The sequence below is a fragment of the Pseudomaricurvus hydrocarbonicus genome (genome assembly GCF_011602365.1).
Taxonomy (GTDB): domain Bacteria; phylum Pseudomonadota; class Gammaproteobacteria; order Pseudomonadales; family Cellvibrionaceae; genus Pseudomaricurvus; species Pseudomaricurvus hydrocarbonicus.
In genome coordinates this window covers 56,716-114,163 of record NZ_JAAONZ010000019.1, presented here as the reverse complement: position 1 = coordinate 114,163, position 57,448 = coordinate 56,716, and the positions used below count along the sequence as shown (strand labels likewise).

Here is a 57,448-nt window from a genome sequence, read left to right as displayed (position 1 = left end):
AGCATTCATAAGGCGGCGGTAAGTCGGTTGGGTTTGTTGTTTTGGCGAACTCAAAACTAACCGGTTTTACCGTCGTCTCCTACCTTTTCACGCCAATCCGCGATGAACCAAAAAAAAGCCCGCGAAGTGCGGGCTGAGAGAGTTGATTGTACTAAAAACTGACTGCTGGAATTCAGGCTGTGTGATTGGTGGCTGGGTGGTTCACATCACGCAGATCGTCATAAGCAACAGCGCCGAGTAAAGCTAAGTAGAGACTGAAGATAAAATATGTCATGGCTAAAACCTCACTGTTGTGGAAAGTGTTTGCTGCCCCGCAATCGTTTGGGGCCGAGTCTTGGAAGCGTTCAATCCGGCTTCCTGATGACTTGCTAAGCAGTATAAAATTCCATCCACTATTCTTCAAATTGCTTGTTTTCAACTATACTATGAATTCTATTCATAAGACGGGGCAGTGATGGACATTCGGCAGTTGGATCGTATTGATCTGAACTTACTGGTGACGTTTCAGGCGTTGCTGGAAGAGCGCAATGTGTCGCGGGCGGCGGAGCGCCTGTTTCTGACTCAATCGGCCATGAGTAAGTCTCTGGGGCGATTGCGGGAGTTGTTTGATGATCGTCTGTTCACCCGCAGCGCTGCGGGCATGGTGCCGACCCCCAGGGCACTCGACGTGGCGGCGCATTTGCCTAATCTTTTGGGGGAGCTGCAACAGCTGATCCAGCCTTCGGATTTTGACCCGCTGAGCTACGAGGGCGAATTTGCCTTGATAGTGCCGGAGTTTATTGGCTTTTGGCTGCTGCCGGAACTGATGGCTAGGCTCGCGAAGACAGCGCCGGGGATGCGCCTGAAGTCTGTCAGTCGAGCGGAGCACCAATTGGAATTGCTGGCCAGCGGCGAACTGGATTTTGCCATTCAGGTTGAGCAGCATATTTACCCGCCGGAAGTGGAGCTGACGTCTCTGGGGCACGCCTCACCGGTGTTGTTTGCCCGCCAGGGGCACCCGCTGGAAGGCAAAGAGCTCACTTGGGACATGGTGTCCGACTACCCGCATATGCAGCTGTTCATCCCCGACCTGAAAGAGGCTCTGTTTGTCGCCCGAGGTGACAGCGCCTTTATCCGCCATGAAGCCGTGGTGCCTCCGCACTTTGAAACCGGGCACCTGTTTACCGCGCTGCAGGTGCTCAAACGCACCGATTATCTGATGCCGGGGCCACCGGTGTTTGTGGAAGATTCCACACTCAGCAGTGGCATTGTCAGTTTGCCCTTGCCGGACGGTGAAAAGCTCAAGGTGCAATACGTGCTGGCACAACATGTACGGGTTAAAAATTCAGCAGCCCATCAATTTTTGCGACAAACGTTAGTGGAGGTTGTGGACTATTTTGTGGCCCAGCGGCTGCAGAGCAAGGCGCAGCCTGCCTGAGTTTTTCTGCTCAGGCGAATTGAGTGTAAGGCCGCCGGGGACGCTCTTCCCGCATGAGCATATGTTGCAGGGCTCTGCGACAGGCAGCCGCCTTGTTAAAGGAGCTACCTCCGGTTGCAGGGCCTCTTAAGCCAGCTGGCTGCCAGGCATGGCCATGCCCCCTGGTGTGGCAGTGACGTGATGGCGCTTGGGGGCGGGCTGACGTTAGCGTGAATTCCGTTGATTCCACTCGATGCAGGCTTCCAGGGTGACACCCTGGCCGCCAAAAATATCCAGTGCACTGCCGATGGTCAGATCGACTTTACTCTGCGACAGGTTGTCCACCAGCTCCAGATCGTCCAGTGAGCGGGCGCCGCCGGCGTAGGTGACCGGGATGGGGCAGATGTTGCCCAGCAGGCGTACCAGCTCCTCATCAATGCCTCCCTGCAAGCCCTCGACGTCGGCTGCGTGAATTAAAAACTCTGCGCAATGTTTGCTCAGTTCCGCCAGGGTTGGAGCATCAATGACGGTGTTGGTAACGGTTTGCCAGCGGTTGGTGGCAATACTCCAGCCTTTTTTGGTGCGCCGACAGCTCAGGTCCAGCACCAGTTTGTCGACGCCGGTTTCGGCCTTGACGTTTTCCAGTCTTGACCAGGAAAACTCATCATTTTCGAACAGGTACGAGGTGACGATGACGTGTGATGCGCCGGCATTGAGATACTCAGCGGCATTTTCCGCGTTCACGCCGCCGCCAAACTGCAGGCCCTGGGGCCAGGCAGACAGGGCTTTAAGCGCTTGTTCCCGGTTGCCGGGCCCGAGGGCAATCACGTGCCCGCCCTGCAGGTTGTATTGGCGATAGAGTTCGGCGTAGTAGCCGGCGTCATAGGAACTGATGAAATTCGTTTCCGCGCCTTCATCGTTGAGGCTGCCGCCAACAATTTGTTTCACTTGACCCTGGTGGAGATCGATACATGGGCGAAAAAGGGTCACAGTGTTACTCCTGAAACAAATATAGAAGAGAGAAAGTGCACATTATAGCGTGAATTTGGCTGGCTGTAGTCTAACGGCTGTAGTCTAACGGCAGTCTAATGACCGGGAGCTTTAGCGGGGTGCTCGGCGAAATACTTCCCGCCCAGGCGAAGATTGTCATGGTTAACCGCGACAGTCGTCTAGAATCATAGTCAATGCATGTCAGCGGGATGGAGTCGGATCGTCGTGGGCGATTGGGACGGGTTAAGGTTTCGGCGGTCGATTGAGAGAGTTCAGTGTGTGATCGTCAAACAAGCAGAACTGATGAAGGGGCTGTGGATCGTGTGCCTGTGCGGGTTGGTTTTGCTGGGCGGTTGTTCTGGAGCGCAGGGGCCAGGCGCTGAGCCGTCGGCACCGTCTTCAGGGGCAGGGTCGTACGATGCCCATAGCGGGAAAACACTGATTGCTTCCAGTTGCCGGCGCTACTCGGATGGCTGTAATACCTGCAGCCGTTCTGCCGATGCAGCGTTGGCGGCCTGTACTCACAGAGCCTGCGCCGAGTATGACAGGCCGCTGTGTTTGGATGACGCCAAGGTGCCTACAGCTTTGGGCAAAGATTCGGCTACAGCCCTGGACAATGATCAGCTAACGGTGATGGAATATGAATGCGATGGGGGGAATCACTTTTTGGTGTTTTATAAGCAGTATGTGGTCGATAATGAGCGCCTGGAATTAAACCAAAACCAGGTGATGCTCAGTGACCGGCAAACCCAAACGGTGTCGCTATTAACCCGGGTGCCCTCGGCGTCGGGCGAGCGTTATCAGGGCGATGGACTTGATTATTGGAGCCAGGGTGATGCGGCAATGGTGCGTAAAGATGAGCAACCGTTGTACCGCAATTGTGTCATTCCCTGAGGGCGGTGATTTGCCCGTTTGCGTGATTCACTTTTTTGTCAGGCCGTGAGAGTCGTGAGAGTTATGAACATTCTTAAAGAACCGCTATTGCACTTCCTGTTGATCGGAGCCGTTTTTTTTGTTGGCTATGGCTACCTTAACCCGGATTCACTGGCAGACGGTGAGCGCATTGTGGTGCAGGAGGGACGCATTAACAGCCTTATTGCCCAGTTCCGGCGGACCTGGAATCGCGCCCCCAGTGACGAAGAGCTGCAAAAGCTGGTTGATGATTTTGTCCTCGAAGAAATTTATTATCGTCAGGCGGTCGCGTTGGGAATTGATAAAGACGACACCCTGATCCGTCGACGTCTGCGTCAAAAAATGGAGTTTTTATCCGTTTCTATGGCGTCTGACATGCAGCCGGAAGAACAGGAATTGCAGGCGTATTTTGTGGCTCATGCGCACAAGTATCGCAGCAGCAGTCGCTACAGTTTCGAGCAAATTTATATCAACCCCGATCGTTCCAGTGAGGCATTGCAGCAGCGAATTTCTGAAGTCCGGCAAGCCTTGAGCAACCGTCAGCCAGTCAGCAGTGATGCGTCCATGTTGGCCTCTCAATTTGAGCAGGCGCCGGATTTTCAGGTGAACAACCTTTTTGGCCGTGGTTTTTCTGAACAGCTCGATGGCTTGTTGTTGAATCAATGGAGTGAGCCCTACCGATCGGGGATGGGCATGCATTTTATCAAAGTGACTGAGCGTATCGAGGGCGAAGTGCCAGCGCTGCAAGACGTTCGAGCCGAAGTGCTAAGGGACTGGTCTTATGACACAACCAATGAGATAAAAAGCAAAATAAGGCAGGGGCTGCTGGCAGAGTACAAGGTGGTTATTGAATGGCCGCCGGGGGCGGAAAGCTGATGCGCTGTTGGAGTCCACGTTTGGTCAGTGATGGTCATACACACGCTCGCCAGGGAAATACACGGTATGTTGGCAAATCCTGGTGGTTACTGTGTCGGGCTGCTGTGTGGGTAATGTGTGTCGGTGTGTTTGGCGGCGCGGCCTCTGCCGATGAGTTAAGACCGGCTTATTTGCAGTTGATAGAACAGGATAATCAGGTCATTGATGTCCACTGGCGGGTCCCCGGGCGTGGCGAGAACCAGCGTCTGGCTTTGAATGTGCTTTTTGGGAGCGAGGTGGAAGTGCTGTCGCAGCCTTTTGAGCGCAACGTCAGCGGTTCCAATCTGCGCGACTGGAAGATCCGGCGTGAACAGGGGCTGGCAGGACTGGCGATCACGATCCAGGGGCTGGAAAAAACGCCCACCGAAGTGTTGGCGCGCATTGAATACCGAAACGGTGCGACCTTGTCTCATCGTTTCTCCCCGGAGGCACCAAGCTATCAAGTTCCGCTGCAGCCCGGGTGGTCAGAAACGGTGGTTACCTACTTTGTGCTGGGTGTTGAGCACATTGTGTTTGGCATCGACCACCTGCTGTTTGTGTTTGTGTTGTTGCTGTTGGTGCGCAGCACCCGCAAGTTGATTGCCACCATTACCGCGTTTACGGTGGCGCACAGCATTACCTTGATTCTGGCGGCCCTGGAACTGGTGGTGATACCGGTGCCGCCGGTTGAAGCCTGTATTGCCTTGAGTATTGTTTTTGTCGCCACAGAAATCATTCGCGGGCAACAGGGGCATCCAGGTTTGACCGAGCGCAGCCCCTGGATCGTCGCCTTTGCGTTTGGCTTATTGCACGGCTTGGGTTTTGCGGCGGCCCTGGGGGAGATTGGCTTGCCTCAAAACGCCATTTTGACCGCACTGGTGGTGTTTAACCTCGGGGTTGAGGTGGGGCAGTTGGCGTTCGTTGCTGCCGTGCTGGTGGTCTGGCAAGTCATCCAGCGCTTGCCCGTCAGCATTCCTGTGTGGGCGCACCGCTTGCCGGCCTATGTGGTGGGCTCCATGGCGTCCTTCTGGGTGTTTGAACGGGTAGCCAGTTTTTGGAATTAATGTTCGGGTGCGTGGTCTTAGGCCATAACCTGCTATGGCGACCTCTTTGACCGTTTATCTGTTGTGGCATGTTGCGGCTTAGCCAACAGGGCTAACCGCTCGTGTGTTACCAACTGGTGCACGGCCTTCTTCAACGCCTCATGAAGAGCCATTTTTTCGTGGGGCTTTACTCCTTTTCCTTTGCCTGACTACCCCTATGGGGGTAGTTGCTGGCCGCCTAACCCTAATAGGTTATTAATCCCCTCGCAACAGCAGCATACCCTGAGCCTCAGATGTTCAAGACTGTGCCGAATCCGGTCAAAACCGGAGTGTGCTAAATGAATCCGAGGAAAAGCCCATGATCAAAACTCTTTTGACCCCGAGCCGACAGGCTCGCAAACAGCTGTTGGCCAGCACCATCAGTGTTGCCACTATGGCGGCTTCTGCGGGGGCCCTGGCCGCGCAAATTGAAGAGGTGGTGGTGACCGCCCAGAAACGCGCGCAAAGTGTCAATGACATCGGTGTTTCCGCCAGCGCTTTTGGCGGTGAAGATCTGAAAAAGCTGAAGATGGAGAGTGCAGTGGATCTGGGGGCGCACACTCCCGGATTGGCCACGACCAACGCCACTTCCGGTGGTACCCCCATTTTTGCCATCCGCGGTATCGGCCTTGATGATTTCAGCCCTAACAACAACAGCGGTGTGGGTATCTACACCGATGAAGTGTTTGCCAGTGCACCGGCGCTGCTGAATGGTCAGCTGTTTGATATCGAGCGGGTTGAAGTGCTGAAAGGGCCTCAGGGCACTCTCTACGGTAAGAACACCACCGGTGGCGCCATCAACTTTATCAGCAACAAGCCCACTGACGACGTTGAGGCTTACGTGGAGGCGGATTACAGTCGCTGGAACACCGTGGAAATGACCGGTGCTGTCAGTGGTGCACTCAATGAGCGGGTGCGCGGTCGTGTGGCGATGAATTATGTGGACCAGGGCGAGGGCTGGCAGAAGGATGTCAACACCGGCAACGAATATGGCAAAGCTGACAGCCATGCGATTCGCGGCCTGCTGGACTTTGATCTGGGCGATAACACCACCGCGTTGTTAAAAGCCTATTATACCCGCGACACTTCGACCCCCTTGTCTCCGGATGCAGAGCAGCACGAGCTGTGGGGCTATCCAGAACTGAACAGTCCGAAAGACCCTGCCAAGGTCACAGTCGGCAATCTGGATGTGGGCCGGGATGAGGAAGGGCACGGTATTTCCCTGAACCTGACCACCGATTTTGAGGCGTTTACCCTGACCTCCATCACCGCCTGGGACAGTTATGATCAGGAAGTTGTGGATAACTACGGCGGCACCAGTGAGCGCATTACGGATTTTTTCCAGGACAACCAGATTGAGCAGATGTCCCAGGAATTTCGTTTCACCGGCAACACCAGCGGTGCTTTCAGCTGGATTCTGGGCTTTAATTATTCCCATGAAGTGGTGGAAGCCCTTGGCATTTTTGACGACTCCTTCGTGGCTTACGAAACGTTTGGCGATGTGGGAACGGATTTGCTGGTAGCGGATTACGAGCAGGTGACTGACTCTTTGGGGGCCTACCTGCACACGGAAACCGACCTGACGGATACCCTGTCGTTGACCGTGGGTTTGCGCTACTCACAGGACGAGCGCTCGTTTGACGGCACCGACGTGAATACCGATGCCGACGGCAGTTTCTACGATGTGCTGATCGATTTTGATGAAACCCACAAAGAAGATGACCTCACCGGCAAAATCGGTTTGGATTGGGCGCTGGCGGACAACTGGTTAATTTACGGAAACGTTGCCACCAGCTACAAGAGTGGTCTCTACTATGGCGCGCCGGTATTGGATCCCGATCCGGGTGTGGCCTGGGCGTATGTTGATCCGGAAGAAGTTCTCAGTTACGAGTTGGGCTTTAAAGCGACTCTGCTGGACAACAGCCTGCAGATTAATGGTGCGGCGTTTATTCTGGACTACAAAAACCGCCAGTCACTGATTACCTATCTGGAAGATGATTTCAGTACCTATCTGGGGCTCGATGTTTACGACACCACCATGATCAGTATCCCTGAGTCGCAGACCGAAGGGGCAGAGTTGGATGTGCATTGGCTGCCGTCGGAAGGGTTGGAAATACGTCTGGGCGTTGCTTACCTCAACAGCAAAGTGACCAAGGCGCCAAGCACTGCCGACATGCGCGGAATTTCCGACGATCCCAATTCTCCGAACACGGTGGATCACATTTCCAACTCCATCGGCGAAGGCCAGGTGCTGGCGCAATCGCCAGAGTGGAGTTACAACGGTATGGTGGGCTATGAGTGGTTTGTGGGGAGTGATTTGATTGCCCGCGTTCAGACCAGTGCCAGTTGGGTGGATGAACAGTACGCGGCCCTGGGGGATCCCAATACGGGTTACGGCCCCATCAGCAGTCTGGACGCCCAGTTCTCACTGACCAATGCCGACGATCAATGGGCTGTGACCCTGTGGGGTAAGAACTTGGAAGGTAACGAAGCTGAAACCTATGCGTTCAGTGGCTTTGCCGGGCGCGTGGTCTATCGGCAGCAGCCAACCAGTTACGGCGTCACATTTCGCTACAATTTTTAAGCCTTGTCGGCTTTAGAAATGACGACCCGATGTCGTTAACGGTGGCACTGTCACCGTTATCCCGTATTTAAGTTGTTCTTAAAAAGTTTGGCCGGCTACCTTTTGGGTAGCCGGCCTTTTTTTTTTGACAGAAAATGTTTAACACAAGCCAACCCGGTTAACACACCGACAGGTTTTTAACAGAACGATGTTGTCGAGTTCTGCGAAATCACCCGTGCCACAGTTTCTCGTTAACGGTTCAATAACCCTTTATGAGTTTACGCATTATTGAACCGTTCTGTCGTTAGTTGATTTGTACGTTAGCCTCTCGATATTTAAGGCGCTGTCAGCTCGTCGTTAAAAATGATAGCCAACGCCTAAAACGTAAGAAAAGGCGCCGTCGTCAAAATTGTCTTCAGCTTCGTTGCCGCTGCTGAAAAAGAACTGATACTCGGCTCGAGCCAGAATAAACGTGCTGGGCAGCGCATAGTATTTGAGGCCAAATTCGAGACCGGCAAAACCGCTGTCCTTAACGCCATCACCATAGATGCCCCCCAGACTGGCACCGACAAAGGGCCTGGCGGCGCCATCGAGGAAGTGGTAATCCAGGTAGCCGCGGGTGCTGCCGTTCCAAAAGTCATCGCTGGCGTTTTCACCTTCGATGTCCGCGTAGTTCAGGCTTTGACGAAGTCCCCAGACCATGTGCGATGAGGTGTACCAGCCGTAATCCACTGACACGCCCATGCTGCTGTTGTCGAAATCCTTGTCGCTGGTGCCCGTACCTGACAGCGTAAACTCGCGGCTTCCGTCTTTGGGGCCAATCATGTCTTGAGCGAGAGCCACAGCGGGCAGCGTGGCTGCCAGTACGCCGATGGTCAAAAGGTTTCTGGTGAAAGTTTTCATAGCGTCTCCTTAAGTTGACCTCATACCGCGTTTCATCTGTAAGGGTTAGTGCCGAGGAAAAAGTTCCAAAACACAGTAATACCAAGAGCAATTAACCCAGTGAAAAGACGGCTTTAGTCATAATTGTACTTTTCACCTTAAAGCCTAGCAGCGCCGCAAGGTTTTGCTACTGATCTGCACCAGGAAAGTCGCTGTTTTATTATTTCATGTGCCACTTCTGGAGTTATTTTTTTTGTGGAATGATTAATACGACAAAGAGATTGTTTTTCAATCATCATAAAAAAATACGTCGAATTTACTGTCAATGACCGGGTTGTAAAAACACGACACAACGGTGGCAGTTCCACCGATTGCGGGTGATGGTTTTTAACGTGGAAGAGTTGAACGGTTCTGCGGCAGGCCGATAAATTGAATTTTTCGTGGCATTAAAAACGTGAGCTGCTCAGTGTGACATCCGCTTGTTGCCAGGCCTGTTGAAATCGCTGTTCAATTTCTTTGTGAACCGACGTTTTGTTTTGTGCTTTCAGTGCCAGCTGCAAGCCGAACAAGGAGTAGCCGTTCATGGGGTTGCGGCGCAAATCTTCCCAGTAAACCACTTCGGCTTCCGCGGGGTGTTGCGCGTCGAGCAGCACCGCGCCGAGAATGTGACGCACGGGAAAATACCAGTCCGGCGGTTCGTTGTACATCAGGCCGTCTTCCAGCCTCACGGCGCGACTCAGGTGCGCAATGGCTGTGTCATAATTTTTCTGTTTGGCTTCAATCTCGCCGGCCAACACTTCTTTGGCGATGTTCAACAGGGTCGACGCTGCGCCAAACCCGACGTAATAATTTTCGTCATGGGTCACTTCGTTTTGTAACCTCTGCAGCGCTTTGAGTTCTTTTTTACTTTGGTGTATCTGGTTGTTGTGTACCCGGGCCATGCCGCGGCCATAGTGCCAGATACCGTTTAAAAAGCGAGCCCCCGCGGGCGGTTGGGGTTCGTTCAGCATGTCGTCCCAAAGTCCGAATCGGACCATGACAAACATCGGCTGGCTGATGAACGTTTCGTTCAATCCCCAGGTGTTTTCCTGCAGGTAATCAGGAATTTTTCCCGCGACTTTACGGGCCGCGGAGAGCGCTTCTTTGCTGCGTCCCTGGAACATGGCTGACCAGGCTAAAAAATGAATGTTGTGGGGATAGTAACCCAGTGGATAGAGCCCCTGGGCCCGGCATTGGGTGATGTAGCCTTCATCGGCCAGGATGGCTTTCACATTGGCGTTGTAGGAATCCCCATAGCGGCCGACGCGCATGTAAATGTGGGCGGGCATGTGCACCAGATGGCCGGCCCCGGGCATCAATGTGCCCAGTCTGTCGGCGCTGTCGACACCCAGTTCCGGGCGGAAAGCTTCCACCAGGTGAATCATGTAGTGCAGCGCTCCCGGGTGATTGGGGTTGTCTTTCAAGACCGCTTGCAAGGTTGACAGAATGGCTTCTGTGCCGGGTTTGGGCGTGCCGTCGCGATACCAGTAATCCCAGGGGTTGGTGTTCATGACGGCGGCCACATAAAGTGTGGCGGCATCCGGGTCGTCGGGAAAGCGTTCCATAACCCTTTTCATGGCACTGGCATAATCTCTGTCCAGCGGGGCGCGGTCGGCCTCGGGGGTGGGGCTATAGCGCACGGCCAGTGCGTCGATGTAGGCCTGTTCACGGGCAGACACCCGCTGCTTCAAGGCGAGGGCTTGCTGGATGGCGTCATAAGCTTGTGGGACGACACTGGCCTGCATGGGCAGATTCAGGTTGGGGCCGAGTACCAGTGCCATGCCCCAGTAAGCCATGGCATTTTCGGGGTCGAGGCGGGCGGCTTCCTTGAACGAGCGCAGGGCTTCGGAATGATTAAACCCCAGTGTCAGGCGCAGGCCCTGATCGAAATAGGTTTGGGAACGGGCGACGCTGGTGGTCACTGGAAAATGATGATCGCCAAGCCCGGTTAATAATGGGGCGATGGGCTGGTCGGCGCTGGCCGGGTCCGCCTTCAGTGCCAGCGGATCGTGTATTTGTGCGTCGACGGGTAACACCACAAGCCCCATCAGTAGAGCCCAGCCGCTGAGAAATTTCAGCAGTCGTTTGCCGTGACAATGGGAAAAATTACCCAAGAGATTCATACTGGATTCGCCCGATTTGCCATGACATGAGTATAGTCATTGGCAGTTTAACGAGCAGAATCGGGTTCGTTTAAAATTTAATAAACAAAAAAATTTTAAAAACGAAAGAGAGATAACCGCCGTTATCTGATCGGTCGCTTTTGGCGGTGTCTGCCATCAGCGTCAGCCCGCAGCACTCTTAACTGAGGGCTGGAAGGGTGAGGCCTCCAAGAGGACTGCGCTGACGCAGACGGTGTTCGACCAAAAACAAAAAGGGTTAAAAATGGTAGCCAATGCCCAGCACGTAGGAGAAGGCTCCGTCGTCAAAGGCATCGTCGGCATCACTGCCGCTGTCGAAGAAAAACTGGTATTCGGCTCTCGCCAGGATGAACGTATTTTCCAGGGCGTAGTATTTCAAACCAAACTCCAGCCCGGCGAAGAAACTGTCGTTGACCCCATCGCCGTAGATGCCACCCAGGCTGCCGCCGACAAAAGGCCTCGCTTTGCCACTGAGGAAGTGGTAGTCGTAATAGCCTCTGGTGCTGCCGTTCCAGAAGTCATCACTGGTGTTTTCACCTTCGATGTCGGCGTAGTTCAGGCTTTGACGAATACCCCACACGGAATGGCTTGAAAGATACCAGCCCAGATCCGCAGATACGCCCATACTGCTGTTGTCGAAATCCTTGTCGCTGGTGCCTGTGCCGGACAAGGTGAATTCCCGGTCGCCGGCGCTGGGACCAATGGTTGTATTGCTCTGTGCAATAATGACGCTGTCCTGTTGTGCCCAGCCGGTAGCCGGCAGTGCGGCAGTGATGACAGCAATGGCCAACAGTTTTTGGGTAAAGATTTTCATAGTGACTCCTCGTTGATCCTTGTCTTACACCTGTCTGGACTCTGTCAAAAACCGGTCCGGGTGAACGTCCATCAATTTAACAGCGGTGCGTCCGACGGAAACTCAATAGCGGTGCGTTGGCGGGGTTGCATAAAAAAAGTTGGGTCTTACACCGTTCTTTTCATACCAAGCGTAGCATTGAAGGATGAGGTTGCTACTTTTGGGGGCAGGCAAAATCCCTGACCTTTTGTTCGAAAATCCTTAGCACTTTTTTAAATTTTTCCGAGGGATTTTGTGACAAGATTTGTTTTTTGAGTGGCAACATCCTGTGCAGACGCTGAAAATTCCTTGTCTGTTGTTAACGGGTGGAAACGCCAGAAAAGTTGGTTAGTTTTTTTGATTTTTTTTGTATATGCAGAGTTTTTTAAAGATAAAAGTAGCCTAAAAAAAGTGTAAATTGTGTCGCGTTAAGTGGCTTTCCCGTTTCTTGTTGACGCCTTTAATGTGCATTTGGCGGCGTGTCGGGTTCGCCAGGTCGCAATCTGTTCCGGCCATCTGGGCATTCATCTGGCGGGGCTTGTCATCCGAAGCCACAACAACTGGTCGCGGGTAGCCTGATGCCCGCGTCCGGCCCAGGGCATAGCGGCGCAACATGTTGACGCTGGAGAAGGGCAAGGCTTGGTCGCGTGGTTGGCGCCGGCCAGGATTTGCCGATCGACGCGCAAGTGGTCGAGCACCACCGCTGAGGGCATTAGGGGATTGAAACAGATGACAACCTTGCCGGTGCGTGATGCAAGCGCCGACAGGGCAGCGCTTGGGTGTGGGGTGGTTCAAATCGCCGGCGTGAGTTTGCGCCGGCAGGCCAACCTCTGGCCGCACGGTTCCGGATGCGCCTTAACTGGCATCGGCCAGCTCCGGGGCGAGTTGACGCAGCTGGCGATAGACAAACGCGTAGATCACAAAGGCGCTCAGTGAGCCGGCGGCGCCCAGCAGCATAACCGCACCATAGCCAAGATTGGCCGCCAGTAAAAAGCCGGCGGCCGTCGGGGCAATGGTTTGTGCCAGCCCCTGGGCGCCGGGAATCAAAGCCGCGTAGCGACCGCTGTGGTCGACGTTACTGATGGTGCCCAGCTGGTAAATGTCGGTGAACAACCACATCACGTTGAACATGAAGTTGCCAATGATGAACACCGTGGGGTTGATGCCCAGCGCCAACAGCGCCATTGCCCCGACCATGGTGAGCAGGGCCACCAGCAGGGGTTTCGATTGGCCGGCCTTGTTGCTGAGCCAGGTGGCCACAAAACAGCCCAGCAAAGTGAACAGGGTACCGATGGTCAGGGTATTGGCAATAAATTCATCCGACAGCCCGGCATCCACACCGGCTCGTTCGATGTAGGCCCAGAAGGAGCCAATGGTGATGTAAAAGCAGGAAACGGCCAGCAGGCAAAGTTTGGGCAGGTAGCCGGGTATGCGGACCTTGTGGCCGTCGGCGGTTTCTGTGATCGCGGTCGGTTCGGCCGCGAAGGCGGGCAACTTGGGTACGGCAAAAAAACACAACACGAAAGCGCCACAGAAGGCGTAGTAAATCCCGTTGACTCCCCAGACATCCGACAGAACCGGGAAGCTGTAGAGCTCCAGGGCGTTGATGGTCACCAGGGCAAACATCAGTATGCTGAAGTTGCGTGCGGTGTGATGGGTGCCGGCCAGGCAGCCGACCCCAAGGGAGTAGCAGATGCCGCCGCCGATACCGGCAATCACCCGGGTGTAAAACAGGGTGGTAAAATCGTGAAACTGGGAGGAGAGCAGGTTGGCCATCAGGGCGATAATAATGCCGACCATGGCCAGCTGACGACGGTTGACCCGGGTAATGACCATGGCGGTCAGTAGCGAGGCGAGGAACATGCCGCCGAGGTCGGCGGAGGCGAGCCACCCTACTTGCTGCTCGCCAAAGCCGAGGTCGTCGGCCAGTGCCCCGACAATCATGGGCATCCCCATAACCACGGCATTGCCAACAAAGCTGATGACAATGGCGGCGGCGATGGCGGCGGGGGTGTCATAGCTGCCGGGCTGGGTTTGGGGGAGATCCGTGGCGATTTGTGAGGCCTGCGCTGAACTGTGGGTCATGGGGCTTACCAGTGTTGTTATGGTGTTCTGTTATCCCTGCCTTGCTCCGGTTGTGAGGCGTGTCGCTTTGCTGTCCGTCGGGGCAGCGTGATCACAGGCTAAGGTGAGAGTGGTGACTGCCCTTAAGGCTAATGGAGTTGGCACTTATTCAGCCATAACCCTATGGTGTTATAGCCGCACTGTTGTAGTGCGTTATCAGGTTGGCAGGGACACGATAACAGCCTGGCGTTGGGCGAGCTGATTCGAGCCGGGCGCTCAGGCCGGGTCGGCTATGCCAGACCGGCGGCCAGGCGGTATGATAAGACCCAGTGAGGGGGCAGACCGGTGGTGGGTGAATTTTAATGCCGTAGACGGTGCTTTGATGTACCCTTCGTAGCATTCGAAGTGCTCCCTGAGACAAATATAATAAAGGCTCTCAACCCCTGAGGGCTGACCGATAAAGGTGGATTGAGTGGCCGTCATGTCCCAAAGTTTACTGCCGAGCCAGGCGTTCATAACGGCCATGGCTCAGGCCACCCGTAGTCTGAATAGCGAGGATTTTCCCCAGGCTATTCTGGATCTGATTAATTTGATCACGCCCGTCGACAGCCTGGCGGTGGTGGGCTTTCCTTGCGATTCCTTGCCGGTGCTGTTTGCGGATATCACGGGCACTAATGTCGAGCCGGAAAAAAAAGGCGATTTGACCAATTACATTAACGGTGCCTACCTGCTGGATCCTTTTTATGAAGCCTCGCAGGAATTTATTCCGTCTGGCTTGTATCGTCTCAACGAAGTGGCACCCGACGATTTTCATGAGAGTGAATACTTTCGTCTCTACTATCGTTTTTCCAGTCTGGTGGACGAAGTGGGGTTTCTGTTGGCGGTGAAGGATGCCGGTTATCTGCATTTGTCACTGGCTCGCATTGAAAGCTTCGATGAGGCTGAAGTCGATGCTTTGAGGCGATTAACCCCCTGGTTGCTGGCCATGCTGGAGCAGCAGTGGCAAGGGGCATTGCTTCAAAAGCCGGAGCAGGGGGTGTCTCTGCACAAACAATTGTCCGAAGCGCTGCGCAATTTTGGCAGTTCCATGCTCACGGAGCGCGAGTGTGAAGTGGCGCGTTTGCTGCTGCACGGACACTCTTCCAAATCCATGGCCGAAAAGTTAAAAATATCCATGGAAACCATTAAGGTGCACCGTCGCAACTTGTATAACAAGCTGGACATTTCATCGCAGTCCGAGTTGTTTTCGCTCTTCCTGTCTTCAATCTCATTGGCCGGCCGCGTTCCCGGTAGCGATCCCCTCAGCGCTTATCACGCCCCCCCGACAGATTAGCCGGGGATACGGGCACCCATTGAATCGCCCTTGACCAGCATCTAGGCTGTCTCCTGTCATTTAGCCCCGTTCGTCCACTGCATCGGCCGCAAGCTCGCTGAAACATCGCTGACGGAAACGCTTGTCAGACTGATGTCCCCGCCTTACTACCCCTCAAGGGTGATGGTGGCATGGTAGCCGGACGCTTATTCTGGTGGCATATCTTAATCCACAGACAGTAAGCAGGATGGTGCGTATGAGCGACTTCGACCCAACTCAACCCGGTTATGACACGCAAGCCATAATTGAAAAAGACAAAGCGCACCATGTTCATCCGTGGCAAGTGTTTGATGTTTTTCGTGACGAGGGCGCCCTGCCCATCGTCAAGGGCGAAGGCAGCTACATTTTTGACAGTGAAGGCCGCAAGTATTTTGATGCGGTCGGTGGCCTGTGGTGTAACAACATCGGGCTGGGACGTAAAGAGATGGCCGAGGCCATTGCCGCGCAGGCGTACCAACTGTCCTACGCCAGCCCGTTTGTGGATCTGACCAACATTCCCGCCGCCGAACTGGCCGCCAAGCTGGCGTCCCTGGCGCCGGCGACACTGAATCATGTGTTTTTTACCTGTGGCGGATCGACAGCGGTGGATACCGCATTCCGGATGATTCACTACTATCAGAATTGTCGTGGCAAACACGCTAAAAAACACATCATTTCGCGCATCAATTCTTATCACGGCACCACCTACGCGTCGATGTCCATCGGTGGTAAGCCCGGCGATCATCCGCCCGAGTTTGATTTCATCAGTGACACCATTCATCACCTGTCCTACCCCAATTATTACCGCTGTGCGGCAGAGGGAATGAGCGAGTCCGAGTTTGTCGACACGCTGGTGCAGGAATTCGAAGATAAAATTGAAGAGCTTGGCGGTGCCGACAACGTGGCGGCGTTTTTTGCGGAGCCGATAATGGGCGCCGGCGGTGTGATCGTGGCTCCGGAAGGGTATTTAAAGCGCATGCACGCCGTCTGCAAAGCCAATGATATCTTGTATGTATCCGATGAGGTCGTCACCGCTTTCGGTCGCCTGGGGCACTGGTTTGCGTCGGAAGATGAGTTTGGCATCGTGCCCGATATGATTACCTCCGCCAAAGGGTTGACCTCCGGCTATCAGCCGTTGGGCGCGCTGCTGTTCAGCGATGAAATCTGGGATGTTTTGAATGCGGAAAATTCCGGTCGCTGTTTTGCTCACGGTTTTACCTATTCGGGTCACCCGGTTGCCTGTGCTGCTGCCCTGAAGAACATCGAGATTATGGAGCGTGAACAGCTGCTGGAAAATGTTAAAGAGGTGGGTCCGTATTTCGAGCAACAACTGAAAACCCTGGAGGATCTGCCGATTGTGGGGCAGGTGCGCGGCCGCAAGTTCATGGTGTGTGTCGAGTATGTGGCTGACAAGAAAACCAAGGCGCTGTTTCCGGAAGAGTTGGACATTGGCAAGCGGGTTTCCAATAACGCCGATGAGCTGGGTTTGATCACCCGCGCCATTGTACACCTGAATGTGATGTCGCCACCCCTGACCATGAATAAAGACGAAGTGGATTTCATCGTCGCTACTCTGCGTCAGGCCATCGAAGCGACCATTGCTGAATTGCGCGACGAAGGGCATTTTCAGGGCTGAGCGTGAATACCACCAGGCTCTGGGTAAAAAAATCTGTCAGCGATGGCTGGCCACGAGGAAAAATGAATGACGACTTACACACAGCTCTATATGGATGGCCAGTGGCTGAATGCAGACTCAGACGCGTCACTCGCGGTGATCAATCCGGCCACAGAAAAAGTGGTGGCTGAAGTTCCCCGTGGCAACGCCAACGATGTGAATCGTGCGGTGCAAGCTGCGCGCAAGGCTTTCCTGAGCTGGTCCCAGACGTCTGCGGCAGAGCGCAAAAGATTGCTGTTGGCCATCGCCGATGGCATGGAAGCGCGCAAGCAGGATTTGACTGCCGCCATTTCTGCCACCATGGGCTGTCCGCAACACATCGCCGGCTGGTTGCAGGTCGACGGTCCCATTGAGGCGATGCGATTGTTTGCCGAGCTCACGGGCGTAACGGAACAGGTTGACACTGTGGATGGGGCCCTGGTGGTGTATGAATCCGCCGGTGTGTGCGCGTTTATCAATCCCTGGAATTACCCACTGCACCAGTTCGTCGGCAAAGTGGGCGCGGCTTTGGCGGCGGGTTGTACTATGGTCGTGAAGCCGGCAGAGCAGACGCCGCTGCAGGATTTTATCATGGCCGAAATTATCGACGCTGCGGGTGTGCCGGCGGGTGTGTTTAATCTGGTGCCGGGCTATGGCGTGGATGTGGGTGAAACTTTGTGCACCCACCCAGAAGTGGATGTGGTGTCGTTTACCGGTTCGACCCGTGCCGGTATTGAAGTGGCCAAAGCCGCTGCGCCCACCGTCAAGCGAGTGACTCAGGAGCTGGGCGGTAAGTCACCGCTGATCATTACTGAAGATGCGGATCTGCAGGCGGCGGTGCAATACGGTGTTGAAGATGTGATGCTCAACAGCGGCCAAACCTGCGTGGCGTTGACGCGCATGCTGGTGCCGGCCGCTAAGTATGATGAGGCGGTGAGACTGGCGAAAGACATTGCCGAAGGTTTGGTGGTGGGCATGCAGGAAGACGCCTTTCTCGGTCCGATTTCTTCCCGCGCCCAGCAGCAAAAAATCCTCGAGTATATCCAGATCGGTTTGGACGAAGGCGCAACCCTTGTGTGCGGCGGATTGGATTCTCCCGTGGTGAGCGGTTCGAGGGACGATGGTACGGGGTACTCTGGTGCGGGGTACTCTGCTCCGGGGTACTACGTGGCACCGACGGTATTTGCCAACGTCCATAATCAGATGCGCATTGCCCGCGAAGAAATTTTTGGCCCGGTGCTGTGTATGATTCCCTACACCGATATTGATGAGGCGGTAGAGATTGCCAACGACACGCCTTATGGACTGGCGTCTGCGGTCTATGCCGGCAGTGAAGAAGGGGCCATTGCCATTGCCCGCCGGATTCGCGCGGGACAGTGCCTGATGAATGGCGCCGTGTTTAATTACAACGCGCCTTTTGGGGGCTACAAGCAATCGGGTAACGGGCGCGAATTTTCGGCCGCCGGCGTGCACGAATTTCTTGAAATCAAGGCCATGCTGCAGCCGCAATAAGGTCGCAGCGACACCCTGCTGGCAGTGATGCTGTTCCCGCGCGCGCCTCATCAAGTTGACCATCCGGTGGCTTAAGGTGAGGCCGGCGCGCCGGTGTTTGGTTCGGTCTCAGCCCCGCCGCGCCACATCCACAGAAACGTTCAGAACCGGGTTTTTTCCGCCGCCAAAAATGACGCCTTTCAACGGGGTCACATCGAAAAAATCCCGCCCCCAGGCCGTAATAATGTGCTGTTCCGACACCAGGCAATCATTGGTGGGGTCGAATTCAAACCAGCCTTCGGTGGGTGAGAATACCGAAATCCAGGCGTGGCTGGCGTCCGCCCCGACCAGTTTTTCTTTGCCCGGTGGTGGCAGTGTTTCCAGATAACCCGACACGTATTTGGCCGGAAAACCCATCGCCCGCAGACACGCGATTTGCAGGTGGGCGAAGTCCTGGCACACGCCCTTGCGTGTCCGCATCACTTCTTCCAGCGGCGTGGCAATGGTGGTGGACTGTGGCGAGTAGGTGAATTCACGATAAATTCGACGGGTTAAATCCATCACCGCGGACAGCAGAGGCCGGTCTTGGTCAAACGAGGGGGCGGCAAAATCCCGCAGTTCGTCCGTGGCTCTGATCATGGACGACTCAATCAGAAACTCTTTGGCGAGATGAATTTCGGGTTTCGACACCGTCGCCAATTGTTCCAGCGCCTGTTTACAGGTGATGCCAAAATCCAGATTCAGGGATGTGTGTTGCGGGCCGGTTTCAACATCGCTGATGGCTTTGATCACCAGTTTGTTGTGCGGTCTCTGAATTTCAAAATGGTAAGCGATGTTGCCAAAATAATCTTCCCGGGTGGTGCGATGCGCCGCCAGCGGGCTGACCGTCATTTCATTGTTCAGGCAGGTTTGTCGCAAGGTGCTGCGAGGAATCATGTGAGCCAGATTGTAGCAGTGTGAGACTCTCGCGCTGTAAAGGTATTCTGTAATGTGAGTGACACGATAGCGCACGTTAGCTGTTCTCCCAGACACTGCTGACCAGTTGTTGTGAAGTTTCCCGGTGGTCGAAATATTTGTCACTGACGAGTTCGCTGATGGTGTTAAGCGAGGCTTTCAGCGTCACCAGGGTTTGTTTCAACTGTGTGCGTTCACCGTCTTCCCGTGCGCTGAGCTCCGTTAACAGTGACAATTTAATCAATGTTTCGGCCTGCAGGGTGGCGCGCTCTTCGGGCGACAGTTCGTGGCGAATGTCCTGCGCCCGCGGCAGTTTGCGCACATGGCGGTTGAGCTGCTCCAGCTGGTGCAGCAGAGATCGCGGGTTGCTGGTGTCCATCATCACCAAATCGAGGCTGGTTTGAACTCCCATGCGCGCCCGGTAGCGGCGGCGATAACTGATCAGCGCCTCCAGTGACAGCAGCAGGGCTGACAAGAGAATGTTCTGGTCGGCCTCCGGTGCTTCGGGTACCACCAGGCCGTGAATGATGGTGGTGGTTTGCAGTGAGCGCTCCAGGCGACGGCCAATGTCCATAAAGCGCCAGCCAAAGTCGCGGGTCATGCTTTCGTGGGCCAGGCCCGACAGTGCCATCAACGCGGTCACCAGCGGATCCAGGGCCTCTTCCGGGGCGGACGCCAGGCCACCGGACAAGCCGATATCCAGCTCTGACAGGGCATCGCGAATGTCATTGATGACCCGCAGAGTATCCGAGGACAACAGCTCCTTGGACTCATCGGCGCAGTAAAGCATGGCGTTGAGGTTGGAGCGCACACTGCCACTGCTGCTGCCATCACCGACCACACGCAGCAGCTCTTTTTCCGGTGACCGGATCAAGGCTTCGCTGCAGTTGATAAAGCCGGGGCGGGTGGCGGTGACCGACGTGACGGTCTCGAGGATGATGCGCTGGCAGTTGAGGGAGATCGGCTCCTCGCCGTTGAGCAGCATAAACACGGTGCGCAACAGCCTCAGTGAGGCTTCGGCGCGCTCGGCGTAGCGCCCCATCCAGAACAGGTTTTCCACCACCCGACTGGGCAGACTGATCAGGTCGGCGTCGCGGCCGGGGGCACCGGCGACGTCTTCGTCCGCACCGGCGTGAGGGCCCTGGGGCTCCGAACTGATGATCCAGGTGTCCTTACTCTGGGAGCCGGACTGGTTGGAGATTTCAAAAGACGTTTCTTTCACGCCGACCCGGGTCAGCCCGCCGGGCATGACGCTGTAAGAGCCGGAGTGCGCCACGGCAAAACTGCGCAGCAGTGCTGGCCGGGGCAGCAATTGACCGTCCACGTAGGTAGGCAATTGACCGGCATCGAGCAGGGGCTGGCCGACAAACTGTTCCGGCCGCTCTTTGATCCGGGTGATCAGCTCCTGTTTCTGCTGTTTGGTCAGCCGACGACCGGAGACACTGCTGGTGTCCGCGCTGCGAAAAGTCGGTTTAATCACCAGGGATTCGATATTGTCGACAATATACCGAAGATCCTCCGGATCCCCGCCCCAGTAATTGCTCACCGATTGCAACCGCAACTCTCGGCCCAACAGCTTTTTGGAAATTTGCGGCAGGTATTTTAAAAATACCGGATTCTCGAGAATGCCAGATCCCAGCGGGTTGGCAATCGCCACCCGGCCAGAGCGGACAACCGTCAGCAGATTGGGTACGCCCAATTGGGAGTCGCTGCGCAATTCAACCGGATCGCAAAAAAGGTCATCGACGCGTCGCAAAATCACATCCACCCGGCTGAGGCCGTCGAGGGTTTTCATCCACACATAGCCGTTGCGAACGATCAGGTCACCGCTTTGGACCAGATGCAGCCCCAGGTAGTTGGCGAAATAGGCGTGTTCAAAATAGGTTTCATTGTGCGCCCCAGGGGTCAACACCACGATACGCGGGTCTTCCTGATTGGGGGATAACGAGGTCAGCTTGGCGCGTATTTGCTGAAAGAAACTTGCCAGTCGATGCACCTGGCTGTTGCGATACAGGCTTGGCAACACCCGTGACATCACGGTGCGGTTCTCCAGCGCATAGCCGGCCCCGCTGGGGGATTGGGTGCGATCGGTCAGTACGCACATGTTGCCGTCTGCGCCGCGAATTAAATCCACGGCGTGCAGGATCAGCTGGTGCTCGCCAGGCAATTGAATGCCGTGACAGGCACGCAGGAAACCTTTGTTGCCAAACAGCGCCTGCGGGGGAATGACGCCGTGACGGATCAGCTCCCGGGGGCCATAGAGGTCTTTCAGCAGCAGGTTGAACAGCTCGGCCCGCTCCTGCAGTCCGGACTCAATTTTGCCCCATTCGTTGCTGCTGATGATGGACGGGATAAGGTCCAGGTCCCAGGTGTTGTCGGGGGCCTTGGGGTCGCCATAGATGTTGTAGGTGGCGCCGTCATCGCGAAGAATTCGCTGGGCTTTGTTGAGTCGATCGAGAAACGTGGTAGAGCCCAGGGCGTGAAAACTGTTGAGCAACACCTCCCAGTGAGGCTTGGTGTTGCCGTTGGCGTCAAAAACCTCGTCCATGGGCGAGCCACTGGGGCGATAGACCAACTCCTTGGGAAGGAGCGGGCTGATTTGGCTCTGGGTTTGGCTTGACGACTGAATCACGGTTTTTCCTGTGTGGACCTGGGTCACGGGTAATGTGCATTAATAGTAGCAGTCGCGCTTGCCTGTGCCTTGATTGCTGAAGGCATGGACAAATGCTCACTTGGGGGCTGAAGCAAATTTGACTGGCGTCGGTGTCTTACAGCTGCGTTGTTCGGGCAAGTCGCTCACTATGCAGTATCCAGACCACCTGCCTGCCGGATAAGGGTCACCTGCAGAACACGGCTGCAATCTGGGGTGAGCATTATGTCACCTTCCTCAAAGTGTTCAACCTTGGCGCTTTCTTATGGTTATTGAGTTGAATAAAGGCGATTGTTAGACGAATTTGTTGCAGTTGCAGCGGGTCTGGACCAATCGCGCAGTGCGCTGCCTGCTTTGGTGTTTCAATGAGGGGATTCCTTCTCCCCCCGGGCTGAGTCTTCAGCCGGGGGGACTGGTGAGTGCACCCCCCAGAGCAATTCATTTAACCACATTCATTCAATCAGTGTGGCGGTTCATTCGGCCCGCATGGCTATTTCATTTAATCCGCGGGGCGATTCATTCAGCCAGCGGGGCTATTCATTCAACCAGCGGGGCTTGCGCCGCAGGTCCAGGGTGTACGGGTATTCATCCGGGGACTCCTCGGGCGGTGGTGCCATGGGGCGCGGCGGGTGGTTGACCGGAAAAAACTCCCGCAAAGCGTCCACTTCCGGTTTGGGGGTATAGGGGCCGGGAGTGTGGCTGAGCTGGTCAAACCGGTTGCCGCGACGCGACTCCGCTTCAAAGGCATTGACCGGAAAGGTGTCGTAACTGCGACCACCGGGGTGGGAGACGTGGTAGGTGCAGCCGCCGATAGAGCGGCCGTTCCAGGTGTCAATGACGTCGAACACCAGCGGGGTGTGCACGCCCAGGGTCGGGTGCAGACCAGAGGGCGGGGCCCAGGCTTTGTAGCGCACGGCGGCGACGCATTCGCCCTGTCGGCCAGTCCCTGCCAGCGGCACGCGACGACCGTTACAGGTCACCACATGGCGACCTTCGGTCATGCCGGTCATTTTCACCTGCAAGCGCTCCACCGACGAATCGACATAGCGGGCGGTGCCAAAACTGCCGCTCTCCTCACCCAGCACATGCCAGGGCTCCACGGCCCAGCGCAGTTCCAGCTCCATATCGTCCAGTTTGGTGCGACCGTAATGGGGGAAGCGGAATTCCTCAAACGGCAGTAACCACTCCAGCTGGAACGGGTAACCGTGCTCGTTGAGGTCATCGACCACGGCTTTCATGTCCTGCCAGAGGTGGTGAGGCATCATAAAGCGGTCGTGCAACTGGGTACCCCAGCGCACCAGCGGTTTGTTGTAGGGCTCTTTCCAGAAGCGCAGCACCATGGTGCGGATCAACAGGGCCTGCACCAGGGCCATGCGGCTGTGAGGCGGCATTTCAAAGCCGCGAAACTCGAGTATCCCCAGTCGCCCTGCGGGCCCGTCGGGGGAATACAGTTTGTCGATACAGAATTCGGCGCGGTGGGTGTTGCCGGTAATGTCGATCAGCAGGTTGCGCATCAGGCGGTCGATCAGCCAGGGCTGTTCGGACAGGCCTTCGGGCATCTGCTGGAAGGCGGTTTCCATCTCATAGAGTATTTCGTCGCGGCCTTCGTCGGCGCGGGGGGCCTGACTGGTGGGCCCGATAAAGGCCCCGGAAAACACGTACGACAGGCTGGGGTGATGCTGCCAGAAGGTGACGAAACTGCGCAGCAGGTCCGGGCGCCGCAGTATTGGGCTGTCGGCCGGGGTCTTACCGCCCAGGGTGATGTGGTTGCCGCCCCCGGTACCGGTGTGGCGGCCATCGAGCATGAACTTTTCCGTCGCCAGACGGGATTCCCGGGCGGCGGCGTAGAGCTCCTCCATATTGCTGACCATTTGCCGCCAGTTGTCGGCGGGGTGGATGTTTACCTCAATGACCCCTGGATCGGGGGTGACCAGCAGTTTTTGCATGCGCGGGTCGCGCGGCGGCTCGTAGCCTTCAATGATTACCGGGGTGTTCAGCGCCTGACAGGTTTCTTCAATCGCGGAGACCAGCTCAATGTAATTTTCGAGGCTGTACACCGGCGGCATGAACACGTACAGACGGCCTTCACGGGCTTCGACGCACAGGGTGGTGCGAATCACCGAGCGCAGCAACGGATCTGTCTTTTTGACTTGGTCGCGCTTGGTTTTGTCTTTTTGGGCGTCGTCGGCCGAGGCTTTTTCGTCGTCGCTGGCAACAGCGTCTTCAATGGCGGTGAGCACTTGCGCGACGACCACGGGTGACGCCGGGAAGCTTATGGCTTCCCGCTTCTGCAGCGGTTGCCGGGGTTCAAACGGGTCTCGCTGCGGGGGCAGTTCGGTTTTGGCGGAATAGGGCAGATCGTCCAGCGGCAGGCGCAGGCCGATGGGGGAGTCCCCGGGGATCAGGGTGAGGCGGTCACGGCGGGTTTCCCACAGGCAGGTTTGCCAGTTTTGAGCGATGGAATCCCACTCCAGTGGCACAATGTATCCGGAGGGTTTTTTCAGCGTGCGCTCTAGAATGCTCGCCAGCCGTGCACGTTCAGAGCCGCTTTTGGCGTTGGCGATGGCGTTGTCGATGTTGGTGGGCAGTTTCCGTTCCTGCAGCAAATAGTGCAGGGCATCTTCATAGACCGGCTGCACGAAGTCTTTTTTGACACCCAGCAGTTGCGAAATGCCGCACATGAGTTTTTTGGCGTGCTTGATGTCGTAGCCGTAATCTTTGTCTTTGCGGGCGAGTAAGGCCGGGTTTTTCCACAACGGCTCGCCGTCTTTGCGCCAGAAAATACCCAGCGCCCAGCGCGGGATTTCTTCCCCGGGATACCACTTACCTTGTCCGTAATGCAGCAGGCCGTGGGGGGCAAAATGATCCCGTAACTTCAGCTGCAGGGTGTTGGCGAGACTGAGTTTGTGCGCCCCCAGGGCGGCGGTGTTCCACTGCTCGGATTCCATGTCGTCAATGGAGACGAACGTTGGCTCGCCGCCCATGGTCAGACGCACATCCAGTTCTTCCAGTTCTTTATCCACCTGGTCGCCGAGGCTGAGGGCTTCGGCCCATTGATAGTCGGTGTAGGGCTTGGTGACGCGGGGGTCTTCGAGAATGCGGGAGACTTCGTTGCTGTGTTCGAACTCCACCTCGCACTTGTCGGTAAAGCCCTCAATGGGGGCCGCGGACACCGGGTCGGGGGTGCAGGCCAGGGGGATGTGGCCTTCACTGGCAAACAGACCGGAGGTGGGGTCGAGTCCGATCCAGCCGGCACCGGGCAGGTAGACTTCGCACCAGGCGTGCAGGTCGGTAAAATCTTCAGCGGCGCCACTGGGGCCATCCAGCGACTTTTCGTCCGGCTTCAGCTGCACCAGATAACCCGAGGCAAAGCGTGCGGCCAGGCCCACATACCGGAACAGCTGCACCAGCAGCCAGGCGGAATCGCGGCAGGAGCCTACGGCCAGTTGCAGGGTTTCTTCCGGCGTTTGTACACCCGGTTCCATGCGGATGGCGTACTCGATCATGTTTTCAATTTTCTGGTTTAACATCACCAAAAAATCGTTGGTGCGACATTTTTTCAGCGGGATGGATTTCAGCAGCTGGTCAAACAGCGGACCGTGTTCGCCCTTTTCGAGATAGGGTTTAAGTTCTTTTTTCAGCTGCTTGGGGTAGCTGAAAGGAAACTCTTCGGCGTATTCATCGAGAAAAAAATCGAACGGGTTGATGACGGTCATGTCCGCCTGGACTTCAACCTCAACGGAAAATTTGGTGGTTTTCTCAGGAAACACCAGCCGGGCGAGGAAGTTACCAAAGGCGTCCTGTTGCCAGTTGATGAAGTGGTTGGCCGGTTCGACTTTGAGGCTGTAGCTGTGAATCGGCGTGCGGCTGTGGGGCGCGGGACGCAGACGGATAGTGTGCGGCGACAGGTTTACCGGCCGATCGAACTCATAATAAGTATTGTGATTCAGTGCAACACGAATGGTCATGTGACAGCTTTCCTTTAGGTTTCCGCAGCGTTAATTCAGTCGTTTGGGAACCAGATGTCCGAAATAATAAAATGGCAGCTGGTCAATAAAATCTGCAGTTGATTTAACGATTCCAGCAGCTCTTCACCGGCGTCGGAAAAATCCACTTGCTCGTCCAGTTTTTTGCTGATTTTCTTCAAATGCTTAATGATCGGCTCTGACTGCGGCAGCGTTCCACAGGAGCTGATAATCGATTGAATGCAGTGGGCAATGGATCTGGGAAAGTGCGGATCGTTGATCAAATAGGGCAGCACTTCTTGTCCCTTTACCGGGCTGCGGGTGGTGCGCAGGTAATACTGAGTGGCGTTGAGGGAACGCAGTACATTGCCCCAGATGACCTGCTGGCTGTTGACCGCGTGGTCGTCATCTTCCAGTTGCAGAATCGCGGTGAGTCCGGCCTCAAGATAGCGGATGGTCATGTCGGCGCGTTCGAAGTTGTAGCCGATGCTGAAAAATTCCCACGAGGCCACGTGCGGCATGGTGCCGAACAGCAAGCCATTGATTTGCAGGCAGCCTTTGATCACATCTTCGAGAAATTCATGACGGCTGCGGCGGTTAATGCCGAGCTCCAGATTGTCCTGAACATACAGCGTGAGTTCGCAAATCATCTCCCAGGCTTCTTCCGGTACCACGTCGCGGGTGGTGCGCACATTTTCACGCACCGCCGTCAGCGAGTTGATCAGAGAGGAGGAATTGTCTTCATCACCCAGTAAAAACTTCACCACATTGCGCTCTGAACGCACGCTGTAGCGCTCATTATAGGCTTCTTCCAAATCGTTAATGATGATCAGATTGTACCAGCTGAGTTTGACGGTTTTGGGTAAATCCAGCAGCAGGGTTTCATAAATGCTGACCAGCCGGGCGGTGTTTGCGACACGCTCCAGATAGCGTCCTGACCAGTAAACCCTCTCGGCGACGCGCGATAACATCATGCTTTACCCTCCGTGCTGGTGTCGACAATCCAGGTGTCTTTACTGCCACCGCCCTGGGAGGAATTGACCACCAGCGAGCCCTTGACCATGGCAACCCGAGTCAGTCCGCCGGTGGTGACGTAGCTGGTTTTGCCCTGCAGAACAAAGGGGCGCAAATCCAGGTGGCGCGGCTCCGGGGTGTTGTGTTTGCCCACAAAGGTGGGGGCGACAGACAGCGCCAGAGTGGGCTGGGCAATGTAGTTGCGCGGGTTGGCTTTGATCAGCTGGGCGAACTTGTCGCGCTCTTTCTGGGTTGAGTGCGGGCCGATGAGCATGCCGTAGCCGCCGGATTCGTTGGCCGGTTTGACCACCAGCTTGTCGAGGTTGGCCAGCACGTGGTTGCGCTGTTTTTCGTCGTAACACAAAAAAGTTTCGACATTGGAGATGAGCGGGTCCTGATCCAGGTAGTATTTGATGATGGCCGGCACGTAGGCATAGACCACCTTGTCATCGGCGACGCCGGCGCCCGGGGCATTGGCCAGGGCCAGGTTGCCGGCTTTCCAGGCGCGCATAATGCCGGGTACGCCCAGTACCGATTTCTTGTTGAACACTTCCGGGTCGAGAAACAGGTCATCAATGCGGCGGTAGACCACGTCCACCCGCTCCAGACCGGCGATGGTTTTCATGTACAGGCAATCATCGTCCTGCACCACCAGGTCGCTGCCCTCGACCAACTCTGCGCCCATTTTTTGGGCAAGAAAGGCGTGTTCAAAATAGGCCGAATTAAAGATGCCGGGGGTCAGTACCACCACCACCGGTTTTTTGATTTTACGGGGTGACAGGCTACCGAGCATTTCAAACAAACGCTGTGGATAGTCGCCCACCGGGGCAATGTCGACCTTTTCAAACACTTCCGGCAACACCCGTTTCATGATGGAGCGGTTTTCCAGCATGTAGGAAACCCCAGAGGGCACCCTCAGATTATCTTCCAGAACGTAAAATTCCCCGTCCTTGTCACGCACCAAATCGGTGCCGCAAACGTGCGCCCAGACCCCAAAAGCGGGAGACATGCCCTCGCACTCCGGTCGGTAGTTGACGGATTGCTTGAGGACGAATTCGGGAATAATGCCGTCCTTGATAATGTTCTGTTCGTTGTAGAGGTCGTCGATGAACATGTTTAACGCTTGCAGGCGCTGTTTTAAACCGGCATCGGTTTTGTCCCACTGGGGTTTGGAAATAACTCGGGGAATGATGTCGAAAGGCCAGGCCCGGTCGATGTTGCCCTCGTCAGTGTAGACCGTGAAGCTGATGCCCATTTCTTTGATGGCCAGCTCGGCGGCGTTAACACGTGAAGAAATGTCTTCGGAATTCAATGACTTAAGATATGAAAAGAGCTTTTGAGCGGGCTTGCGGGGGTTCCCCGGGCTGCTGATGATTTCGTCATAGAAGTCACCGACGGGGTAATCATTCCACGCTATAGACATAGTTGAGGTACCTTGCGCTTGAAAGTGCGGATGGGAGCGGGCAACACTGAAGTTATTGGCCTTAAGTTGCCCGAGCAGGTTGCAGGACGGACGAGATCAAAAATATTCTGACTGGGTGCTGTCTTAACAAGCATTGGCAAACCGCGATACATCCTATTTATGTCTTTCATCCTTTGGAACAGAGTAACCTGCAATTGAGCTAGCAGTTAACATACCAATATAGCTTAAACTTTGGACGCATTGGGTTTATTAGTCAATTAAGCGTTACACAAATGTGGCCAACACTAGCCGACGAGTGTTTCACAATTGTGATTGTGAATGTGCTAACGGCAGCGCCGGGGTGGTCTCAAAAATCACCGCCGTCGGTGTTAACATGCGCTGGCAGTTCAGGCCGCACCTTTGGTCGTGCAGACCGCACCTCCTTGGCAGAGCCAGCGTAACACGGTCATCACAAAGGTGAACAGGACGAGGATGGTATCAACATGAGGATGCTGACAAGATGAAGGCGCAAGCAACATGACTCCGGGCATTAACGTTGCGAAACAACACAAGATTGAGCATCGGGTGCACGAGTATCAACACGATCCCGGGAGCGAATCGTATGGGCTCGAAGCCGCTGAAAAACTGGGGGTGGATGTACGGCAGGTGTTCAAAACACTGGTGGTGCAGCTGGATGGTCGGCAGCTGGCGGTCGGGGTTGTGCCCGTGGCCGCGAAGTTGAATATGAAGTCCATGGCGCGCGCCTGCGGGGCAAAAAAAGCGGCCATGGCGCAGCGGGGCGATGTGGAGCGTTCCACGGGGTATATTCTGGGCGGTGTGAGCCCACTGGGCCAGAAAAAAGCGTTGCCCACCATGATTGATCGCTCGGCGCAGGGGTTGGCCACGGTGTTTGTCAGTGCCGGGCGGCGCGGTCTCGAAATTGAACTCAGCCCTGACGATTTGAAAACGCTGGTGCGTGGCGATTTTGCGGATATCGCCCAGTCATAACGCCCGACGGGTAAGGCAACGGCGTCGCTGGCGAGCGGCGCGCCAGATCGGTCAAGAGCCCTCGCCTCGGCCAGAAATCATCACCCATAGTCTATGCTGCTTAGGAGCCTTGGGCGCTTGCCGGAGGCTGCGGTAAACCTTCTGCCAAGGGCTGTCGCCCTGCCGGGGCGCTGACTCCGACCCAAAAGGACATGATGATGACGGCTGTGATTCCATCCGCTTCCACGTCGACCCTGGCGACTCGACTGGTCATCGCTGTCTGCCCATGGCGCTCTCTGTGCGCGATGAAATGGATCCCTGGCCTGGCCGGTGGGCGCGTCGAATCTACGCACCGGGCACGGGGGGCGTGCAGCCACCGACATTGCCCTCCAGGCCGCTGTCGCCTAAAACCATGCCGTCACAATCCTTGCCGCAACGGCCGTCGCATAACCTCCCGCAGCAGCGCCCCCAACATCTGCAGGAGCAGCGTCTGCAACAATTGAATCGGGCCAATACGGCCAGGCAGATGGGCATGCAACGTCAACACATACAGCGCCAACAGCTTCAGCATCAGCAACTCCAGCGCCAACAACTCCAGCGTCAACAGCATCAACAACAACAGCATCATCAACAACAGCATCATCAACAGCAGCGGCAGTAATGGGGAAGGAGGGCGATTCGAGCGGGGTGCGCCATTGGTGTGACACCCTGGCGGCGTTACCCGTTAACGCGCTGTCGTCAAAATCCTGTTGTTCAGGAGTGTCTATACTGAAGAGGTGGGTGCAAGCCTGTCCCGAGCAGTGAGAGGGCGTGATGGAGGTCGATGCTCACCCGATGGTCCCATGACCGGGGATTTCGAACACCAACAGTTTGGGGAGGCGCAGCGATGCGAGACTCTCATTTTGTTCACGACACATCTTTTTACAATCCGAGCTCGTCGTTACACCGACAGCTGCAAGCACTTTTGCTGCAGGCCGACATTCGCATTGATGGTGACCGCCCCTGGGACATGCATTTCAATGCGGAAGGGGTGCTGGAGCGAATCAGCGCCTACGCCAACCTGGGCTTGGGTGAAGCCTACATGGATCGCAGCTGGGATGCGGACAAACTGGATCAGTTTTTTTTCCGGTTGCTGCGCGCCAATCTGCAGAAGCATTCACACCCCATGACGCTCCTTATGCAGGGATTGCGCAACCGCTATTTGAACCTGCAAACCTATAAACGCGCCTGGCAAGTGGGTGAGCATCACTACGATATCGGCAATGATTTTTACCGTGCTATGTTGGATGCGCGCATGACCTATACCTGCGGCTATTGGCGCAACGCCCGCAATCTGGACGAAGCCCAGGAAGCAAAACTGGATTTGATCTGCCAGAAACTGCACTTAAAGCCCGGCATGCGATTGCTGGATATCGGTTGCGGCTGGGGCAGTTTAATGGGCTTTGCCGCAGAGCATTATGGTGTCTCGTGTGTGGGTATTACCATTTCCAAAGAGCAGGCCCGCTGGGCTGAAGAGCGCTATAAGGGCTTGCCGCTGGAATTTCGGTTGCAGGACTACCGCCAGCTGAATGAGCGTTTCGATTGCATCGCCAGCATCGGCATGTTTGAGCATGTGGGACGTAAGAATCACCGCACCTTCATGGAAGTGGTGCATCGCTGTTTACCGGAACAGGGATTGTTTCTGCTGCATACCATTGGTCGTAACCATCGCCATGGTGCCGCGGACCCCTGGATTGATAAATACATTTTTCCCAATGGTGATTTGCCGTCAGTGGGGCAAATTGGCGACGCCGTCGACAACCTGTTTGTGACCGAAGATCTGCATAATTTTGGCGCCGATTATGATAAAACCCTGATGGCCTGGCATCGCAATTTTGAAGCTGCCTGGCCGGATTTTTCCCGCCAAATGGGCGACCGCTTCTATCGTATGTGGCGCTACTACCTGTTGTCCTGCGCGGGTGCCTTTCGCGCCCGTAATGTTCAGTTATGGCAGTGGGTGTTTTCGAAAGAAGGGCTGCACGGGGGGTATACCCGGGTAGCACAGTGAGCGGTGCAGCAGGCCGATCGATTGCCGGGCAATCGGCCTGTTCCGCTTGGTGGCCGTGCAGTTTTACTGCCGGTGCCTTTTAATGACTGAATTTCTTGATGACTGATTTTTTAATCGCACACTGTCCTCATAAAAAAGGTCTTAATGAAAAATAATGTCATGAAAACATGGCTTAATGATAGTGCAGCTCTGTCGCCTTGCCGTGGAAAATTTTATAAGACAACGCGGTGTACATCAGAATCACCGGGATCACCACAATCGCACCCCATAAAATAAACATCAGCGATTTCGGCGCACTGGCCGCTTCCCAGATGGTCATTTGCCCAGGCACAATGTCCGGGAAAAAACTGAACGCGAGGGCACTGAAACACAGCACAAAAATGCCGATCACCATCACGAACGGCAGCCAGCAGTGTCGGTCTTTTGCTTTCGGCAACCGCGCCAGCAAAATGTCGTTGAAGATAAACGCAAAAAAGCACAGGGCCGGAATCAAGAGCACAAACATCACCAGCGGAAAATCAAACCAGCGATTGAAGACTCCCGGGTTGACCAGTGGGTTGACCACGGAAACGGCAATCACACCGGCAAAGGTGGCGCGGCCACTGTTGCGGGTCCAGCGCACGGCTTTTTCCTGCAATGCGCCCTCGGTCTTCATGATCAGCCAGGCGCCGCCGATGTAGCTGTAGGCGGCGGTCACCCCAAAGGCCGAGAGAATGGCAAACAGCTGACTCATCCAGTGAGTTTGAAAACCCATCACGTACATGCCCAGCATGTAACCTTGTGAAAAGGTGGTGAGCAGTGACCCGAATTTAAAGCAGCGATCCCAGGCCAGTTTGTGATCGATGGCGGCTTTGGCGCGAAAGTCGAAGGCGACACCGCGCATGATCAGCCCAATCAGCATGACGGCCACCGGCAAATACAGGTTGGTCAAAATCACACTGTGCGCTGCCGGGAAGGCAATCAGGATCAGGCCAATGGCCAGCACCAGCCAGGTTTCATTGGCGTCCCAGAACGGGCCGATGGAGGCGATCATGGTATCGCGATGGGGCTCGGCCGGGCTGTCCATGGGCAGTAAAATACCGACGCCCAAATCGTATCCGTCCAGAATGGCATAGACCACCACCGCGAGACCGGTCAGTCCGACAAAAATTATGGGTAACCAGTGTGCATCGTTCACAGGTTTGCTCCTTGGTTGACGGGGCGAGAGTTCCCGGAGATTGTGGTAGGGCTTAAAGTGCTGTCGCCGGTCGGTGATTGGGTTTCAAACTCCTCCACAGTGACCGACTTGCGAGCCATCAGACGCAGCGTGTGGATGTAGGCCCACAATAAAAACGCGTAGACGATCAGGTACATGGCCAGTGACAGGCCCACGTGGCTGGCCGGTGTTGACGTGACGGCGTCGGCGGTCAGTAACACGTCGGTGACTAACCAGGGCTGGCGTCCGGTTTCGGTGACATACCAGCCCGCCAGCGTGGCCACCCAGCCAGAAAAGGTCATCCAGCTGATGAGTTTCAGCGCGAAAGGCGAGGCTTCACGCTGGCCGCGAACCTGATAACACCCAAACCAGGCGACGCACCACATCAACATGCCCATACCGACCATAATGCGGAAGCCGTAGAAGACCGGTTTGACCGGCGGGTGGTTATCGCCAAATTCGGTCAGGCCCTTAATTTCGCCATCGATGTCGTGAGTCAGGATTAAACTGGCGAGTCCGGGGATGCCGATCTCAAAATGGTTGGTTTTGTTTTCCTCATCGGGAATGGCAAACAATAACAGCGGGGCGCTTTTTTCGGTGTGCCAAACAGCCTCCATGGCCGCCACTTTTTGCGGTTGGTGCTGCAGCGTGTTGAGGCCGTGGAAGTCACCCAGCAAGGCCTGGGTGGGCGCGAGAATGGCGGCGATGACCAGGCCGGCTTTGAGGGCCAGGCGCGGCGCTTTTTTGGTGTCGCCCTTGAGGATCCGATAAGCCGAAATACCAGCCACAAAGAACGCCGCGGTGAGCCCGGAAGCCACTAGCATGTGAGCCAACCGGTAGGGGAAGGACGGGTTGAAAATCACATCCCACCAGCTGACCACGTGCACCACGCCATCGATCATGGTGTAGCCGCTGGGGGTCTGCATCCAGGAATTGAGCGCGAGAATCCAGAACGCCGACAGCGTGGTGCCGACAGCGACCATCAGGGCGGAAAACGTATGGACTTTACTGGGGACCCGGTGCATCCCAAACAGCATGATACCGAGGAAGGTGGCCTCCAGGAAAAACGCCGTGAGTACTTCGTAACCCAGCAGCGGACCCGCGACATTGCCGACGGTCTCCATGAAGCCGGGCCAGTTGGTTCCAAACTGAAACGACATGGTGATGCCGCTGACCACACCGATTGCGAAGGTCAGTGCCAGCACTTTGACCCAGAAACGGTAGGCTCGCATCCACACCGGGTTGTCGGTCTGGTCAAAGCGTAACTTAAAGAAAAACACGAACCAGCACAGCGCAATAGTGATGGTGGGAAACAGAATGTGAAAGCTGATGTTGGCGGCAAATTGCATGCGTGAAAGCATGAGCGTGTCTAGCATGGGGGTACCTCTGAATACAGCGGGTGTGGCATTACTGCAGGTTGGTGTCGATCAATGACCTCGCGGGCAAAGACGTCGGTGTGCAATCAGGAACGTTCTGATGTAAAGATTCTGTGTTAAAGCAAATCCCCCCAATGACCCGTGATCATTGGGGGGATTTGAGCGGCTTTAGGACACCTTTTTCTTGGCACCAAAGTTCAGCACCTTGCTGACGCCGCTGCCCATACTCATCAGTGTTTTTAAGCGCTCCGGGTTCATGTCGTGGAGTGCGTTGGCGAACGTATTCAGTTGCTCCAGCAGGTCGTATATCTCCTGCATTTTTTCCTGGGTCTGAGTCTCGTTGTGGGTCTGCGGGGTCTCCAGTAACTGTTGGCGCAACAGCGTCAGGGTTGGATCGAGTTCGCGTTTGCGCCGCTCTTCAAACACCACGCGAGCCATATCCCAGATGGAGCCGGCCGGGGTGAAATATTCCTTGCGGTCACCGGGTTGGTGTTGACGTTCAATCAATCGCCAGGCTTGCAATTCCTTCAGCCCCATACTGACATTGCCCCGGCTGATATGCAGGGCTTGCGCCAGTTGATCGGCGTTCAGGGGTTCCGGGTGGATGGTCAGTAAAGCCAGAATTTGTCCCACGGTGCGATTAAAGCCCCAGCGACTGCCCATTTCACCAAAATGGAGAACCAGTGCCTGGCTGCTGTCAGAGAGAATCATGAAACAAACCTTTAATACTTTCAGAAATTTCTGAAAGTATTAAAGGTTTGTTGTTTTATGTCAAGAATCATTTCCCGGCAGGCCGCTGCGGCTGAACTTGGCGGAGCTCTGTTCAGCCGCGTTTGTTGAGAGCACAGGCCCTGTGTTTGATGACAACCACTGGCCGCGGTCAACCGGCGGTCAGTGGTTTATGCTGGCGGTGAGAAGAGGCCCGAGCGCAGCGTGTGACAGTGCCGCGCCAATAAGGCGGGGGTACGCCGAGGTTCAGGCGTCGGCAGAGAGTTTGGCGGCCGAAGCGGAAGAGGTGGCTTCGGTTGGTAACCGGGTTGCAGGCACCCACAGGCGATTTTTTGTAGCGTACAACCAGGTCAGCAGACCAACGACCAACACCGCGGCCGCGCACACCCATTCAAACTGATCGCCCAGAAGTTCACGGTATTTTTTCGACCAAAACAATGCGAAAAAAAAGTGAGCTGTCAGTAACAGGCCGCACCAAAAATTCACCCGTTTTGCCCACGCCGCCTGATGCAGGCCGTACCAGGCCAGATTGCCCAGTAGCACCGTCAGCACCAATAGCACGGTAGGGATAATATAGTGCTGACCGAGAATAAAGGTTTGCAGCACCGCCACGCCCACAATGACCGCTAACGCAGCCATGAACCAGTCCAGGGTATTGCTGAAATTCAGAGTTTTTTCCATGGTTTAAAGCCTGTTTTTCTGACGATCTGCAATATTACTGGTATCCCGGTAACAAAGACCAGTAGAAACTGGAAAGGTGGGGCGCAAGATCAGCGCGCACTCTGGGGCTGGCCGACTGTCGGGGAAGCCGCCAGCGCGGGTGACCGGGTTGAGAGGTGTAGCGAGAGCCGAAGTGAGGCTGAGTTCGACAGCCGCCGCAGGAGTGATGCGGCAAGCCGGCCAGTGGTAATGGCTCGGCTTGCCGCACGGCAGGGAGTTAAGGTATTGAGCTCGTTAAGTTACTTTCGCAGAGCGGTGAACACTTCCTTAAAGTCGTTGGCCCGCGGCAGGGTATCGAGCTGCTTGCCCAGCAGGCGGGCAATTTCTTCCGCGCAAATTAAACCGGTCAGCTGTTCTTCACGGTCGAGCACCAGCAGAAAACGCTGTTTTTCCTTTTCCAGCAGGTCCACCACGTCAGAGACGGTCGCCTGCTTCAGGCGGTCACGTTTGATGCAATGCAGTTGCTGAGCCGTGGTCATTAGATCCTTCACCGTGAGGTCGCTGCGGGAGATGCCCATTGCCGAAGCGGTGGATAACACTTTAACGCTGTTGATGTCGCGCAGGCTGACAATGCCCAGCAGAAAATTGTCGCGGTCTGCGACCAGTTTGAGGTTGGTGTGGCTGTACTGCATGGCGGTCGCGGCATCGTCCACACTCACGCCGGGTGCCAGGGACATTGGCTGAAACACGGTAAAGTCGAGCAGGACGCTGCTGGCTGGACTCGACAGGGTGATGTCGGGTAACTCGTTTTCACGCAAGGATAACCGGTGATCCAGGCGGGCCAGGGGAATACTGTTTCCTAATTTCATAACTGCCTCCATGTGCCGCCTCTGGAGTTGGGGCGGCCGGGGATTGGACGTTTAAAAAATAAATACTGGGGAGTTAGGAGCAGTAAATTCTGGAGGGGCCCGTGCGGCGATGGATCCGGAGAGCGGAGAGGTCGGGTTGGGGGTCAGGTGTAAATAATAGACCCGATAGTGGGGGTTGTGGTTGAGCAGTACGGCCTGAGCTGGCAGGGCATGGTGGGGTTGATCGCTGTTGCCGTAGCCCTCATCGGTTACGTCGGCAGGGTTCAGCCCCGGATTTTCAACACCGGGGGACAGCACTTCGGATTCAACCACCGCGGTGTTGTGGCGGTTATTTTCAAACGCCGCATGAGAGCCGGTGATGATGAGTAACAGCAGTGTGGGCAAGAGCAACCAGCGAGCCCATTGCCCAGCCCGCGCGCACCCCAACGAAGCAGCCGTGGCTGATTCGGTTTTGGCAGTGGCTTGTGGTCGGACTTTTGGCATGAAACGTTGTCTCGGTGTTCTGGCGACGTTGGGTTGTGCCTGGGCTGGATTTGTTGATGGCCGGCGTTAACGCTGTTAATGGTAGATATAAGTCCACGGTGAGCGCATTACAAGGGGTTGTTAAATCTTTACCTGTTACAGCCGGCGATTCGACGTGTGCGGGCTCGGTGTGCCGGGAGCGCTGCGGGTGACGTGTGGGTGTGATGGGGCGACGTCCGGGCACAAAAAAGGCGCTCATGGGAGCGCCTTTCGATGACCTGGGATCAGGCGGTATTACTGCCCTGATGATCTTCCCGTTACACCCCTTCCGGTGGGGCCTGATTTTCTCTGAAATACTCCGGATTGTACTGTTCGCGACTGTCGAACCCGGGAGGGTCTTTCTTGTCAAACAGCCCAAACGTGGCATAGCTGATCCAGGAGCGCTCTTCCAGGCGACCGCTGTGCTGGTAGTTGAACTCGCCATTGCTCTTGAAGGCCGGGTGAGTCGGGTAGTTGGTTTTGAGGGTGGCGAGCGTGTTGGCGGATAAATCATCCATGTCCAGTGCGTGGTAGCTCTGCACCATGACCGCCAGGGCGTCAGGTACCGCCGGTGTTTGCTGGAAGTTTTCCACCACGTAGCGCCCGCGGTTCGCGGCGGCCACCCAGGCGCCTCGCTTCATGTAGTAATTGGCGACGTGAATTTCGTAGCGAGCCAGCAGGTTTCTCAGGTAAATCATGCGCTTACGGGCGTCCGGTGCGTACTGGCTGTTCGGGAAGCGGGCCAGCAGCTGGGAAAAATGCGCGAAGGACTGACGCGCAGCCCCCGGGTCACGCTGGGTGAGGTCGGTGGGCAGAAAGCGCTCGAACATGCCGCTGCCTTCGGTGAACGAGGCAAGGCCTTTCATGTAAAAGGCGTAATCCACGCTGCGGTGTTGGGGGTGCAGGCGAATGAAGCGATCCGCAGCGGCCGAAGACGCCTCATGCTCAAAGTTGCGGTAGTAGGCGTAAATCAGCTCCAGCTGCGCCTGTTCTGCGTAAGTGCCAAACGGAAAGTTCGCTTCCAAAGCCTGCAGGTTGTCAATGGCGGTTTCCCATTGGCGGGCTTTCAGTTGTTGTTGGGCGGCTTCGTAGAAGTCTTTTTCGGTGGTGTATTTCGGGCCTTCATCTTGAGACGAGCAGGCGGCCAGGAATGTCACACTGGCTATAATCAATAGGAGGCGGGCTAGCATAGGTTCGTCAACTCAGTTGGCATGTCGGGTGATTATTGAATGATTATTCACCGGAGCTTGTTTAAACTACCCAGTTATTGCGGGCAGGATGTATTTACCCTGTATTTAACCACAGAGAACTCTCAGACCAAAGGGGCCGCAGCTGAAAGCGGCTGATTTTATTCAGCTTTTCGACCAGCTTTCTCACCGGGCCTCGGCCTTAGCCTTTATACTGGGCGTCTATATTAGGATGAGTCGTCCACGTATTGGGATGAGTCGTCCACGCAGTCTACGTGCAGTTAATCGTCTACGTATGATCCACGCTGGAATTGGGGCCATGATTGGCCTGACATCCCAGTTAAGGCTGATTGGACCACAGTTGCGGAGGTGAGTTCAGCGAACACCGCTGTGGCCAGCATCATTTTTCAGGCAACACCGGAATTTCACATAAGACCGGAATTTCACATGTAAGACTCGAGTTCCGGCAAGACGCGAGTTTCAGGAAAGCCCCGAACTTCAGGAAAGCCCCGAATTTCCAATAGACCTGAAATCAAGACCCCGAATTTAGGATTTAGGCACACTCTATGGCAGAAACACTCGAATTAATCGCGACCGTCCCCGATGAGATGATGGGATCCCGGCTCGATTTTGCAGCAGCAGAGCTTTTTCCGGGCTATTCCCGGTCGCGTATCCAGAGCTGGATAAAGTCTTCGGCGCTTACCGTCAACGGTGAGACAGCCAAGCCCAAGGATAAGATGTTAGGTGGCGAGACCCTCAAGTTATTGGCGGAAATGGAGGAGCAGGGGGACTGGGAAGGGGAAGACATCCCGCTGGATATTGTCTATGAAGACGACCATATTCTGGTGATCAACAAGCCCGCCGGGCTGGTGGTTCATCCCGCTGCCGGCAACCGCACCGGGACCTTGCTGAACGGTTTGCTGTTCCATTGTCCGGACCTGATCAACGTGCCGCGGGCGGGGATTGTCCACCGCCTCGATAAAGACACCACCGGTTTGATGGTGGTGGCCAAGACGTTGGAGGCCCACGCGGATCTGGTGGCACAATTGCAGGAGCGCACGGTCAGCCGTGAGTACGAGGCCATTGTCCCCGGTGTGATGACCGGCGGTGGCAAGGTGGATGCGCCCATGGCGCGTCATCCCCGTCAGCGGCAAAAGATGGCGGTGGTGAGCTTTGGCGGGAAAGAGGCCATCACGCACTACCGGGTGATCAAGCGTTTTGTCGCCCACACACACATTCGCCTGAAACTGGAAACCGGCCGCACCCACCAGATCCGGGTGCACATGGCGCACATCGGCTACCCGCTGGTGGGAGACAGCACCTACGCCGGCCGCATGAAAATTCCCAAAAAAGCCTCGCCAGAGTTGCTGGAGATGTTGAAAAACTTTGGCCGTCAGGCGCTGCATGCCGCACAGCTGGGTCTGATTCACCCGGCCACCGATGAATATATGGAGTGGCAGGCGCCCCGGCCGGACGACATGGCGCAACTGTTGCGCCTGCTGGCGGAAGGCTAATCCGTGACTGTCCGGTCCGAGTCTGCGGCGTTCATTTACCCGGACTGGCCTGCTCCCGCTAACGTTCGGGCGGTGATGACGACCCGCCAGGGGGGCGACAGCCGGCCGCCTTATGACAGCTTCAACCTGGCCTTGCATGTGGGGGATGACCCGCAGGGGGTCGAGGCCAATCGCACTCGGCTCTGCCAGCAACAGGGGGTGTCGGTCGGGCCGCAGTGGCTGGAGCAGGTGCACGGCATCAAGGTGGTCGAGGCTCAGGCGGATGGGTTGGTGCGCACGGCCGATGCCTGCACAAGCGGGGAGCGGGGCTTGGCCTGTGTGGTGATGACGGCAGATTGCCTGCCGATTTTACTTTGTGATCGGGCCGGTACTCGGGTGGCGGCGGTGCATGCTGGCTGGAGGAGTCTGGCGGGCGGTATTGTCCGTGAAACCGTTGCCCGGTTCCAGGCGGGCAGCCAACTGCCGTCTTCCGCGCACGCACCAGCGCCCGCTGATGCTCAAGCCCGTGCCGACGCCCCGGCCGGCGAACTGCTGGCGTATTTGGGGCCGGCCATCAGCCAGTCCCATTTTGAGGTGGGCATTGATGTGCTGGAGGCGTTCTTTGACTCGGCACTCAGTGCTGCTCACGGTGAGGCCATCTCTGCGGCGTTTCGTCCCAGCATCAGTCAGCCGATGAAGTTCCACGCCGATCTCTATCAACTCGCCCGTGCCGAACTGGCGGAACTGGGGGTGGAGCAGGTGTTTGGTGGGCAACACTGTACGTTCGCCGACAGTGAGCGATTCTATTCATATCGACGCGACGGCCAAACGGGGCGCATGGCTGCCATGATCTGGTTGGCTCAGGGTGGGTGATGCGGGTAGTGCGCGCGGTCATGGTGACCGGCTGCTGCATGGCGATGCCTGTCGTCTGATCCCGGCTTGATGTCTTTAGTCTGATCCCCGCTTGTTGATAACCCGATAACGCTTTTTATGACACCTGCTTGGTGACGGTCGTCGTGGCTTGTTCACCGTTAAACCCCCTTGCCAGGCGGTTAATTATCGGGTTTAAGTGCGGTTTTGGCATTTTTGTCCTGTATTTTTTCCGTGCTTGCCTTGATTTCTTTTTCCTTGCCCCCATTTTCCCTGCAGGCGCCATCAAGCTGAACGGCGCCAGTCTATAGTTCAGGAGTGCACTTTAGACTGGGCGCACCTGCAGGGCCAATCCCCTGACGTGCGTTATCTTATTCTTTTACTTTTAATAGCCGCGGCCAGCGAAATCTCGTGCAAAGGCAAACACGCACAGGGAATTCCAGATCCGCCATTGAGGGAAATCATGCGTATTGATCGTTTAACCAACCAATTGCAAATGGCGATGGCCGACGCTCAGTCTATGGCCGTCGGGCGTGACCACACTCAACTGGAACCCGTTCATTTATTGCTGGCGATGCTGGATCATCAGGGCGGCGCGGTACTGCCGCTGCTCAAGCAAGCCGGTTTCGATATGCCGGGCTTGCGCAACGCTCTGGCCATCGCGCTGGAGAATCTGCCGAAGGTGCAAAACCCGACGGGTGATGTGCAAATGTCCGCGGAGCTGGGGCGCTTGCTGAATCTGGCGGATAAAAAAGCCCAGGAAAACGGCGATGCCTACATTTCCAGTGAATGTGTATTGCAGGCTGCGATGAAAGACGGCAGCAGCGCACTGGGTAAATTATTGAAACAGTTTGGTGATCCGAAAAAACTCGATGAAACCATTTTAAAAGTACGTGGGGGCGAAGCCGTGGACAATCCCGATGCCGAAGGCAATCGCCAGGCGCTGGATAAATACACCATTGATTTAACCGAGCGCGCCGAAGCGGGCAAGTTGGACCCGGTGATTGGGCGCGATGATGAAATTCGTCGCACCATTCAGGTGTTGCAGCGTCGTACCAAAAACAATCCGGTGTTGATCGGTGAGCCGGGTGTGGGTAAGACCGCCATCGTGGAGGGGCTTGCACAGCGTATCGTCAACGGCGAAGTGCCCGAGGGTTTGAAAAACAAACGCCTGCTGTCTTTGGATTTGGGCGCGCTGTTGGCGGGTGCCAAATTCCGAGGTGACTTCGAAGAGCGGTTGAAAGCCGTGCTCAACGAGCTGTCCAAACAGGAAGGTCAGATCATCCTGTTTATTGATGAAATTCACACCATGGTGGGTGCCGGTAAAGCCGAGGGCTCTATGGATGCCGGTAACATGCTGAAGCCGGCTCTGGCGCGTGGCGAGTTGCATTGCGTGGGTGCCACCACCCTGGATGAATACCGTAAGTACATTGAGAAGGATGCCGCACTGGAGCGTCGTTTCCAAAAAGTGCTGGTGGATGAACCCACCGAGGAAGACACCATTGCGATTTTGCGGGGACTCAAAGAGCGCTATGAAGTGCACCACGGGGTGGATATCACCGACTCGGCGATTATTGCCGCAGCCAAGTTGTCGCAGCGTTACATCACCGATCGTCAATTGCCGGATAAGGCCATCGATTTGATTGATGAGGCGGGTAGCCGCATTCGCATGGAGATCGACTCCAAGCCCGAAGAGCTTGATCGCCTGGAACGGCGTTTGATCCAGTTAAAAATTGAACGCGAAGCGGTGAAAAAAGACGACACCGAGGCGGCCCAAAAACAACTGGCGCTGTTGAACGAGGAAATTGAAAAAAGTCAGCGCAGTTATTCCGACCTGGAAGAAATCTGGCTGGCTGAAAAAGCCGCACTGCACGGCTCGGTGGAAGTCAAAGCCAATCTGGAACAGGCGCGCCTGGACCTGGAATCGGCACACCGCGCCGGTGATTTGGGGCGCATGTCCGAATTGCAGTACGGCATCATCCCGGAACTGGAGAAGCAGCTGGAGCTGGCCAGTCAGGCGGATATGGTGGATATGCAGTTGCTGCGCAACAGCGTCACCGAAGAAGAAGTGGCCGAAGTGGTGTCCAAGTGGACCGGTATTCCGGTGAGTAAAATGCTCGAAGGCGAGCGTGAAAAACTGTTGCGCATGGAAGACGTGTTGCACGATAAAGTCATCGGCCAGAGTGAAGCCGTGGTGGCGGTCTCCAATGCGGTGCGTCGCTCGCGGGCCGGCCTGTCGGACCCCAATCGTCCCAACGGCTCGTTTTTATTCCTCGGCCCAACCGGTGTGGGTAAAACCGAACTGTGCAAAACCCTGGCAGAATTTTTATTCGACAGTCCGGATGCCATGGTGCGCATCGACATGTCCGAATTCATGGAGAAGCATTCGGTTGCGCGTTTAATTGGTGCGCCTCCCGGTTACGTGGGGTATGAAGAGGGCGGCTATTTGACCGAAGCCGTGCGCCGCAAACCTTATTCTGTGCTGTTGCTGGATGAGGTGGAGAAAGCGCACCCGGATGTGTTCAATATTTTGCTGCAGGTGCTGGAAGACGGTCGCTTGACCGATGGCCAGGGGCGCACGGTGGATTTCCGCAACACGGTGGTGGTGATGACCTCGAACCTGGGCTCAGACGTGATTCAGGATATTTCCCGCAATCGCTCGTTTGATACCATCAGTTTTGACCAGACTGACACGGACAGTGGTGACCTTAATGACAACGACGGTCGTTACGAAGCCATGAAAGCCGCCGTGATGGAGGTGGTGGGTACGCATTTCCGGCCGGAGTTTATCAACCGCATTGATGAGGTGGTGGTCTTCCATCCGCTGGGACAAAGCCAGATTCGCGGTATCGCGTCCATTCAGTTGCAGTTGTTGCACAAGCGGCTGGCGGAAAGAAGTTTGTCGATGGAGATCAGTGACGAAGCGCTGGATTTGCTGGCCAAGGTGGGTTTCGATCCGGTGTACGGTGCTCGCCCGTTGAAGCGGGCCATCCAGCAGTACATTGAGAATCCCTTGTCTCAGGATATCCTGTCCGGCAAGTTTGCGCCCGGCGATGTGATTCTCGCAGAGGTGGAGAATGACCGGATTGTGATGACCAAGGGCGCCCCGGCGGACGCCTAGCCGCTGGTGTGAACCGGGCGTTTGGGCTGGGCTCAGTCGTGCATAGCGCGGCTGAGCCCGCAGGGCCAAACTTGCTCTTGTTAAACGTGTTCCCCCCCACTTGCCTTCCTTAAACGCCACCCTCTTCAAGCTTGCTCCATCCGCAAACGCAGGGGCTGCGCGGATATCCCCTCAGCAATTGAGAGTCCCGCCCGCAACACCTCGTCGTTAGGCGGCTAAAGCGGGCCATTTCAGCAGTGAAGCAGAGCCCTTGAAAAAGGGCGTCTGGCCGATGCTGGTTCTGTCCAGATATTGCCTTTGGTTTGTTCAAGGGCATTTGATATTTCAAATGATTCACCGACCTAGGTCGAATTCCTCCCGCGGTTAAAAAAAAGTACACTGCCAGTAAAGTTCTATTTGTATCTCGTCATTATTCCCTTTGTCCCCTACACAGGTTATGGCATGGACAGTCAGTTAATCCTTGTACTGGTGTTTCTCTACGGCGGGTTGCTGTTTGCGATTGCCTGGTTGGCGGAGCGTTACGGCCACCGCATGCAACAGCCCTGGTGGCGGCCGCTGGTTTACACCTTGTCCATCGGAGTGTATTGCAGCTCATGGACGTTCCTGGGAGCGGTGGGCCAGTCGGTGGAGAGCGGTTGGGATTTCCTGCCCATTTATCTGGGGCCAATTCTGTTGGTTCTGTTTGGCTGGCGCTTTCTGCGGCGGCTGTTGATCATCAGCTCCCGCAACAAAGTGACGTCGATCGCAGACTTTATCGGCTCCCGTTACGGTAAAAACCAGCGCCTGGCCGCCATCGTGACGCTGGTGTTGGTGGTGGGCACGCTGCCCTATATCGCCCTGCAGCTGCGCGGTGTGGGGATTGCCTGGTCCTCCATGCATTGGGGAACCGCAAGCGCCGGTGCCTTTGACTCCTGGTCCAGTTTGATCGCGGCCATGGTGATGGCCTGGTTTGCCATTTTGTTCGGCACCCGGGTGATTGACGGTCCCGATCGCCTGCGCGGTCTGATCACCGCGGTGGCCGTGGAGTCAGTGGTTAAGATTGTTGCGTTTGTGATGGTGGCCGGGCTCGCCATCAGCTTGATTCTCAGCGCTGAGGTTGATCTGGGCAGTATGGCGGTCAAGCCGAATTTCAGACTCGAGCAGCTCACCAGTCCGGTGTTTTTCACCGAAGTGTTGTTGGCAGCCATTGCCATCGTGTGCCTGCCCCGCCAGTTTCATGTCATGGTGGTGGAGTATCAACACCGCTCCGATTTGCGTTTTACCCGCTGGTTGCTGCCGTTGTATCTGGCCATTTTTGCGGTTCTGGTGCTGCCCCTGGCCCATGTCGGCGCGGGGCTATTTGCCGGTCTGGATGTGCACCCGGACAGTTATGTGTTATCGCTGCCGCGCTGGGCCGGGGCTGAAACCACGCTGGTGTTGACGTTTATCGGCGCCCTTTCTGCGGCCACGGGTATGGTGGTGGTGGCCACCATCGCCCTGTCGATCATGATTTCTAACGAACTGATTGTGCCGGCGTGGTTGCATTCGAGCTCGCGGCGCGGGCAAACCGCCAGCGATTTGGGTAAATCACTGCGCTTTATCCGTCGCTTGTCGATCGTGTTGGTGTTGATGATGGGCTGGGCGCTGGAACGCATCATGAGCAATGCCGAAGGGCTGGCGTCCATGGGGCTGATGTCGTTTGCGGCGACGGCGCAATTGATGCCGGCGGTGCTGGCCGCCCTCTATTGGCCCAAAGGGCATGCCCACGGCGTGATTGGCGGGGTATTGGCGGGCATGGCCCTGTGGCTCTATTGCCTGCTGTTGCCTGCGGTGTTGCCCGCAGATCACCCCTTGATTGTGCGGGGGCTGCTGGACGTGGCCTGGTTAACGCCGAATAACCTGTTGGGCATGGGGTGGCTGGACCCCTTGAGTCACGGCGTGTTCTGGAGCTTGCTGGTCAACAGCGCGGTGTTCGTGATGATGTCGCTGCGGGCGAACTTCAGCTTGCTGGATTTGCGGCAGTCCGATGCGTTCACGCGTTTGCGCTGGAACCTGCGTTTGCAGCAATTGGATATGGAGCCTTCCGGGATTGAGGTGCATCAACTGCAGGCGTTGATGGAACCCTTGTTTGGACTCGAGCGCACCCTGGAGGTGTGGCAGGAGTTTGAGAAGCGGGTGGGGCACCGTTTGCTGCCCCACGACCAGACCCCACGATTTGCCGTGTCGATGATTGAGAGTGATTTGGCGGCCATCATTGGGGCGGTGTCCTCGCATCGGGCCATGCAGCTGTTGGTGGGCCAGCAACCGTTGCAGTTACAGGATTTTGTGTCGCTGGTGGGGGGCAGCTCCCGGCAATTGCAGTTCAGCCAGACCTTGCTGCAAACCACGCTGGAAACCATTCCCCAGGGCATCAGCGTGGTGGACAAGGATCTGCAGCTGGTGGCGTGGAATCAGCAGTACCAGCAGATGTTCGACTACCCCAAGCGACTGCTGTACGTGGGTTGTCAGATTGAAAAAATTTATCACTACAACGCCATGCGCGGTTATCTGGACACCAGTGACGGGGGTCCCGAGGCGGCGGTGGAACGGCGTTTGGTGCAATTGCGTTCCAGTCGTCCGCACCGTCTGGAGCGTTCGCTGCCCGGTGGCCGGGTGATTGAAATTCGCGGTACGCCCCTGGGCAACGGCGGTTATGTGACCACCTACACCGATGTCAGCGATTACCACGCCATGCTGGATCAGCTGGAGCTGGCCAAGGAAACGCTGGAAGATCGCGTTGAGTCACGCACGGCAGAATTGCGTCAGGCCAACACCTCGCTGCAGCGGGAAAATGACCTTCGCGCACGGGTTGAGCAGGAACTGAAAGAAGTTCACGCCAGTAAAAGCCGGTTTTTGGCCGCGGCCAGCCACGATTTGCTGCAACCCATCAACGCGGCGCGTTTATTCGTCGCCTCCCTCAATGCGAAGTTGAACACCCATGCCGCCAGGGAGATGCCTGACAGCGATAGCCTGCGCAGTGACGTGGAATATCTGGACGATGCCCTGGCCCAGGGCGAGCAGTTGATCAGTTCGCTGCGCGAGATCTCGCGCCTGGGGTCAGGTAAAGAGCGACCCAAGCGTGAAAACTTCTCCATCGACAGCTTGCTGCGACCACTGGCCAGTGAGGCGGGGGCGCTGGCGCGTAAACAGGGGCTGGAGTTGCACTGGGTTCCCTCGTCCGTTTGGGTCTACAGTGATCCGCATTTATTGCGTCGTGTGCTGCAAAACTTCATCTCCAATGCCCTGCGCTATACCCGTCAGGGCAAAGTGCTGCTGGGCTGCCGGCGTCGCGACAAGAGTCTGGTGGTGGAGGTGTGGGACACTGGGCCGGGCATTGCCGAAAGCGACCGGCAACGCATTTTTGATGAATTCGAACGTCTGGGTTCCTCTGCGAGCAGTACTCAGGGGTTGGGGCTGGGGTTGTCCATCGCTCAGCGCATAGCGCAGTTACTGGGACACCCTATCGGTCTGGACTCCGTGCCCGGTAAGGGATCTGTCTTCCGGATTACGGTGAGTGAGGGGGAAGAGCAGATGCAAGCCCGGGTTAAGCCTGTGGCCGACCCGCGCCTGAAAGGGCTCGCGGTGCTGTGTATCGACAATGAACCGGTCATTCTGGCGGGTATGCAGTCTTTACTGGAGCAGTGGGGCTGTGAGGTGGTGACGGCATCTGATTTGCGCGAAGCGCTCAGTCACTGGCCGAAAGCCACGGCGCCTCAGCTGGTGCTGGCGGATTTTCACCTCAACGAAGAAACCGGTTTGGATGTGCTGGAAGCGCTGCGTTATCACTGGCAGCAGCCCTTGCCTGCGGTGGTGATCAGTGCCGATAACAGCGATGACGTTCGCGATAAGGTGCAGCAGTCGGGGTGCCTGTTTTTAGCCAAGCCGGTGCAGCCGGCGGCGTTGCGAACACTCATGCGGCGGGCCTTGCGGCGGCAGAAATTAGTGGCGGTGGATGGCTGACCGCAGCCGGGTCGCCGGTTTCAGGTTTCCTGGCGGCGAAACGCCTCCAACCCCTGTACCGGGTGGATGGCCAGCTGACCGATGGCGACGGCCGCCTGAGTGCGGGAATGAACCCCCAGTTTTTTAAAGATTTCGGTCATGTGCGCCTTGATCGTGGCTTCAGTGACATTCAACTGATAGGCGATTTGCTTGTTGAGCAGCCCCTGGCTGAGCATGGTGGCAACGCGAAACTGCTGCGGGGTCAGGGTCGACATGGCCTCGGCAATGTTGAGTTCATCGTCGCCGGCAATGGGGGCACTGGCGAGTCCCTCGGGCAACCATAAATTGCCACGCAGTACGGTCAGCAACGCTTCACTCATGGTGTCGACCGCGGCACTTTTGGGTAAAAAGCCGCTGGCGCCATGATCCATGGCGCGACGGATGATGTCGCTTTCCTCGTGGGCTGACACGATCATGACCGGAATTTGGGGGTAGTGGGCCGTGAGAAATACCAGTGCGCTGAAGCCTTCGGCGCCAGGCATGTGCAGGTCCAGCAAAATGAGATTGGCTGTGGGATTGGCTTCAACCGTCTGTTGCAGGCTGTTGAAATCTTCAGCCTCTAGCAGCGTCGGCTGACTGAGTTCCCGTTGCAGAGTATTGCTGAGTGCCGAACGAAACAGGGGGTGGTCATCAGCAATGATAATGCATGGGTGAGAAACCATAGAGTTCTACCTATACGAATGTGTCGCTGTTTATTGTTGTAGTGTGCGGTGGCGCCGGGCCAGTATAACCGGGTCGGCAGCAGCTGTCTCATTCTTATAAGCAATGCGGTAGGAACGTCTAAATCTGGCGCACAAAAAAACACAACCCTCCCGAAGCAGGGTCGTGCAGAGAATGACTCTTACAGCAGATAGCTAATAGAGAGCTGGGCCTTCCAGCAGAAGGAATCAGGCAACTGAGTCCTTCTGAAAATGGGGGATCCAACCGTGACAAACCGCATGACTGAACTGCAGCTCGCCATGCCGCCATTTGTATCAATTCTGCTCGCGCCAGACCATTAGACCTTGGTCGGATAGTGCGGTTTTCTCCGCCGGGGTGTTGGGCAAACGCGTCTGTGGTTTGTGGTGGTTATGTGAACCGCCCGCGTATCTTTTCTGCTTCTCGTGCCAATGGCAGGAGACTGTCACCTGCCCCAGAGCCCCTACCGTTGACGTTACATGCCTCGCCATGGCGGCGTTGCAGGGCGCAGCCGGAAAGGCATCCTGCAATGACTCGCACCTCGCACAAGGTGAATGGCGCAGCCAGAGAGGGCAGCCTGGGCTGACTCGCATCTCGCCCAAGGTGAATGGCACCGCCAGAGAGGGCAGCCTGGGCTGACTCGCCACTCGCCACTCGCCACTCGCCACTCGCCCCTCAGCCTTAGACTTTAGTCGGTATGTAGACCAAAGGTTAATGGTTGTTTGTGCCAATGCGGAAAATACTTTTGGCTGGACATAATAAAAGAGGAGAGGGTAATCATGAAAAATAATCGACAAAAGCATCCCATCGCCTGCGCCATCAGTGCCTGTTTACTGATGTCCGCGACCTCGGCATTCTCGGCCACCGATCAAGAGATGATGCGCCGGATGGAAATGCTGGAACAGGAGCTGCGGACTCTGAAAGCGCAGATGGCAAGTCAACAAGACACCATCACCACCATTGCCGTACAGCGCACACCGGTCGATCAGGTGGTTGAACCCCTGGTCAAAGTGAACAAAGGCGGTGGCCTGACGTTCGGGGGGTACCTCAAGGCGGATTTCCGCCACGTGAACGGCGACCTGGCGTATCAGGATTACTGGCGTGGTAATGATCCTGGCGAAGTGGATACCGAGCACACCGGTTTCAACGTCAAGGAAACGCGTTTCAACATGAAGTACACCCGCGGCGACCTGAGCGGTTTGATCGAGATGGATTTCTACGGCGGTGACGGTAACGAAATTGCCACCAACTCCACCAATCCCCGTCTGCGGCACGCCTTTATCAAGTACAAAAACTGGATGGTCGGTCAGTACTGGAGTACCTTCACGCCGCTGGCGGCCTTCCCGGACAGCCTGGATTTTGCCGGTCCCATGATGGGTGAGGTGTTTGTGCGTCAACCGCAAATCCGTTTCAGTGCGGGTGGTTTCAATATCGCGCTGGAAAATCCCGAAACCTGGGGCAATGGCACCATCGGCACCAACGGGGCCGGTGGCGGTAGCATTGTCGATGGCATTGACCCCGATGAAAAATACCCGGATCTGGTGGCTACCTACCGCTTTGCCGGCGACTGGGGTGAAGTTCAGGTCGGTGCCCTGGCGCGGCGGCTGGATCAGGGCGACGTGGATGAGACCGCCCTGGCCGCCAATATCGGCGGCAAATTCATGTTCGGTCGCAACGATTTGCGCTTCCAGGTCAATGCGGGTGAGTCCGGTCGCTACATTGGCGGCGGCATGATTCCCGATCTGGTGATTGATCCCGATACCGGTAAGGTAGAAGTCGAAGAAACGCTCGCCTACATGATGTCCTACCGTCAACTTTGGAGCGATACCTGGCGCAGTAACTTTTTCTATGGGGCTTCGGAAAGCGATGTTATTGACATAGATCGCAGTCAGTGGGGCATCAACCTGATCCACCAGTTGACGCCGGACCTGTCGGTGGGCTTTGAGGTGGGTAACTTCTCGGTGGATGACAGTTACAAATCGGATGGCGTAACCCTGGGCAGTGATGCCGATTCCGATTACGTGCAAATGTCCTGGAAGTTTGCGTTGTAAGACGGGTTTTCTCGGCGAGGCTAGACCAAGGTCCAATGGTTCCCTGGGCCTGGCCAGAGTAAAACTGTGTCACTGACCCAAACGACAAGACGAAAATAATGAATAACAGGAGAGACAATAATGGCTTTCAAATCTGAAGAAGATGCAAAAGCGTATTGGAAAGAAAATGTCGGCTTGATGGTGAAGCTGATGATCGTGTGGTTTGTGGTGTCGTTTGGCTGCGGCATCCTCTTGTTCGATGTTCTCAATCAAATTCAAATTGGTGGTTACAAGCTGGGCTTCTGGTTCGCACAACAGGGCGCCATCTACACCTTTGTGGTTTTGATTTTTTATTACGCCCGCAAGATGGGGCAGTTGGATCGTAAATACGGCGTCCACGACGAATAGGAGTACACACCATGGATCTGAGAACTTTAACTTACATTGTGGTGGGTCTGACGTTTGCCCTGTACATGGGCATTGCCGTCTGGGCGCGTGCGGGCTCCACCAAAGAATTCTATGTCGCGGGCGGTGGTATTCACCCGGTTGCAAACGGCATGGCGACGGCGGCGGACTGGATGTCGGCGGCTTCCTTCATTTCAATGGCGGGTATGATCGCCTTTATGGGCTACGGCGGTTCGGTGTTCCTGATGGGCTGGACCGGCGGCTTTGTGGTGCTGGCCATGCTGCTGGCGCCGTATCTGCGCAAGTACGGTAAGTTTACGGTACCGGAGTTCATTGGCGACCGTTTCTATTCCCGCACTGCGCGAATTGTGGCGGTGATTTGCCTGATCATCTGTTCGGTTACCTACGTCATTGGCCAGATGAAGGGGATTGGGGTGGCTTTCTCCCGCTTTCTGGAAGTGAGCTATGAGCTGGGTTTGCTGATCGGTATGTTTATTGTATTTTTCTATGCCGTTCTCGGCGGCATGAAAGGCATTACCTATACCCAGATTGCCCAGTACTGTGTGCTGATTCTGGCCTACACCATCCCGGCGATTTTCATCTCGCTGAACCTGACCGGCAACCCGTTACCGCAACTGGGCCTGGGCAGTACCTTGTCGGGCACCGATGTGTATCTGCTCGACCGCCTGGATCAAGTGGTGACCGAGTTAGGGTTCCATGAATACACGACACAGTTGCGACTCAGCACCACCAACATGTTTGCCTACACCCTGTCGTTGATGATCGGGACCGCAGGTCTGCCGCACGTGATCATTCGTTTTTTCACAGTCCCCACCGTGAAAGATGCACGTTCTTCGGCAGGTTGGGCACTGGTGTTCATCGCCATTCTCTACACCACAGCGCCTGCGGTTGCCGGTATGGCACGTTTGAACCTGATGAACACCATTGAGCCAATGTCGGGTCAGAACCTGGAATACGAACAGCGTCCACAGTGGTTCAAGAACTGGGAAAAAACCGGCCTGCTGCAATTTGAGGATAAAAACGGTGACGGCCTGATTCAGTACCGCGCTGATCCAGAAGTGAATGAAATGGTGAAAGTGGATAACGACATCATGGTTCTGGCTAACCCTGAAATCGCGCGCCTGCCAAACTGGGTGATTGCGCTGGTGGCCGCCGGTGGTCTGGCTGCGGCGTTGTCGACAGCGGCGGGTTTGTTGCTGGCGATATCCTCGGCGATTTCTCACGATTTGTTAAAAGGCGTGTTTATGCCGGAGATCAACGAGAAACAGGAGCTGCTTGCCAGTCGGGTGGCCATGGCGGGGGCAATCGTCGGGGCCGGTTACCTCGGTTACAACCCGCCTGACTTTGCCGCGGGAACGGTGGCGCTGGCCTTTGGGTTGGCGGCCTCATCGATCTTCCCGGCCTTGATGATGGGGATCTTCAGCAAGAAAATTAATAAAGAGGGTGCCATTGCGGGCATGGTCGCGGGTATTACTGTCACCCTGCTGTACGTGTTCCAGCACAAGGGCATCATGTTTGTGGCCGACACCGCGTTCCTTGGGGATATGTCCCCTAACTGGTTCCTGGGTATTGAGCCCAATGCGTTTGGTGCCGTGGGTGCGGTAGTGAACTTTGCCACGGCCTATGTCGTGTCTAGTGTCACTAAAGCTCCGCCGGAACACATCCAGCATCTGGTCGAACACATTCGTGTCCCAACCGGCGTCGCCGATGCTCACGATCATTAAGTAAAACCGGTATCACCCCCTTAAGCCTCGGAAACGGGGCTTTTTTTTGATACGTGTTCCTGTTTTTGACGCAAGCTTTTGTTAACACAGGCTTCGCCAATCGCAGTAAGATGAAGGGGAGAGAGTCTACGAATCCGCTGTGAGGCAGTGGGATCTGTGGTTTTATTGCGTACCCATGAGGCAACTGCGTGAATATATTGAAGAATAAGCATCTCGTTATCGCCATGATTGTGGCACCCATCCTGGCGGTTCTCAGTTACTTTGCCGTCGATGCCATCGTCAGTGAAAAACCCCATGCCGCCCAACCGGGGCAGCGCTATCAACTGGTGGAAAAACCCAATTGTCGCTACAGCAGCGGTGTCTGTGGTTTGAAAAATGGTGATTTCGAATTGACCATGACCACGGACTGGAAAGACAACAACCGGATGTTATTGCGCTTGCAATCGCACTATCCTCTGGACGGTGCCATTGTCGCCATGGTGGACTCGGCCAGTGATGACCAGTCCCCTCTGGAAATGCAGCCGGACGGAAACGATGGCCTGCGCTGGTTTTTGGAATTGCCCAGACCGAACCCTGAGAGCAGTCGTCTGCGTTTGGTGGTGTCGTCCAAGGAGACACTTTATTACGGAGAAGCAGCGACGGAGTTTTCGGTGTACAAAACGTCTTTTGGGGAAGATTTTCGGGGCGAACAGACCGAGTAAACTGGTTTGTTGCACGCCCGCTTTTGAATGTTACCAACAGGATGGCCAAGCTGTGACCAATGCGCCCACGCTCAATCCGGAACTGAACAGCATTCGGGATTTTCTCGCCGAATGCATCCCTTTTGATCAGCTTACAGAGGCAGAGCTGAATCGTGTTGCTGCGGTGATGGAAATCAGTTATCACCGCCAGGGGCATGTGTTTCATCCCCAGGATGACGGCGGCGGTCTGCGGATCATGCGCAGTGGCGCGGCCGAACTGAGAGTCGACAATGACCAGTTGATCGACCGTTTCGGTGAGGGCGTCAGTTTTAATCTGCTGGGGCTGAGCCAGGAACAGCCGGGTATTCGGGCGACGTTGATCGAAGACTCACTGGTGTACTTCCTGCCGGAGCCTGAATACCAAAAAATTCGCCAGCAGTATCGCGACTTCGATCGTTTTTTTCACAGTCAGCGCAGCCGGCGGGTGCGACGTGCGGCCCGTCACGAGCCCAGCCCCAGCGAAATGATGCGCAGCGTCAGTGGCCTGATGACGAAAAAATTGCTTAAGGTGAGTCCCCGGGACTCGATTCAAACCGCCGCGCAAGTGATGTCGCAAGGGCGTATTTCGTCGGTGTTGGTGATGGAGGGGGAGCAGCTGCTGGGCATTGTTACCGATCGGGATTTGCGGTCGCGGGCCGTTGCGATTGGGGTGGATGTCAGCCTGCCGATTGAATCGATCATGACGCCGAACCCGGAGGCCATTTCGGCGGACGACACGCTGTTTGATGCCATCCTGTTTATGACTCAGAAGGGCTATCACCACATTCCGGTGATGGAACAGGATATGGTGAAAGGGATCATCACCGCCTCGGATTTGATGTTGGCCCGACGCGATGACCCGGTGTACCTGGTGCAGCACATCGGCCGGCAAACGTCGGTGGACGATCTCCAGAAAATGGTTAAACCGCTGCCGGATTTATTTGTGCAATGGGTGCAAGCGGGTATCAAATCGTCGCAGGTGGGCAAAATTCTCACGGCCGTGAGTGATGCGGTGACATCGCGATTGATTTTTTTGGCAGAGCAGGAGTTGGGACCCGCGCCGGTGCCTTTTTGTTGGCTGGGCTTTGGTTCGCAGGGACGGGGTGAACAATTACTGAACGCCGATCAGGACAACGCCCTGCTGATTGCCGATCATTTGTCGCCCGCGGATGAACGCTGGTTTGAGCAATTGGCCCACCGCGTCAGTGACGGTTTGAATGCCTGTGGTTATGTTTATTGCCCGGGCAAGGTGATGGCCACCACCGATGAATGGCGACAGACGTTGCGCGGTTGGAAAACCACGGTGGATCGCTGGACGAAAAGTCCGACCGCGGATGCGGTGATGCGTGTGAGTATCTTTTTTGATTTGCGGGCCATTCATGGCGATGCGTCCCTGTGCCGTGAGCTGCAGGCGCACATGCTCAAACGCGCCAGCGGCAACACCATTTTTTTGGCGGCGCTGGCGGAAAATGTGTTGGATACTCCGCCGCCACTGGGAATCTTCCGGCGCTTTGTGGTGGAGCGCAACGGTGAGCACCGCGACGAGTTAAACCTCAAAAAACGGGCCGTCATCCCCATTGTGGACATCGTCCGGATTCACGCTTTGGCGCACGGTATCAGCGAGGTCAACACCATTGAACGGCTGCACAAGCTGGCACAAACCCGGGCCATGACCATCAACGACAGTCGCAATTTGCAAGATGCTTTACAGGTCATTATGCAAACCCGCATTGAAGGGCAGGTCAAACATTTGCTGGCTGGCAAGCCGCCCAGTAATTACCTCAACCCCGACGAGCTGCCGAAACTGGTGCGCAAGCAGTTGCGCGATGCCTTCAATATCGTCGGTGATGCCCAGCAAGCGGTAAAGCTCACCTACCGCCCCGGACTTTAGAGCGGGGCCGGGTTGATGGCGGTGTGGTCCTGGTCCGGCCCAAAACGTGTTTTTAAAAGGTAACGTCGTATGTCATGGAGTTTGTGCAGTTTGAAACTTCGACGCTGGTACTATTGCGCGCGGCACGCTTTTTACCACCCCGAAGCCTCGGCTGAGCAGCCGCTGGCGTCGTCAACCTCGGCGATGGCGCCGTTGCGCGAGTGCTGGCAGCACTCGCACAGCTGCGGCGGTGCGGATTGGCGGCAGCAGGAATTTCTGGTGGTGGATACCGAAACATCGGCGCTGGAGATTGCCAGCGGGGAGTTGTTAAGCGTCGGCTGGGTGGTGATTCGAGACGGTCGGATTTTACTGGGCAGTGCCGAACACTGGCTGCTGAAACCTCAAAACAGCGTCGGCGAGAGTGCCACCATCCATACCTTGCGCGATTGCGAGCTGGACGCGGGGTTGACGGAAGCCGAACTGATGCGTCGATTCCTTCAGGCCGCCGCCGGGCGGGCACTGGTGTTTCATCATGCCGGGTTGGACCTGGCGTTTCTCAATCGCATCACCCGTCGACTCTATGGCGCGCCTTTGCTGTTACCGGTGGTGGACACGCTGCAGCTGGAAAAGCGTAACCTGGAGCGGCGCAACCGGCCCCTGGAGGCCAATGCCCTGCGACTGGCGAACTGCTGCAAGCGCTATAATCTGCCGTTGAGCAAGGCCCACAATGCGTTAACCGACGCGCTGGCTACGGCGGAGCTGCTGTTGGCTCAGGTCAGCTACAAAGGCAAGGGCGTCAAACTGCGGGACTTGATCGCCTGAGTCTGATCGAGCGATTCGTGGCCTGGAAAGCCGGATCAGGCCGGCAGTGCCTGATAGTAGCCATCCTGGGTGATCATCTGCACCGCCGTCCCGTAGAGGTCGCTGATGCGCTCGGCGCTGAGCAACTCTGCTTTCTGGCCGTCGGCGATCACCTGCCCATCACGGATGAACACCACCCGCTGTATTTCGGGAGTGATTTCGTGCAAGTGGTGGGTGGCAATGATCACCGAGGTGCCTTCGCGGACCAGCTGGCGCATGTCGCTGAGCACCTGAAAGCACCCCTGCAGGTCGAGGCTGTTGGTGGGCTCATCAAAGATCACCGTCTGCGGGTGGTGAATCAGCGCCCGGGCGAGGATCAGCCGCCGTTGCTGACCGCTGGACAGGTGCTGAAACATCTTGTCTTTTAGTGGCAGCAGCCCCAGCCGCGCCAGGGTGTCCAGCGTGAGTTGCCGTTGCTGTTCGCTGACGTCGTGGTGATACAGGTGGCCAATGGTGCCAAGCAGGCCGGACAGCACCACGTCGAATCCCGTCGTGATGGGCATGTACTTTGACTGGAAGTCGTACGACACCAGGCCGATCTTCTCCCTCAGTTGTTGCACGTTGACGCGATCATTGCCGAAAATTTTCACGTGACTGCCGGTTTTTTCGTACGGGTAAATTTCACGGGTCAGCAATTTCAGCAGGGTGGACTTGCCCGCGCCGTTGGGGCCGAGGATGGCCACGCTCTCTCCCTGTTCGATGCTGAGGTTCAGGTTGTCGAATACGATCGATTCACCGCGATACACGGTGGCGTTGCGGATTTCAAGCAGGGGAGCAGTCATTAGCAGTCGTCAGTCCTGAGTGTGGGCAGCAGAAACAAAAAGGCCGGAGTGATTGTCTCCGGCCTTTTTGACGTGATCAAGTCAGGTGATTGGCCCGCTGATCAGAACAGCACGCGACAGCGAACCGTGCCTTCGATGGTGCGCAGTTGCTGCAGCGCGACATCGCTGTATTCCGCGTCGATGTCCACCACCACATAACCCACGTTTTCATTGGTTTGCAGGTATTGTGCGGCAATGTTGATGTTGTTGTCGGAAAACACTTTGTTGATTTTCGACAGGATACCCGGAATGTTCTGATGCACGTGCAGCAGGCGGTGAGCATTCGGGTGCGACGGCAATGCCACTTCCGGCAGGTTGACCGAAGAGGTGGTGGTGCCGTTGTCGGAGTATTTCACCAGTTTTTCAGCGACTTCAAAACCGATGTTTTCCTGCGCTTCCATGGTGGAGCCGCCAATGTGAGGCGTGAGGATGGCGTTGTCGAAGGCGCGCAAGGGTGACACAAATTCTTCATCGTTACCGCGGGGTTCAACCGGGAACACATCAATGGCCGTGCCACCCAGGTGGCCGGATTCCAACGCCGCTGCCAGGGCATCGATGTCCACCACGGTGCCGCGGGCGGCGTTCATGAAGATTGCGCCTTTTTTCATGGTGGCGAATTCTTTGGCGCCGATCATGTCCTGGGTGGCGGCCGTTTCCGGTACGTGCAAGGAGATGACATCGGCCTGACGGAGCAGCTCATCCATGACGCGGACCTGGGTGGCGTTGCCCAGTGGCAGCTTGGTGACGACATCGTAGAACAGCACGTTCATGCCCAGTGATTCGGCCAGCACACTGACCTGGGTGCCGATGGAGCCGTAGCCGATAATGCCCAGGGTTTTGCCGCGGATTTCAAAAGACCCGGCGGCGGACTTGAGCCAGCCACCGCGGTGACACACGGCGTTTTTCTCAGGGATACCACGCAGTAACAGGATCGCCTGGGCAATGACCAGTTCCGCTACAGAACGGGTGTTGGAATAAGGTGCGTTGAAAA

The 57,448-nt window shown here is 56.1% G+C and carries 42 protein-coding genes (1 of these 42 cut by a window edge); 20 read left to right on the top strand and 22 right to left on the bottom strand.

The features are described 5' to 3' along the window. The first annotated feature begins 454 nt into the window (after positions 1-454). Positions 455-1,417 (top strand): LysR family transcriptional regulator, encoded by a 963-nt coding sequence (locus G8770_RS19690; RefSeq protein ID WP_167191097.1) that lies wholly within the window; start codon positions 455-457, stop codon positions 1,415-1,417. A gap of 204 nt (positions 1,418-1,621) precedes the next feature. On the opposite strand, the gene hisA is transcribed toward G8770_RS19690, so the two are convergent. After that, positions 1,622-2,386: a phosphoribosylformimino-5-aminoimidazole carboxamide ribotide isomerase gene (gene hisA, locus G8770_RS19685; RefSeq protein WP_167191094.1), complete on the bottom strand. Its 765-nt coding sequence runs from the start codon at positions 2,384-2,386 to the stop codon at positions 1,622-1,624. Between the two features lie 279 nt (positions 2,387-2,665). Between hisA and G8770_RS24575 the strand changes: the two genes are divergently transcribed. From G8770_RS24575 to G8770_RS19665, 4 genes are all read left to right on the top strand, one after another. Continuing rightward, the gene (locus G8770_RS24575; RefSeq protein WP_167191092.1) at positions 2,666-3,280 is read left to right on the top strand and encodes an MliC family protein; all 615 of its coding nucleotides are present in this window, start codon (positions 2,666-2,668) and stop codon (positions 3,278-3,280) included. A 63-nt stretch (positions 3,281-3,343) separates the two neighbouring features. Further along, positions 3,344-4,174, top strand: a complete 831-nt coding sequence (locus tag G8770_RS19675; RefSeq protein ID WP_167191089.1) for a peptidyl-prolyl cis-trans isomerase — start codon at positions 3,344-3,346, stop codon at positions 4,172-4,174. Continuing rightward, positions 4,174-5,256 carry a HupE/UreJ family protein gene (locus tag G8770_RS19670; protein WP_208022388.1) on the top strand — a complete coding sequence of 361 codons (1,083 nt, stop codon included), beginning with the start codon at positions 4,174-4,176 and terminating at the stop codon, positions 5,254-5,256. Before G8770_RS19675 ends, G8770_RS19670 begins: the two co-directional genes overlap by 1 nt. Before the next feature lie 337 nt (positions 5,257-5,593). After that, on the top strand, positions 5,594-7,858 hold the full coding sequence (locus G8770_RS19665) for a TonB-dependent receptor (RefSeq protein ID WP_167191086.1): 2,265 nt from the start codon (positions 5,594-5,596) through the stop codon (positions 7,856-7,858). 336 nt (positions 7,859-8,194) lie between these two features. Here G8770_RS19665 and G8770_RS19660 read toward each other — a convergent pair whose 3' ends face one another. The 5 genes from G8770_RS19660 to G8770_RS19640 all read right to left on the bottom strand — a co-directional run bounded on the left by G8770_RS19660 (position 8,195) and on the right by G8770_RS19640 (position 13,816). Continuing rightward, complete coding sequence (locus G8770_RS19660) at positions 8,195-8,740, bottom strand: hypothetical protein (protein WP_167191083.1); 546 nt, start codon at positions 8,738-8,740, stop codon at positions 8,195-8,197. Between the two features lie 425 nt (positions 8,741-9,165). Continuing rightward, positions 9,166-10,881, bottom strand: a complete 1,716-nt coding sequence (locus G8770_RS19655; protein WP_167191080.1) for a tetratricopeptide repeat protein — start codon at positions 10,879-10,881, stop codon at positions 9,166-9,168. Between the two features lie 256 nt (positions 10,882-11,137). Then, positions 11,138-11,713, bottom strand: a complete 576-nt coding sequence (locus G8770_RS19650; protein WP_167191078.1) for a hypothetical protein — start codon at positions 11,711-11,713, stop codon at positions 11,138-11,140. A 420-nt stretch (positions 11,714-12,133) separates the two neighbouring features. Further along, complete coding sequence (locus tag G8770_RS19645) at positions 12,134-12,571, bottom strand: hypothetical protein (RefSeq protein WP_167191075.1); 438 nt, start codon at positions 12,569-12,571, stop codon at positions 12,134-12,136. A gap of 15 nt (positions 12,572-12,586) precedes the next feature. Next, positions 12,587-13,816, bottom strand: a complete 1,230-nt coding sequence (locus G8770_RS19640) for an MFS transporter (protein WP_167191072.1) — start codon at positions 13,814-13,816, stop codon at positions 12,587-12,589. Positions 13,817-14,276: 460 nt separating this feature from the next. Between G8770_RS19640 and G8770_RS19635 the strand changes: the two genes are divergently transcribed. From G8770_RS19635 to G8770_RS19625, 3 genes are all read left to right on the top strand, one after another. Beyond that, the gene (locus tag G8770_RS19635) at positions 14,277-15,128 is read left to right on the top strand and encodes a helix-turn-helix transcriptional regulator (protein WP_167191069.1); all 852 of its coding nucleotides are present in this window, start codon (positions 14,277-14,279) and stop codon (positions 15,126-15,128) included. A 235-nt stretch (positions 15,129-15,363) separates the two neighbouring features. Beyond that, complete coding sequence (locus G8770_RS19630) at positions 15,364-16,782, top strand: aminotransferase (RefSeq protein WP_167191066.1); 1,419 nt, start codon at positions 15,364-15,366, stop codon at positions 16,780-16,782. A 66-nt stretch (positions 16,783-16,848) separates the two neighbouring features. Further along, positions 16,849-18,312, top strand: a complete 1,464-nt coding sequence (locus G8770_RS19625) for an aldehyde dehydrogenase family protein (RefSeq protein WP_167191064.1) — start codon at positions 16,849-16,851, stop codon at positions 18,310-18,312. A 108-nt stretch (positions 18,313-18,420) separates the two neighbouring features. On the opposite strand, the gene G8770_RS24570 is transcribed toward G8770_RS19625, so the two are convergent. The 5 genes from G8770_RS24570 to G8770_RS19600 all read right to left on the bottom strand — a co-directional run bounded on the left by G8770_RS24570 (position 18,421) and on the right by G8770_RS19600 (position 28,297). Further along, positions 18,421-19,302: a transglutaminase N-terminal domain-containing protein gene (locus tag G8770_RS24570; protein WP_167191061.1), complete on the bottom strand. Its 882-nt coding sequence runs from the start codon at positions 19,300-19,302 to the stop codon at positions 18,421-18,423. A gap of 1 nt (position 19,303) precedes the next feature. Then, complete coding sequence (locus G8770_RS19615) at positions 19,304-21,877, bottom strand: circularly permuted type 2 ATP-grasp protein (protein ID WP_208022387.1); 2,574 nt, start codon at positions 21,875-21,877, stop codon at positions 19,304-19,306. 551 nt (positions 21,878-22,428) lie between these two features. Continuing rightward, a complete protein-coding gene (locus G8770_RS19610) occupies positions 22,429-25,863 on the bottom strand; it encodes a transglutaminase family protein (protein ID WP_167191058.1) in 3,435 nt (1,144 codons plus the stop codon). A 35-nt stretch (positions 25,864-25,898) separates the two neighbouring features. After that, entirely contained in the window at positions 25,899-26,834 is a 936-nt protein-coding gene (locus tag G8770_RS19605; RefSeq protein ID WP_208022386.1) for an alpha-E domain-containing protein, read from the bottom strand. Then, positions 26,831-28,297 (bottom strand): circularly permuted type 2 ATP-grasp protein, encoded by a 1,467-nt coding sequence (locus G8770_RS19600; RefSeq protein ID WP_167191055.1) that lies wholly within the window; start codon positions 28,295-28,297, stop codon positions 26,831-26,833. Before G8770_RS19600 ends, G8770_RS19605 begins: the two co-directional genes overlap by 4 nt. A gap of 516 nt (positions 28,298-28,813) precedes the next feature. Between G8770_RS19600 and ybaK the strand changes: the two genes are divergently transcribed. Beyond that, the gene (ybaK, locus tag G8770_RS19595) at positions 28,814-29,284 is read left to right on the top strand and encodes a Cys-tRNA(Pro) deacylase (protein WP_167191052.1); all 471 of its coding nucleotides are present in this window, start codon (positions 28,814-28,816) and stop codon (positions 29,282-29,284) included. A 397-nt stretch (positions 29,285-29,681) separates the two neighbouring features. Here ybaK and G8770_RS19590 read toward each other — a convergent pair whose 3' ends face one another. Next, positions 29,682-29,906, bottom strand: coding sequence for a hypothetical protein (locus G8770_RS19590; protein WP_167191049.1), 225 nt, complete (start codon positions 29,904-29,906; stop codon positions 29,682-29,684). A gap of 243 nt (positions 29,907-30,149) precedes the next feature. Here G8770_RS19590 and cfa point away from each other — a divergent pair, with 243 nt between their 5' ends. Then, the gene (cfa, locus tag G8770_RS19585; protein ID WP_167191046.1) at positions 30,150-31,310 is read left to right on the top strand and encodes a cyclopropane fatty acyl phospholipid synthase; all 1,161 of its coding nucleotides are present in this window, start codon (positions 30,150-30,152) and stop codon (positions 31,308-31,310) included. A 172-nt stretch (positions 31,311-31,482) separates the two neighbouring features. Here the strand turns inward: cfa and G8770_RS19580 are convergent, their stop codons facing one another. The 7 genes from G8770_RS19580 to G8770_RS19550 all read right to left on the bottom strand — a co-directional run bounded on the left by G8770_RS19580 (position 31,483) and on the right by G8770_RS19550 (position 37,830). Continuing rightward, positions 31,483-32,487, bottom strand: coding sequence for a cytochrome d ubiquinol oxidase subunit II (locus tag G8770_RS19580; RefSeq protein ID WP_167191043.1), 1,005 nt, complete (start codon positions 32,485-32,487; stop codon positions 31,483-31,485). Continuing rightward, positions 32,484-33,881 carry a cytochrome ubiquinol oxidase subunit I gene (locus G8770_RS19575; RefSeq protein WP_167191040.1) on the bottom strand — a complete coding sequence of 466 codons (1,398 nt, stop codon included), beginning with the start codon at positions 33,879-33,881 and terminating at the stop codon, positions 32,484-32,486. Before G8770_RS19575 ends, G8770_RS19580 begins: the two co-directional genes overlap by 4 nt. A gap of 168 nt (positions 33,882-34,049) precedes the next feature. Further along, positions 34,050-34,592: a GbsR/MarR family transcriptional regulator gene (locus G8770_RS19570; RefSeq protein ID WP_167191037.1), complete on the bottom strand. Its 543-nt coding sequence runs from the start codon at positions 34,590-34,592 to the stop codon at positions 34,050-34,052. Between the two features lie 264 nt (positions 34,593-34,856). Then, entirely contained in the window at positions 34,857-35,291 is a 435-nt protein-coding gene (locus G8770_RS19565; protein ID WP_243760583.1) for a hypothetical protein, read from the bottom strand. 278 nt (positions 35,292-35,569) lie between these two features. Then, the gene (locus G8770_RS19560) at positions 35,570-36,139 is read right to left on the bottom strand and encodes a CBS domain-containing protein (RefSeq protein WP_167191034.1); all 570 of its coding nucleotides are present in this window, start codon (positions 36,137-36,139) and stop codon (positions 35,570-35,572) included. 51 nt (positions 36,140-36,190) lie between these two features. Further along, a complete protein-coding gene (locus G8770_RS19555) occupies positions 36,191-36,622 on the bottom strand; it encodes a hypothetical protein (RefSeq protein WP_167191031.1) in 432 nt (143 codons plus the stop codon). Positions 36,623-36,918: 296 nt separating this feature from the next. Continuing rightward, positions 36,919-37,830 (bottom strand): outer membrane protein assembly factor BamD, encoded by a 912-nt coding sequence (locus G8770_RS19550; RefSeq protein ID WP_167191028.1) that lies wholly within the window; start codon positions 37,828-37,830, stop codon positions 36,919-36,921. A 563-nt stretch (positions 37,831-38,393) separates the two neighbouring features. On the opposite strand from G8770_RS19550, the gene rluD reads away from it, so the two are divergent. The 4 genes from rluD to G8770_RS19530 all read left to right on the top strand — a co-directional run bounded on the left by rluD (position 38,394) and on the right by G8770_RS19530 (position 47,289). Next, on the top strand, positions 38,394-39,341 hold the full coding sequence (gene rluD, locus G8770_RS19545; protein ID WP_167191025.1) for a 23S rRNA pseudouridine(1911/1915/1917) synthase RluD: 948 nt from the start codon (positions 38,394-38,396) through the stop codon (positions 39,339-39,341). Between the two features lie 3 nt (positions 39,342-39,344). Continuing rightward, entirely contained in the window at positions 39,345-40,193 is an 849-nt protein-coding gene (locus G8770_RS19540) for a purine nucleoside phosphorylase YfiH/LACC1 family protein (RefSeq protein ID WP_341771178.1), read from the top strand. 460 nt (positions 40,194-40,653) lie between these two features. Beyond that, positions 40,654-43,311, top strand: a complete 2,658-nt coding sequence (clpB, locus tag G8770_RS19535) for an ATP-dependent chaperone ClpB (RefSeq protein WP_167191023.1) — start codon at positions 40,654-40,656, stop codon at positions 43,309-43,311. Positions 43,312-43,752: 441 nt separating this feature from the next. Further along, positions 43,753-47,289 (top strand): hybrid sensor histidine kinase/response regulator, encoded by a 3,537-nt coding sequence (locus tag G8770_RS19530; protein WP_167191020.1) that lies wholly within the window; start codon positions 43,753-43,755, stop codon positions 47,287-47,289. Positions 47,290-47,309: 20 nt separating this feature from the next. Here G8770_RS19530 and G8770_RS19525 read toward each other — a convergent pair whose 3' ends face one another. Continuing rightward, on the bottom strand, positions 47,310-47,990 hold the full coding sequence (locus G8770_RS19525; RefSeq protein WP_167191017.1) for a response regulator transcription factor: 681 nt from the start codon (positions 47,988-47,990) through the stop codon (positions 47,310-47,312). Positions 47,991-48,785: 795 nt separating this feature from the next. On the opposite strand from G8770_RS19525, the gene G8770_RS19520 reads away from it, so the two are divergent. The 6 genes from G8770_RS19520 to G8770_RS19500 all read left to right on the top strand — a co-directional run bounded on the left by G8770_RS19520 (position 48,786) and on the right by G8770_RS19500 (position 55,597). Then, positions 48,786-50,057: a DcaP family trimeric outer membrane transporter gene (locus G8770_RS19520; protein WP_208022385.1), complete on the top strand. Its 1,272-nt coding sequence runs from the start codon at positions 48,786-48,788 to the stop codon at positions 50,055-50,057. A 120-nt stretch (positions 50,058-50,177) separates the two neighbouring features. Further along, a complete protein-coding gene (locus G8770_RS19515) occupies positions 50,178-50,444 on the top strand; it encodes a DUF4212 domain-containing protein (RefSeq protein WP_167191015.1) in 267 nt (88 codons plus the stop codon). An 11-nt stretch (positions 50,445-50,455) separates the two neighbouring features. Further along, positions 50,456-52,186, top strand: coding sequence for a sodium:solute symporter family protein (locus tag G8770_RS19510; protein ID WP_167191012.1), 1,731 nt, complete (start codon positions 50,456-50,458; stop codon positions 52,184-52,186). A 188-nt stretch (positions 52,187-52,374) separates the two neighbouring features. Further along, positions 52,375-52,887: a hypothetical protein gene (locus G8770_RS23955; RefSeq protein ID WP_208022384.1), complete on the top strand. Its 513-nt coding sequence runs from the start codon at positions 52,375-52,377 to the stop codon at positions 52,885-52,887. Between the two features lie 52 nt (positions 52,888-52,939). After that, positions 52,940-54,796 (top strand): putative nucleotidyltransferase substrate binding domain-containing protein, encoded by a 1,857-nt coding sequence (locus tag G8770_RS19505; protein ID WP_208022383.1) that lies wholly within the window; start codon positions 52,940-52,942, stop codon positions 54,794-54,796. A gap of 69 nt (positions 54,797-54,865) precedes the next feature. Continuing rightward, a complete protein-coding gene (locus G8770_RS19500; protein WP_208022382.1) occupies positions 54,866-55,597 on the top strand; it encodes a 3'-5' exonuclease in 732 nt (243 codons plus the stop codon). A 35-nt stretch (positions 55,598-55,632) separates the two neighbouring features. On the opposite strand, the gene G8770_RS19495 is transcribed toward G8770_RS19500, so the two are convergent. After that, positions 55,633-56,418 (bottom strand): ABC transporter ATP-binding protein, encoded by a 786-nt coding sequence (locus G8770_RS19495; protein ID WP_167191006.1) that lies wholly within the window; start codon positions 56,416-56,418, stop codon positions 55,633-55,635. A gap of 101 nt (positions 56,419-56,519) precedes the next feature. After that, positions 56,520-57,448, bottom strand: the 3' portion of a protein-coding gene (serA, locus tag G8770_RS19490) for a phosphoglycerate dehydrogenase (protein ID WP_167191003.1). The gene runs 301 nt beyond the window's last position; the window shows 929 of its 1,230 coding nt (coding positions 302-1,230); its start codon lies beyond the right edge, outside the window; it ends in the stop codon at positions 56,520-56,522.

Bases quoted from the DNA above. Each gene is read 5' to 3' on its own strand.
- G8770_RS19690 (WP_167191097.1), top strand. From the start codon at position 455: ATGGACATTCGGCAGTTGGATCGTATTGATCTGAACTTACTGGTGACG.
- G8770_RS19675 (WP_167191089.1), top strand. From the start codon at position 3,344: ATGAACATTCTTAAAGAACCGCTATTGCACTTCCTGTTGATCGGAGCC.
- G8770_RS19670 (WP_208022388.1), top strand. From the start codon at position 4,174: ATGCGCTGTTGGAGTCCACGTTTGGTCAGTGATGGTCATACACACGCT.
- G8770_RS19665 (WP_167191086.1), top strand. From the start codon at position 5,594: ATGATCAAAACTCTTTTGACCCCGAGCCGACAGGCTCGCAAACAGCTG.
- G8770_RS19660 (WP_167191083.1), bottom strand. From the start codon at position 8,740: ATGAAAACTTTCACCAGAAACCTTTTGACCATCGGCGTACTGGCAGCC.
- G8770_RS19655 (WP_167191080.1), bottom strand. From the start codon at position 10,881: ATGAATCTCTTGGGTAATTTTTCCCATTGTCACGGCAAACGACTGCTG.
- G8770_RS19650 (WP_167191078.1), bottom strand. From the start codon at position 11,713: ATGAAAATCTTTACCCAAAAACTGTTGGCCATTGCTGTCATCACTGCC.
- G8770_RS19640 (WP_167191072.1), bottom strand. From the start codon at position 13,816: ATGACCCACAGTTCAGCGCAGGCCTCACAAATCGCCACGGATCTCCCC.
- G8770_RS19635 (WP_167191069.1), top strand. From the start codon at position 14,277: ATGTCCCAAAGTTTACTGCCGAGCCAGGCGTTCATAACGGCCATGGCT.
- G8770_RS19630 (WP_167191066.1), top strand. From the start codon at position 15,364: ATGAGCGACTTCGACCCAACTCAACCCGGTTATGACACGCAAGCCATA.
- G8770_RS19625 (WP_167191064.1), top strand. From the start codon at position 16,849: ATGACGACTTACACACAGCTCTATATGGATGGCCAGTGGCTGAATGCA.
- G8770_RS19610 (WP_167191058.1), bottom strand. From the start codon at position 25,863: ATGACCATTCGTGTTGCACTGAATCACAATACTTATTATGAGTTCGAT.
- G8770_RS19605 (WP_208022386.1), bottom strand. From the start codon at position 26,834: ATGATGTTATCGCGCGTCGCCGAGAGGGTTTACTGGTCAGGACGCTAT.
- G8770_RS19600 (WP_167191055.1), bottom strand. From the start codon at position 28,297: ATGTCTATAGCGTGGAATGATTACCCCGTCGGTGACTTCTATGACGAA.
- ybaK (WP_167191052.1), top strand. From the start codon at position 28,814: ATGACTCCGGGCATTAACGTTGCGAAACAACACAAGATTGAGCATCGG.
- G8770_RS19590 (WP_167191049.1), bottom strand. From the start codon at position 29,906: ATGATGCTGTTGTTGATGATGCTGTTGTTGTTGATGCTGTTGACGCTG.
- cfa (WP_167191046.1), top strand. From the start codon at position 30,150: ATGCGAGACTCTCATTTTGTTCACGACACATCTTTTTACAATCCGAGC.
- G8770_RS19575 (WP_167191040.1), bottom strand. From the start codon at position 33,881: ATGCTAGACACGCTCATGCTTTCACGCATGCAATTTGCCGCCAACATC.
- G8770_RS19570 (WP_167191037.1), bottom strand. From the start codon at position 34,592: ATGATTCTCTCTGACAGCAGCCAGGCACTGGTTCTCCATTTTGGTGAA.
- G8770_RS19565 (WP_243760583.1), bottom strand. From the start codon at position 35,291: ATGGAAAAAACTCTGAATTTCAGCAATACCCTGGACTGGTTCATGGCT.
- G8770_RS19560 (WP_167191034.1), bottom strand. From the start codon at position 36,139: ATGAAATTAGGAAACAGTATTCCCCTGGCCCGCCTGGATCACCGGTTA.
- G8770_RS19555 (WP_167191031.1), bottom strand. From the start codon at position 36,622: ATGCCAAAAGTCCGACCACAAGCCACTGCCAAAACCGAATCAGCCACG.
- G8770_RS19550 (WP_167191028.1), bottom strand. From the start codon at position 37,830: ATGCTAGCCCGCCTCCTATTGATTATAGCCAGTGTGACATTCCTGGCC.
- rluD (WP_167191025.1), top strand. From the start codon at position 38,394: ATGGCAGAAACACTCGAATTAATCGCGACCGTCCCCGATGAGATGATG.
- clpB (WP_167191023.1), top strand. From the start codon at position 40,654: ATGCGTATTGATCGTTTAACCAACCAATTGCAAATGGCGATGGCCGAC.
- G8770_RS19530 (WP_167191020.1), top strand. From the start codon at position 43,753: ATGGACAGTCAGTTAATCCTTGTACTGGTGTTTCTCTACGGCGGGTTG.
- G8770_RS19525 (WP_167191017.1), bottom strand. From the start codon at position 47,990: ATGGTTTCTCACCCATGCATTATCATTGCTGATGACCACCCCCTGTTT.
- G8770_RS19520 (WP_208022385.1), top strand. From the start codon at position 48,786: ATGAAAAATAATCGACAAAAGCATCCCATCGCCTGCGCCATCAGTGCC.
- G8770_RS19515 (WP_167191015.1), top strand. From the start codon at position 50,178: ATGGCTTTCAAATCTGAAGAAGATGCAAAAGCGTATTGGAAAGAAAAT.
- G8770_RS19510 (WP_167191012.1), top strand. From the start codon at position 50,456: ATGGATCTGAGAACTTTAACTTACATTGTGGTGGGTCTGACGTTTGCC.
- G8770_RS19500 (WP_208022382.1), top strand. From the start codon at position 54,866: ATGTCATGGAGTTTGTGCAGTTTGAAACTTCGACGCTGGTACTATTGC.
- G8770_RS19495 (WP_167191006.1), bottom strand. From the start codon at position 56,418: ATGACTGCTCCCCTGCTTGAAATCCGCAACGCCACCGTGTATCGCGGT.